The sequence below is a fragment of the Paenibacillus sp. FSL R7-0189 genome (assembly GCF_037969925.1).
Classification (GTDB): domain Bacteria; phylum Bacillota; class Bacilli; order Paenibacillales; family Paenibacillaceae; genus Paenibacillus_AQ; species Paenibacillus_AQ odorifer.
The window spans coordinates 1,153,429-1,211,099 of sequence record NZ_CP150223.1 but is presented as its reverse complement, the minus strand read 5'-3'; the positions used below and the strand labels follow the sequence as shown (position 1 = coordinate 1,211,099).

The following is a 57,671-nucleotide window of genomic DNA, read 5'->3' as shown; positions in this document are numbered from 1 at the left end:
CGCCTTCTTTAAAGGTGGATTGGATTACGCTCCCGTAGTAAATCTGTTTAGTACCTTCCGGAGAGATCAAAGTCTCCCATACCTGCTCAGGTGTTCCGCCAATATAAAATTCATAGTGAAGTTCTTTCATTTGTTATTCCTCCTTGGTTTGTACAATCATTTATTCCCTTAGACTTATTTACACTATACAAAAGGATCACTGACAACTACGGTCAGTGATCCTAAAATAATCATTTTAAGTTTTATAATAAGCTGCCAGATCGGTAGCTATAGCGGACAGCTTTTGCTTCAGAGCTAAAGGCTCTAGGATTCGTAGTGTTGATCCATAAGGCAACAAGAAGTAAGGCGCATAAGTCAGTAAGGAGGTCTCATCGACTTGAAAGCGGGCTTGTCCGTCAATACGCTGCACCAGAGTATGTCCAAACAGCCAATGACTGCATAGATCGTTCAGGATTCCTTCATCAGCGGCGATGACTACTGCTATGAGTTTCTCTGGAGTATTTGGTGTTGGCAGCAAGCTTTTTAACAAAAAATCACGTGCAGAGAAGTCAGCAGGACGGGCAAACACAGCTTCTGTACGTTTCAGTTCAGTCATTCTATCGACTCGGAAAGACCGAATTCCTTGCCTCTGATGGCAATAAGCAACGGTGTACCACTGCCCTTTCCACAGTACAAGTCCATAAGGATCAATAGCGCGGGAAGAAATTGTCTCCCCGTTTCCCTTCCGATATTCCATCTGGAGGGTATGTCCGTTCGCCGTCGCTAATTCAAGCTCTTGCAGCAGGTGGGGAAGCGGCACAGCAGGGGAGTGGATGGTTTCTATCCCGCCCTCATGACGCTCCATCTTTTCTAATTGCTGCGCATTGCTGTATCGTTTCAGTTTGGCGATTGCTTGATCTAGAGCTTCTACATAAGGATATCCAGTTCCCCGCGCAAAGGAGGCGGCTTGCAGGAGGGAACGCTGTTCGTCGGAGTCAAAGAATAACGGGGCCTCGGAAAAATGCTCCGGAAGGCTATAGCCACCACCAGGTCCACTATCCGCGATAATGGGTACGCCACTGATGCATAACGCGTCGATGTAACGATAGACAGAGCGGACACTGATCTCTAGCGCTTCTGCTAGTTCCCCGGCGGTTCTTCCCCGTTGCTTGAGCATCCAGAGAATGGATAACATGTGATCAGCCTTGGACATAAATCAAGAACCTCCTTGCTTCATTAATTAATAGCTCACTAACTATAGCAAATTGCCTAATGATCAGCTAGAGAACCTTTTGGTGCTGACATAAGTTCCAAGCCGCGAAGTACATCCAGGGTTATGATTCTTTTCGACATGTCGTTACACCATTATTTTCTTGAGACTATGAATGTAACGTGATCTCGCAATAAGGAAATAGATAGTTTGCACAACCAGAAATACAGCTGATGTAGTAAGCACGGGCACAGTTACATTTGTGATATTAATCTGTTTCAGTATCGGACGAATCACGACAAGAGTCTGGATGGTGGCAATAATAATCGGAATATAGAAAAGTACCGAAATCTGTTTGGTAGCAGAAGCTGACATTTCTTTAGTGCTTAAACCGATTTTGGATAAAGCATTATACATTTGCTTATCTGTATTGAGCTCAGTATGAAGCTTAAAAAAGAGAAAGCTGGCCGATGAAAGCGAGAAGATCAGAGCGATAAAAATCCCTATAAAGCTAAGCATGGCAGCTCCCTGCTTGGTCGATAGATAGCTGTCTGCTCGCGATCCCAGTATAGAGCTGTATTGATGGTTAGCCTTGTTAGCGGCTTTATTCCATTGGATGAGGTCTCTGGTGACAACAGCTTCAGCTGAGCTGTCATTAGGTGTAGGACCGTCCCATGCAGGGATTTTGTATAGATATTTCACATAAGGTCTCGTGTACTTCTCTGTTGAAGTAGAAATCTTATGATATAAGTTGTCATCTACGATTAGAAGTGAGGTGGCCATTGGATCTACTGGATGCACCTTTGGTGTTCGTAATTCTTTTAGCATCAGCTCCTCATCTTTCTGAACCTTCAAATGAATCGCTCGATCAGCAGCAAAATTCTGTGAATCCATATGTGGGTTCAGCAGTAATACAGCTTCTTTTTCAGACAAGGGCCCAACCTCGGACACATCCATTTGTAAGCCCAGTTGATTGAACTGTGAGCGGGATATCAGATCAATTCCAAGTATTTTTTCCTTATCGATTCCTTGAATGGAAGCAGAGATTAGTTCTACTTTATTCTCTGTGTACTCGACTTTAGCATTCTTTAATTTAGTGTGAATGGGCTCTAAATCTGGTGCTTCATCCTTCGGATCATAAATCGTATAACTCACAGCGAATGGGGATTTTTTATAGAGGTCTGAGTTCGCTTGATTAATCGATAAAAGAATCCCCGATGCCATGCAGGCAAGCGAGGTAACTACAGTTACAAGGAAGAGCATTCTTGCATTGTCTTTAATCTTATAACTCATCTCAGAAATCCACAGCAGATTGGTTCCGCGCCACAGCCGCTTGCGTCTTAGTTTTAGTAAGCGAATGCCCAATACAGATAACTGAGAGTAGAAAAAGTAGGTTCCAGCGATACCTGTGACAGCGGCGACTAACAGTGAGGTCGGGGACAATTGCTTCCGAATCGCGAGAGCGCCGACGGTCAACAGTAGAAGCCCAAAGAATGAGAACAATAAGGAGACACGGGGTTCTTTTTTAGGTTTAACATTTCCCTTAAGCAGTTCAAGAACTTGATGCTTACGAATGAACAATAATGTGAAGATCGAAATGACCAGAAATAATGAAATGAAAGAGATAGAGGTAATCATTAACGCCTTCATTGGCCAATAAAAGGGCAGTGGCTCCATGCCCATAATTGTCGTGCTTAGCAGCAAAAATAACTTGGATAAAAGCATGCCGAAAGACACACCTGTTACAATAGAGAGCAGTCCGATAAGCATATTTTCTATAAGAATCAGCTTGTTGATCTGGCCAGGGCGTGCGCCTAAAATCATCAGTATGCCGAACTCCAGATTACGCATTTTCAGAAATGCGCTAATCGAATATAGAACGAAAAAGAACGCAAAGATAAACACGATGTAAGAAGCAATTTGCATGCCGGAGGCTGAATTCGCACCCAGCTCGATGTTGGTAATACTAGGGTGGTAAATAAAGACTGAATAAGAGAAAAAGATCATGACCATAAAAGCACTGCTTAAGAAAAAAGCAAAATAAGCGCGTGAATTACGGCGTACATTATTAAACGCGAATTGAGGAAAGTTCATGACTATTCCCTCCCCAGAACGAAAGTGTGTCGATAATCTTTTGGAAGAAGGCCTGACGGTTATCGCCCCGATGAATTTCCGCTGCTAGTTTGCCGTCTTTTATAAAAACAATTCGGTTGCAGTAGCTCGCTGCCAGTGGATCATGTGTTACGAGCATTAGCGTGGTGCCTTCTTTGTGATTAATATCCTCCAGCGATTCCATCACCATCCGCGAAGAATTGGAGTCAAGCGCACCCGTAGGTTCATCGGCCAAAATAATCGAAGGAGAGGTGATGATCGCCCGGGCAATTGCGGTCCGCTGACGTTGTCCCCCTGAAATTTCATAGGTGCGTTTGCTCAGAATATCGGTAATGTTTAAGCGTTCTGCGACTCTTTGAAGCAAGATCTCCATCTGGGAGAGCTTACGGTTATCCAAAGTCAGGGGCAGCACAATATTCTCGGCGACGGTTAATGTCTCAAGCAGGTTGAAGTCCTGAAACACAAAGCCTAGTTGTTTTCGGCGAAAGTGGGCGAGCTCTTTTTTATTCAAAAGATAAGGGTTGCTGCCGTTGATATTCACTTCGCCAGAGGACGGCTGGTCGATTGTGGATACCATATTGAGCAGTGTTGTTTTACCGCTACCAGACGGTCCCATAATTCCGACAAATTCACCTTTTTCAATATTTAGATGAATATCAGTGAGGGCTTGGGTCACTATTTTGCCGGGGTATACCTTATGAAGTCCTTTGACTTCCAATACGTTCATATCATTCATTCCTTCCAATACAAAAATGATTTCATCCGCCTTATTCGGGGAACGGGTTATGTATATAATTTATAAGATCGAGAGATTAGCTGCTATGGATTTACCTTAAGGTTTCCTTACAGAGAAGTTAAGGTTATGTTCGCCTTTCTCCTTGTGAAGAATGGGTTGAGAGATAAGTAACCTATAAAGAAGAAGGAGGCTTCAAAGCCATGAATAATGACGACGAAGTCCCCTCAATATTATTTCTGTAGATGATCACTGTTGCTAAAAATAAGCCGCACGCGGGTTCCTTCCCCGAGCCGGGACTGAATATCCACCTTGTGTTCGAGCCTGTTGCAAATCTCCCGGACGAGATACAGCCCCATCCCTGTCGATTCATGATAATGTCGTCCGCGGTCACCCGTAAAGTAGGGATTAAAGACCCGCTTCAGATCCTCAGGAGAAATGCCGATCCCTTGATCGGTAATATCCAGAATAGTGTCGGTGCCCACACGCTGAGCTGAGAGGGTAACGGTTTTGCCAGAACCGGAGGTATAGTTTACGGCATTAGTTAAGATTTGGGCCAGCATAAACATTAACCATTTGGCATCGCTATATACCGCTAGATTGGCATCCACCTGTATATCTACTTTTATGCCCCGGCGTATGAATAGTCTGCGATTTTCGGCTACCGCCTCACTAACGGTTTTGCGCAGAAGTAACGGTTCAACTTGAAAATCATTTTCAAATCGGTCAAGTCTTGAAGTGTAGATAACCATCTCCAGCCCTCCGCGCAGACGTTCCAGTTCCTCCTGAATACTTGCGGCAGCCTCCTCTTCAAGATCCTTTAGCGTAAGCTGAATTACAGAGAGCGGGGTCTTCATTTGATGAACCCAGCGATTCATGAATACGATATGCTGATCCATCTGGCGCGCATGCGCATTCACTTGCTCTTGATACTGGCGGTCAATAAGCTGCAATAACTCATGGATAGCTTCTGAAAGAGGAGTGTCTCCTAAGGAAACAAGATGTTTTTGGAGCATGTCCATAGGTTCGCTTAATGCTGCATACAATCTCCGGTGCTGAACGTATCGGTAGCCTAGATATAGCAGTAGAACTACGGTACTCAAGGCGATTCCATAAAGCATGATAGAGATAGGTCTGTTCTCACCAGACAGCCAATACAGCAAAGGGATAAGCAGCATCTGAAGCAGATAGAATAGGATCAGTGAGATCTGGTCTCTCCAAAAAAGCCTCATGGCGTATCCTTAGAGACATTAAGCCGATAGCCAGCGCCCCTTACGGTTTCCACAATGTCGCCAAGACCGAGATCCTTGAGCTTTTTGCGGACACGGGTTATGTAGACATTTAATGTATTGTCATCTATGAAATGCTGATCCTTCCACATGAGATCGAGCAGACGCTCCCGGTTAACCACTCGTCCTTCCTTAAGCAGTAAAGCTTCCAGTAGAACCGCTTCCTTCTGGGTTAGCTCACTCGTGTGCCCGTCGTATTGGATCACATATCGTTCAGGATAGAGGATTAAACCTCCAGACTGGAGTTTATGCTCTTCTTGAGTCTGTGAGTATGAACCGTATGCTCTACGTATGTGGCTGCGGATTTTGGCAAGCACAACCTCATAGTGAAAAGGCTTAGTGATATAATCGTCCCCGCCATTCTCAAGCGCCATCACCTGATCCATTCCACTATCCCGTGCAGAAATGAACAGAATCGGGCAGAGTGAGAGGGAACGAATCTGGCGGCACCAGTAGAACCCATCATATTTAGGCAGATTGACGTCCAGTAAGATAAGGTCAGCCGAGCTTTCATTAAAAGTCTCCAGCACCCTGTTGAAATCTTCTACAATAATTGTAAGGAACCCATATTTTGATAGATACGTGCTCAGCAAGCTTGCCAGCTTGGCATCGTCCTCTATGATTAGAATTGTCTCCATATTTTCACTCCTTTGTTCAGTAATACAGTAACATGGACAAGGAAAATTATGCAAAAAGAGTACTCTTATTCGTGGTCAACGTAAGAATCTAGCTAGATTTACCGAAGGAGAATTTAGCTGATCTAAGTCTAGCTGACCTAGCCTAGCTGACCTAGCCTAGCTGGCCTAGCTCTAGCTGATCTAGCTCTAGCTAACCTAGCCTAGCTGACCTAGCTGTAGCTGACCTAGCTCTAGCTGATCTAAGCCTAGCTGATCTAGCTCTATGCAATCCAAATTTAGCTCAAGCGGCTTATCCAGACTTAATTGCACTTTGTACACTTATTTCTGCGTAGATAGTCCATAGAAGCCATTTAATTGCACTTCGTGCAACTAAAAAGGGTGAATTCGGTGCAATTAAAGGAAAACCGGAAATTTAACTGCACGAAATACAACTAAACTAACTTTTGAATGAGCATTCTGAGGAATAGTTGCACTAAATGCAGTTAACGGATGCGTGGAGCTCATATATCGCTTGAAAATGCTTGATCAGTGACTATTTCCTCCAGAAGAAGATCGCCCACTCAACAAACTTACTCTAATTGCACTTTGTACACTTATTTCTGCGTAGTTGGTCATTAGAAGCCATTTAATTGCACTTCGTGCAACTAAAAAGGGTGAATTCGGTGCAATTAAAGGAAAACCAGAAATTTAACTGCACGAAATACAACTAAACTAACTTTTGAATGAGCATTCTGAGGAATAGTTGCACTAAATGCAGTTAACGGATGCGTGGAGCTCATATATCGCTTGAAAATGCTTGATCAGTGACTATTTCCTCCAGAAGAAGATCGCCCACTCAACAAACTTACTCTAATTGCACTTTGTACACTTATTTCTGCGTAGTTGGTCATTAGAAGCCATTTAATTGCACTTCGTGCAACTAAAAAGGGTGAATCTAGTGCAATTAAAGGAAAACCAGAAATTTAACTGCACGAAATACAACTAAACTAACTTTTGAAGGAGCATTCTGAGGAATAGTTGCACTAAATGCAGTTAACGGATGCGTGTAGCTCATAATTATCGCTTGAAAAAGCTTGATCAGTGACTTTTTCCTCCGGAAGAAGATCGCGCACTCCAGAACTTTCTCTAATTGCACTTTGTACACTTATTTCTGCGTTGTTGGTCATTAGAAGCCATTTAATTGCACTTCGTGCAACTAAAAAGGGTGAATTCGATGCAATTAAAGGAAAACTGGAAATTTAACTGCACGAAATACAACTAACTATCTTTTAAAGGAGCATTCTGAGGAAATAGTTGCACTAAATGCAGTTAACGGATGCGTGGAGCTCATAATTATCGCTTGAAAATACTTGATCAGTGACTATTTCCTCCGGAAGAAGATCGCGCACTCCAAAACTTTCTCTAATTGCACTTTGTACACTTATTTCTGCGTAGATACTCATTAGAAGCCATTTAATTGCACTTCGTGCAACTAAAAAGGGTGAATTCGGTACATTTAAAGAAAAACCAGAAATTTAACTGCACGAAATACAACTAACTATCTTTTAAAGGACCATTCTGAGGAAATAGTTGCACTAAATGCAGTTAACGGATGTGTGGAGCTCATAATTTCAACTCAAGAAATGTTTGTTTTGTGAACGTACGGATCATATTCGGTAGTATAAAATAATAATAACTAATTATGATATATGCTTCATTTTGCATCCCCCTTAATATGAAATTAAAGAGAGGGGCGCGGAAAATGAACATTAATTTTAGAAGCTACCGTTCAGAAGATCTGCTAAAGGTACGTCATTTTCTTATACAAAGTTATAGTAAGCTAAAGACTCCAAATACCTGGCTTATAGACCGCTGGGAATTCGTTGTTTTTTTTCAGGAGACGAGAAGTGGAACGCTGGAGCAATGGGAACAAAAAGTAGGCTTATGGGAGTATGAGAATGGAGAGCTTGCAGCTGTAGTGTGCAGGGACGATGGGTTCTATTTTCAGTGTGCTGAGATGAATCCTCCGGAAAAATTACTTGAAGAAATGTTCGCTTTTGCTGAACAAAAAGCTGAGGAAGAGAACGGTGGTTACGTAGAGCTGTATGTGCCAATACCGGAGAATATGACTTTTGCGGCGGAGGTTGCTCGTAAGAGGGGGTACCATTTAACGGGTGGTAAGGAAAGCGTAAACTCCTTGCGATTGGATAAGGAATTTCCTGTGGAGCTCCCCTCTGGATTCAGAATTTGCAGCGGAGATGAGATCGAGGTTACTGCAAAAGCGCTCGGACATATTATGGCCTTCGACTATGCAGAAACGGTGGAGGCAGAACTCACGCTGCTGCATTATGGGAATATGAGTAACGCTCCAAGTTATAATCCGCAGCTCGATCTTAGCGTTGTGAATGACGCGGGCGAAGTGGTTTCCTTTTGTAATATTTTTTGGGACAGCAGCAATAGAATTGGTATTCTGGAGCCTGTAGGCACATCCATTAATTATCGAAAGCTGGGACTGGGACGGGCGGTCCTACACGAAGGATTTAACCGTTTAAAACAACTCGGAGCTAGTAAAGTTTACGTAGGTTCTATGCAGCCTTTCTACGAGAAATTGGGCTTTACTACTGAAGTTTGGTTGCAGGTGTGGGAATATTCAGGTCACACAGATTAAGTTGCACCGGCTGCCCCCAACATTGGATCTGTCAGCAGTACCTAAACTGGCAACGTACTATGAAAAATCCCCTTGATGGGTAAGTCATCAAGGGGATTTTTGGGTTTGAGCTCGGCAATCATATGCTGCACAGTAGTTTCATACGTCGTACAGCAATCATACCGCCATAGCAATTATGCGCTGCAAACTGCCTCTGATTGCACTTTGTACAATAGAATCATATATTCTTAGTAGCCGTCTGGCCAAGAGATTTTATTGATATTTGACTACAATCGCATTGCTGATCTGACGCCCAGGGGACGTTAGATATTTGCCGTTGTAGTAGAGCCCGCTGGATGCACCACCATCCAGATTCATGGCTTGATACGCTCCAGCTTGCTTCATCATTTCTGCCAGCTGTGGGATGGTGGCTCCACCAGTGGTCAGCAGAATGAGCTTATGGTCGCGTGTTAATCCGAGCGCGCTGCGGGCTCCGCCGCCGGTCAAGATTTTCGGATCCTTGAAGCCTTCTGCCGCAACATTAAGGGATACCTTGCCGTTCACAAGAAGACGCGGGCCGGCTTGAAGAGCTCCTTCCATGGAGCCGGAAGCGAAGCGGCTTGTGAAATCCAACCCAGGAATCAGTGACGCTAGATGGTTGCTGTCATAGGTAAAAATCGTCCGGCGATCCCCGGAGCTATTTTTAAGCATTTTTCCACCGCTGACAATGTAACCGTATGGAGCTTTGTATGCCCCTTTTGTATAGGCATCAAAAAACGTTCCGTTAATCGCAACTACGGCATTATTACGTTTAGCCAGACTGCTTAGGTCCTCCACTTTTCCGACCGTATTTCCAGCCAGTACGACATCAAGTTTCACCTTAGGATGCAGCAGGGACACTGTAACCGTCTGGGCTTTGAAGGATCTGCCGCCAACCTTGAAGGTTTTACTAGCGCTGACAACTGGTGAAGAATCCGCTTTGATTAGTGCGCCGGACTGTACAGGAACAGTGGTTGCAATATCATTACTCTTAAGGGTTAACGAAGAGGCTTCCTTATCCCAAGTTAATTGAATGCCAAGTGTTGTGCTGATAAAAGACAACGGAATATATACCGTGCCGTTATCACTGAAAGCAAGATCAGTTAGTGTAACCGACTTTTCATTGACGAGCGCAGCGGTTTGACCTAATGTAAGCGTTATGGTTGTGTCTGCATTCGTAATGCTTATACGTTTTTCGTTAGGATTCCATACAGATTGTATACCAGTGAAGCTATTTAATAGACGCAGTGGTATGTATGAATGGTTATTCTTGTCCACATAGACGGTGTTTTTAGGAAGCGGTGTTGCACCAACAGTGGAAGGGCAAGTGGCGACAAGTGGAATGAGCAGTAAGAAGGTAAGAAACAAAGTGGACCCTAGCTTTTTCATCATAAACAATTACTCCTTATCTTGTAGCTGTTGTAAAAAACGACAAGGTTTATTATACCTCATGTTCAAAAACTTGGATAACCTTTATTTTTAAATGTTCATAGGGTGAATCTGATAGAATATAGATTATATTATTTATATTAGCACTGAAGTAGCACTGAAATTAGCATTATAACTAGCACTATAACTAGCACTACAACCAGTATCACAACTGCCACTAGACTCATTAGCTAAAAGGAGATTTTTATGACTACAATAGGTTTAATTCGCCATGGAAGTACCGCGTGGAATAAAGAAGGCAGAGTGCAAGGGCATACGGATAATTCATTGGATGCTGAAGGCCTGCAACAGGCACAACTACTGGCTGAACGACTTAGCACAGAACAATGGGATTACATATATTCAAGTGATTTACTCAGAGCGCGGCAAACGGCAGAGGTTATTGCAGAAAGATTAGGCCTTGAGATCACGGGTTTAGCGCCGGGCATTCGAGAGATGTATGCGGGACTTATTGAAGGAACTACGCAGCAAGAGCGGATTGAACGATGGGGAACCGATTTGAAGACGTTAGATTTGGGTTTGGAAACTCCAGAAGCCAGCGAGCTCAGAGGCAGCGAAGTGATTGAAGAGATTGCGGCGAGACATCCAGGCAGCCATATTCTGATCGTTAGCCATGGTGCAATTTTACGCAGTAGCCTTAGAAGACTACTTCCAGAACTGGACGGCACAGTATTATTGAACAATACGTCAATTACGCGAATAACAAAATCCGAATCGGATGGCTCCTGGAACTGCGAGTTATATAATTGTGCGCGGCATTTGGAGAAAGAGTAAGTGTTCAGATAATGTTCAGAGCTTTTTTATATATTGGTATCGCAGTACAGTAAGCTAATTATTTGTAGTTCAGAAGGATGTGCGAATTAAAGGTGGTAGAGGTTCAGATTTATTTACAAACGTTAATGTCCATTATCATCGCAGGGGTTGTAGGTTATTTAGTATTGAGATTTTACCGGGATGTTGCTAGTAAGGAACCAAAACAAAGAGCGGTTTATACGGGCCTTTCCATAATAACTATCGTCGTTGGATTGTGGGCAATGCATCAGCTAGGCAAAAAATCCTTAGAAGAAACTCTAGAGGTCAATGGGGGGATTTTCACTCCGTTATTGATATACGCGCTTACGATAGCTGTTTTAATGTTTTTGCTTACACGGCTGAACCTTGTTTTGGCGGAAAGAGAGCAGCTTAAGGAACTTGCCTATAAGGATGGCTTAACGGGGCTGTTAAACAAGAATGGAATGGATCACTTTTGGGATCGCTGCAAAGTAAATGAGCAACTAGCCGTATTGTTTATGGATTTGAACCGTTTCAAATCAATTAATGACAGCTTAGGACATCATGTGGGCGATTTACTGCTGCAAGAGGTGGGAGGAAGGTTAAGTCAATTCTCCAGCAAAAGAAAACGCCATATTTTCCGCATAGGCGGTGATGAATTTGTGATCGTAGCTAAAGGCTGCAATCAGAAGGAAGCGGAGCAGTTAGCGGTGCAGATTCTGGAGAAGACGACCAGACATTATCAGCTGGGAGAGCACAACCTCTTTGTATCTGCGAGCATAGGCATCAGCATTAGTCATGGCAAGGTGGATCATTTCAGGCTGCTGCATGAAGCAGATACAGCGATGTACACCGCCAAACAGCTCGGTACAGGTCGTTATTCAGTTTATAAAAATTAGTTTGTTAAGTGTAAAATATAAGCGTCAGCCATGGACATAAATAGATGTCTAAGGCTGACGCTTTTTTAGGCTCCCGGTGTGTGAAACTTGTGGGGCACTTGCTTGCGTCCCTTCATCAAGAAAAGGCAGAGCAGGGCAACCGCCATACTAATCGCTGCTACATAGAACAGGATGGAGTAATCAAAAATATCAATCATTAGCCCCAGCAAAGGTGGCGAGCTGATCGCTGCCAATGAAGAGACCAAATAATACATTCCTGTTCGAGTACCGATACTCTCCTCAGTTCCCGTAGCAACAACATAAGGATAAGAGTTGATGTTGATACAAGCCCAGAAGATTCCTCCTGTCAGGAGCAACGCTCGAAGCACCAGCAGGTCCTGTGCAAACCCAACAAGCGCAAAGACCGTCATCAGGCCACATACGCCGACGATAATGATCTTCTTTTTCCCGAATCGCCCACCCAGCCAACCGCTCGGAATAGCGAACAGCACAAAGGCAAGGGAGAAGAAGGTAAGGGAGAAGGAGGCTGCTTGTTCACTGAGGCCCAGATGGTTTTTGCCATACAATGTAAACAAGGTTTCGACCCCTTGATAAGCTACAAACCAGAAGAAAATCGCTGCCAGTAGAAAGACTGTAGTACGATCCAGCTGGCCGCGAAAGGAGACTCTGGAAGGCTTAACTATCGTCGCAGAAGGGCTCCCCGCTGTATCGGATAGAAGCGTAGGGCTTATATTCACACCATCCCGTTTTTCTTTGATGAAGCGCGATACGATAAATAGACATAACAGGGTAATTAGTCCAGCAACGAGAAACGGCAGCGCAGGATTTGATTTATAGAGGATCGAACCCACGCCGAAAGCCAGAATTGATCCGAATCCACCCATGAAATTAATTAATCCGTTAGCCTTTGTACGCTGCTCTTCAGGTGTTATGTCGGGCATGAGAGCGACGGTAGGGGAACGGTATAAACTCATGGCTAAATTCATCAGCATCATAAATAAAAGCAGTGTAAATAGTCCGGTATGAAACGGAATCAGCATAGTCAGCACGGCAGCGAAGGGCATACCGATCATAAGATAAGGCATTCTGCGTCCAAAACGCGAGGTCGTGCGGTCACTCCGATTGCCGATCCAAGGCTGCAAGAATAAGGCGAAGTAATTATCAATCGTCATCATGAAGCTGATTAGGGCTACACTATGTACATATTTTTCGAGGAAAAAAGGTACAAATGCGTTATACAGACTCCATGTAATGCTGATGCTGAAAAAGCCGAATCCGAGCAGCCAGACTTTTTTCACACCATCACACTCCCTTGTCAGCCAGAAGTCCAGCGAGTAGGTCTGGATGATCGGTAATAATGCCTGATACACCAGCTTCAATTAAATATTTCATCCGCTCGGGATCATTAACGGTCCAAGGATGGTAGACAACGCCATGCTTTGCAGCTTCTTCGACGAATTCAGGCAGTACCGCAAAATGATACGCATGCAACGCAGTCGCTCCAAGTGTAGCTGCATAATCCCAAGGACGATACAGGCCTTCCCCGTACAGAATTCCTGTTCTGATCTCCGGTGCCAGCGACTGACAGTAAGCTAGTGAATAATGGTTGAAGCTCGAAAAAATGACGCGATCGCTCATCTTGAAATCCCGTACGGCCGCGATCACTTTTTCCTCCATGCCCGGATATAAAAAAGTGCCATTTTTAAGCTCGATATTTAGTATGGTATCTCTACCTTGCAGCAGATCTAATAAATCTTCCAGCAATGGAAGGCGCTCATCTTTGAATTCAGGTCCGAACCATGAGCCTGCGTCCACCTCCAGCAGTTCTGCGAGTGTATGATCCTTCACATAGCCGGTTCCGCTTGTCGTGCGGTTTAGAGTTTCATCATGAATGAGGACTAGGCCGCCATCCTTGGTCATTTGTACATCAGTTTCTATTCCGGTTGCACCCAGCTCAAGACCTTTGCGAAATGCTGCCATAGTATTTTCTGGACACACTGCCGACGCTCCACGATGCGCAAAATTAATGATGTTGTTCATAAGTTATTGTCCCTCCAACTTTAGTGTTTGCTATGCCCCTATAGATGGGGGCTACTTGTCATATTCCACAGAGAGTAAAGAAACCCTGTCTGGAATTTTAAAATCAGTTGTTCATAGCGCCATAAGGGATTCGTTCCAAAAGTCCATCCTCATAGATGCTCCGCAGCTTCAGCTCGGGCATATGAATATAACCGATATAACAATCGCATACCTTCATTCGGCAGCTTCTAACCGCACAGAGACCTTCGAGCCCATCACGGTAAAGATTGCCTATGACCCCTCTGTCCTTATAGCAGCGTTTCACAAGCCCAGCGCCCTGTACATAAAAAACATCTTTACCTGCATTGCAGGCTTGGCCAAGGCTTTCATAATCCATAGCATTCACAGAAAAATGTGGATCAATCTCGCTAAGGAAGGCAAAATCCTCAGCTGTATAATACTCCGGTTTATCTTTGTAAGCATTGACCCATAAGTACACGTTCTCTGGTAATGCAGAGCGAAGTGAAGCTATCGCTGAAAAAGCGCTGCGTATTCCAACGCTTCCCACACTAAATGGAACGTCGTTCTCATATAAAGTCAAACATTGCGCCAGGAATTTATCCTCCCGCACTTGTCCGGGGTGGTAGGTGGCCCAAAAGGCCACTTTTTTACGATTCAGCTGAGAGATGAAATCCAGGTTGGCAGATAGGTTGGTCTGAATCGCTACCTTCTCTACATGGTCCATATTGGAGAGAGCAATCATTGCTTCTTTGTACCAGCGATGAATCAGCCCTTCGCCATAGGGATTAAAAAATATAGAAAGCCGATGACCTGCCGCACCTTGCTCAGAGACCCACGCTACAAAGGCTTCCAGCCCCTGGCGGTCCTTGGCGAGCGTAGCTGCGCTGTCTCTTGTTTTGCCAAAAGGACAATAGGGGCAATCATAGTTGCAGGACGTGAGGGAGCCGCGGTAGTAGAGGACCGCATTCATGGCAATACGAACCTTTCCATCTGCTCTCGGATCTCCCCAGAAATAAACCAATCCCCAATCGAATCAGAGTAACCCATCCCTTCGGTGGTAAGGCGCAGGATGCCATCTTCCTCCTGCCCAAGACCGGAATGAAGCAGGTTGGACAGCTCAGGATAATCGCTCCAGAGCAATTGATCGAAACGCTGGCTGTAATCTTCAAGCTTCAGCCCTTCGCTATGTAGAATCGCCTTCAGAATAAAGCGGCGTTTCTGTTCTTCAAGACTCAGTACAATTCCGTAATCCGCAGTATCGTAACGATCCGTCGCAACGTAATCAGCAATAATGCTCTCGGTTGCTTTACGGCTTACCCCATAGCGGGAAGCATAATGCACATGGCGGGTGTAGGATCTGGCTCCGCAGCCCAAGCCGACCATTCCTTCTTCTTGGCAACTATAATCGAGAATGGGTTTAGCTGTTCCTGCGTCTTCCTTGGCGAAACGACGCATGGAGTATTGGCGATATCCTCTCGCTCTAAGCAGCTGCCCAGCGGCTTTGTAGCAATCTAGGCGAATATCGTCCTGACGCTGGATATCACCAGGCTTCACAATCGTATGCTCTCGGGTGTAGAGCGGATAGATGAAAATTTCCTCTGGCTCAAAGCTGATCGCTTGATTGAGCGAATATAGCCAAGAGTCGACCGTCTGCCCCGGAAGCCCGTAGATCAGATCTAAATTTAGTATGGGAAAATCATATTTCCCCAGCAGCTCTAGTGCCCGATACACCTCATCCGGATTTTGTGGGCGATAGATGGCCGCCGATTCAGCAGCGACAAAACTTTGGATGCCCATGCTGACCCGATCCACCGTATACTCTTTTAGAATATTCAGCTTCTCTTCGGTAATCGTCTCCGGTGAAGTTTCCACTGAGATGGAGGCTGTATTTGTATCCAGTCCCATCGTATCAACGGCAATGTGGAACAAGCGGCGGAGCTGATCTGCTGCCAGCAGGGTGGGAGTTCCACCACCGATCGCAAAACGGGCATAAGGTTTATGTCTGGTGAATTCCGCCCATTGCTTTGCTTGGCGTTCCAGTGCATCCACGTATGTGGCATGAACATTTGCGCGTTTATCAGGCAGGGTAAATAGGTTGCAGAATCCGCAGCGTGCGCCACAAAACGGAATATGCATATATAGAAAGAAAGATTCCGCAGGCTCATCACGCCAGAGTGTTTCTAGCGGCATCGGAGGCTGCAAATCCCTGTAAGCCGTTTTGTGTGGATAGGAATACAGATAAGAACGGTAAGGGTGAGCAGTAATGCTGTCTTTCCACTTGTGAAGCTCTTCTAAAGAGAAGGACGATAACGTCATATCAGTTCTCCATCCTTTCCTTGGTATAAATATTATAAAATAAATTCCCGATAAGGGACGTTCCATACCGTCTCGTGGGCTAGGCGATGCCCCTGATAGCCATCTTCCCCATAAGCGGTTCCATGATCTGAAAAAGCCAGGCAGAAGACCGGATTGCCGCGTTCCCGGAACGCATCGAACAACCGGCCCAGTTCACCGTCCACATAACGAAGAGCGGCGCGCTGGCTGTCTACGGAGTCTTTTTTAGCACCAGGTACAAAATAATGATTTGGTCCGTGAATGGCAGAGACGTTGAGGAACATAAACAATCTTTGCTCGCTAGGAGTATCCTTTAGCAGCTTCAAGGCATGGTTCACCTGATGCTCTGTGGAACGCGGATTGGTCACACCGAAGGTCATCCGCCAGTAGCTTTGCTGGAAATAGCTTGGCAACACACGAGCGAGTGGATTTTTTTTGGTGAAAAAAATAACACCTCCAATACAAACCGTACGATAGCCCTCAGCAGCAAGTCCTGACACGATATCCGGCGTATCGAACAGCCATGTATGGGGATGCGTCTTCATTCCGGTGTTTCGGGAATGGAACATGCGGATATGCTCGGTTTTATCCGTTGTGGCTGGAGTTGGCAAGAAGCCGCCGAAAAAAGCGTGATGGGCCGCATAAGTAAAGCTGCCGGGAGTATGTCTTTTCTCCCAGGGTCCCGTTCCGCACAGGTTCGGGCAGTTCGCTTCCTCCATAGTAGCTGCATCGTATCGAAGGGTATCAAGCGTGATCATTAGAATGTCATGGGTGCCAACGATAGTGTTCATATCCATTAAGAGGATCCTTCCTTTATAAGCGGTGTTGAGGGATGAGTAATATAGTCTCTGGCGGTCAATACCTTCATTTCCCATTCGTAGGTGCTACAGCCACGGTATTTCACATCGTACAGCAAATCGCCAAAAGGATTAACATCGGCGACAAAACACTGCTGCGATCCTCCAGATATCAGCACGTCTATCCCGGCAACTCCAGAACGGGGAAATGCCGCCAGCGCTTGCAACGCGGTATTTCGTACCTGCTCCTGTATGAATTCTGATAAACCGGCTTCTGAAGGAGACATCCGCTGGCTGCGTAAATGCAGATTCGTAATTGGGGTGGAACTTACACGAGCAATTGCATGACAGGCCTCGCGGAGAACCACGAGCTGGCGGATATCGAAGGCTTTGCCGTTATGGCCGATCTTAGGGATCCATTGCTCGGCATAACCACCATGTCGATAAATCCAGTTAATAATGCCGGAGATCGTGGCGGTATCTGTGTACCGCCGCAGTTTACCGGAATTATAGTAAATGGGTGGTCGGGTGATATAATTCTCGACCCCCACTGTAGTTAAGGCAACTTCGGCACCTGTAACGGGATGGAGCTGATAGGCGATCACCCCGGAAGCGGCAGAGCCGAAGGCTAGCTTGATGAATACCCGGTGCATTCGCCGGGAGATCATCATCTCACGGAGAGAGGCATAGTCCGTAGGCTGCTGTTCCTCGCCTAATGGACGAGGAATAGTGATGCCTGCCTCACTCAGAATCTGTTGTGCCCGCCGTTTATCGGTCATGGCCGCAATGTCAGCGGGGTCATTTAACCATAGCGAACCTGGACAAACCTCTTTGGCTTCGCGCTGTAGTCTAGCCAGCATGCGGCAATAACCGCGGAACCATTGCGAAGGATGATGCAGGACACCCTGCATCTCCTTCAATTGATGAGCTACCTTCACACGGAGTGGGCGCGGATCAGGTCTTTCAGCGTAGGGATGCAGCGAATCGTCAACATCAACGGCATCAGGTGCGCCAAGAGCGATTAAGGCACGTTCTACTTCAAAGCTGCTTCCAGGCGATTCCAATCTCAGCAGCGGGGGAGCCGCACTGAGATCTATTCCGTTATAAACAGCCGGCTGGCTGGATAACTGCTGCTTCTGCACTTCCAGCAGATCACCTAACGATTGACCTTGCAGAAATTCAGCGTACGATAAAATGATGGCGGGTGGCATTCCGAGATCGGAACGCGCTTGCTGAATGCCGCTAGTCCGTTTATCCCCAGGAATACCGATAACGATCATCGGCCGCATAGGGGGGTCACTCTGTGATGGAAGGATAACGCCAGTCTTCCTCATCATCGCTTTCCTGTTTGTCGCTGACATCGACAGGCAATCCACTCTGCTGCCAGCGGCTGATCATCTCATCCGACATAAAATGGTGGCTTAGATTCAATGCTTTTAGTCCTTTAATTCTCTCGCTGGCAAGAAGCAATTCAGCACCTTCGTCGCTGAGGGTACCCAGAGATAGATCTAGCGTATCCAACTGATCCAGAATTGGAGCATTTGCTACTGCACCGGCGATTTCATCTTGTATTTCGCTATTTTTTAATCCCAGATAGGTAAGTTTAGGGAACTTTCCTACTTCTAAAAGAGGTAGAATATCTGCGAGGCTTCCGTCAAAGCCGTAGTTATCTACGCCAAGATATAGTTCCAGCTTACGCAAATTCGGCAATTGGCTGGCTGCAATATTTTCAAGCACGGTTTTACTCAAGCCACCAGTAATAATAATTAGCTTTTCTAACTTGTCATGCTTTAGCTCTGAGAGGCTTAGCTCATTTCCACCTTGAATGGTGAGTGATTGTAATTCTGGAAAAGCAGGCAACAGCGGTGATAGATCGCTTTGGGTAATCCAAGAAATCTCGCACTCCTCATAACCCATCTCACCAATAAAAAGCTTGCGTAAAGCAGGGAAGCTTGCACTATGCGTAACCAGCGCATCCACAACCTCATCGGAGCTATTCTCGTAGGCTTGCCCCCAATCACCAATAATTAGGCTGGTTAGTGACGCACTTTCAGCGCTGCTGCTTAACTTCTCAATTGCTTTGCCAATTCTTTGACCTTCTTCGAATTCGTCGTATCCGATGCTAAGCTTTACTTCCGTCATGGGTGTTCCCTCCCGGAAAAATTTAACTTCGAAAATACCCTATCATCTGTAGCCGAGGGAGTCAAATAGCTGAATATAACTATAGTTAAACTCTCCATATTATTGAGGTGAAATTTTGTGGTAGGTTTATACTAGAGGCATTTTTATTTTTTTGGAAGGAGTTATTCGTATGAAGAATAAACTTCAGGAATGGATTATTGAGACGGATATAATTAAAATGCAAGAGGCTCTGGAAGCAGGTTTAATCAACTCAGAGGATATAGTTCAAGTGTATTTGGAGCGGATCCATAAATACGATATAGACATAAACTCTATTTTAGAAATAAATCCAGAGGTTATACAAATCGCGCGAGCACTCGATAAAGAACGAGCGGAAAAAGGGAGCCGGGGGAGCCTGCACGGTATTCCTATTGTATTGAAGGATAATATAGACACCGCGGATAAGATGCATACAAGTGCCGGTTCTGTAGCTTTAGCTGGATCAATTGCGGCAAAAGATTCATTTGTAGCGGCCAAGCTTCGATTGGCGGGGGCTATTTTACTTGGAAAGGCGAATATGTCGGAATGGTCTAATTTTATGTCTAGTACAATGCCTGCGGGATATAGCTCGCGGGGAGGGCTTGTACTGAATCCGTATGGACCTGGGACGGTATTTGTCAGTGGTTCCAGCTCTGGGCCTGCGGCAGCCGTAGCAGCGAATCTGGCAGCAGCAGCGATCGGAACGGAAACCGCAGGATCTATTGTCGGTCCAGCCAGCCAACATGCTCTTGTCGGAATCAAACCTACGGTGGGATTAGTCAGCCGTACTGGAGTCATTCCCATTTCAGTAAGCCAGGATACCCCTGGGCCTATTGCTAGAACGGTTACAGATGCGGCAATTATTTTAGGGGCATTAACCGGAGTGGACGCCAACGATTCAGCAACATTTTCAAGCGAAAAATACGCTAATACAGACTATACTTCAAGTTTAGATAAAAGCTTTATACAACAAGCAAGAATAGGTATTCCACGGCATTATTATAAGCATTTAGACGCTGAGAGGCTTGCAATTATGGAAGCAGCTATCTTGACCTTGAAGAATGAAGGGGCTACCATTGTAGATCCTGTCACAGTACATGTTGAACAACAGAATTGGAATAATGATGTGATTTGTTATGAATTTAAAAAAGGGCTCAACCAGTATTTAGCACAAGTAGATGATTCCGTTCCGATTCACTCTTTGCAGGAATTGATAGCCTATAATGAAAGACATGCTGAGATTGCCTTGCAATATGGGCAAGACACCCTGACAAGATCACAAGAAGTAACATTAACTGAAGAGGCCTATGAAGAGAAGAGACAAGAATACAAGGAATTAGCGCTTGAGCAAGGAATAGATTATGTGTTGGAACAATATAGGTTAGACGCGTTATTGCTGCCTGGTGATGTAGATGGCATGTATATTGCCGCACGCTTAGGTTATCCATTAGTTACCGTTCCGGCGGGATATGTATCTCAAGGCATTATTGATGCGGATGGGGATTCGACCAGGGGGCCTTTTGGTGTTGTTTTTTCCGGAAAAGCTTATAGCGAGCCTACGCTCATAGCCTTAGCATACGGGTTTGAACAAGCTACGTATCACCGGATTCCTCCTCAATTGGAGTAGAATTAGGCTAACTTAGAATAGAAGGAAGCGATCAGTTTGAAGTATTGCCTGGAATGTGGGACTGCGTTAGTAATGAAAGAAGCCGATGGGGAAGGGCAGGTACCTTATTGTAATGCATGTGAAATGTTCCGATTCCCTATTTTCAGCACGGCGATTAGTACAGCAGTATTAAACAGGGAGAAAAACAAGATTTTATTAATTCAGCAATATAATCGACCAGACTACATATTACTCGCAGGATACGTGAACAAAGGTGAAGATGCGGAAACGACTCTCGTACGTGAGGTAAAAGAAGAGGTAGGACTTGATATTGTCGCTTATGAATATATGCGCAGCTTGTACTTCGCACCATCCAATACGCTAATGCTGAATTTTATAGGTGTTGCAGATTCGGAGGACTTGAGCCAGGTGAGTACTGAGGTTGATCATGCTGAATGGTTTACCTTGGAAGAAGCCGCCAGAGCGATTAAAAAGAACAGCCTAGCCGAAACCTTCTTACTGGCGATTATTGAGAAATTGAACGCGGGACAGGTACAGGTCAATCCGGTAGCTGTTGGAGGAAAGTAAAAAGGAGCCATGAGGCTCCTTTTTGTTGTTTCCATGCAAGGGGGTAATTATTTAAGCTTATACACACGAGCTTCATAAGGGCGAAGCTGAATTGTATTTAGTTCTTCTTCTGGATTTACCTCGTAGTTGGCAATAAGCAGTTCCTTCGTTTGAAATTTCACAGTGGGAGGAAGCTCGAAGGTCGCAGGCTCTCCGAAGAAATTCAATACAACCAGTAGCTGTTCTTCTCCAAGAGTACGCAGATAAGCATAGATTTGCTCGTTCTCTTCAGCCAATATCGTATAGCTACCATATACGATAATTTCATGCTGCTTGCGTAGCTCAATAAGTCTCTTATAATAGTAAAAAATAGAATCAGGATCAGCCAGCGCCTGCTCCACATTAATTTCCTTGTAATTAGGATTTACGGCTAGCCAAGGAGAGCCCGTCGTGAAGCCTGCCTGCGGCTCGGCGTTCCATTGCATTGGCGTACGGCCATTGTCCCGGCCTTTAATGTAAATGGAGTTCATGATAGCTTCTTCCGAATGTCCGGCAGCCAAGTATTCTTTATACATATTCAAGATTTCAATATCTTTGTAATCGTTGATGGAATCAAACTGTACATTCGTCATGCCGATTTCTTCGCCTTGATAGATGTAAGGTGTGCCTTGGAGCGTGTGCAGCAGTGTTGCGAGCATCTTGGCAGACTCTTTCGGATATAACTTATCATCTCCGAAGCGGGATAACATACGCGGCTGATCGTGGTTGTTCATATACAGACTGTTCCAACCTTTACCGTCCAGCGCGACTTGCCATTTGGAAATGATGGACTTGATGTCCGCCAGCTTCCAAGGCTGCACATTCCATTTGCCTCCAGGTCCGGAATCGACGTCCATGAGCTCGAAATGGAATACCATGTTAAGCTCGTTGCGATCCTCGGAAACATACAGTGAAGCTTCTTCTGGAGTGACATTAACGGCTTCGCCCACTGTCATGATATCGTACTTGGACAGGACCTCACGGTTCATTTCCTGCATATACTCATGTACGCGTGGTCCGTTAACGAAATAGTCTCCTCCGAAGTGGTACGTAGGCTGTTCTCCGTTATTTTCTGGGGCAACGCTAGGTAATTCTGGTACTTTGGAAATCAAGTTGATTACATCCATGCGGAATCCGTCAATACCCTTATCCAGCCACCAGGTCATCATATCGTAGACTTCCTGGCGCAGCTTAGGATTATCCCAATTCAGGTCGGGTTGCTTTCTCGAGAAGAGATGGAGGTAATATTCCTCCGACTTCTCATCGAATTCCCAAGCCGAACCGCTGAAGAAGGAGCCCCAGTCGTTAGGCGTCTGTCCGTCCTGGCCCGGCCGCCAGATATAATAATCACGATAAGGATTATCCTGCGATTTGCGGGACTCCACGAACCAAGCGTGCTCATCAGAGGAGTGGTTGACCACGAGATCCATAATCAGCTTCATGCCGCGGCTATGAAGTCCAGCTAGCAGTACCTCCCAATCAGAGAGTGTTCCGAAATCATCCATAATACTTTGATAGTTACTGATATCATAGCCGTTATCGTCGTTTGGCGACTCGTATACCGGGCATAACCAGACTACGTCGACGCCAAGCTGATTTAAATAATCGAGTTTCGAGATAATGCCCTGCAGATCACCGATGCCGTCCCCGTTACTGTCTTTGAAGCTGCGTGGGTAGATTTGATAAACTACGCTTTCTTTCCACCATTTCTTATCCATGTATAACTCTCCTATCTCTCTATATAAATCTTAGTTATTTAATGGACCCTGATGTTAGTCCACTTATAATCCATTTTTGCGCGAACAAATAGACCACGAGCATCGGGGATAAAGCGAGCAGATACGAAGCAAAGGCTAAGTTGAAATCTGTGCTGAATTGACCTTGGAAGACATACTGTACAAGCGGAAGTGTGTATGAATCCTGATCACCGAGCAGAATCAACGGCAGCATAAAGTCGTTCCAAGTCGACAGACAAGAGAGGATACCAATTGTTGCACTGACCGGAGCAAGAAGTGGGAAAATAATCTTCCAGAACGTTCCGAATGTCGTTGCACCATCTACTGTGGCAGCTTCCTCTAGCTCATAAGGAATAGAGCGGATATAGCCAGTGTATACAAACACGTTAAAAGCCAAGCCATAAACAATGTATAGAATAATAAGACCCAGAATGTTGTTCATATGCAGATCCGTTGTCACTTTGACCACAGGCAGCATAATAATCTGGAAAGGAATAAACATTGCGCTGATAAAATAAAAGTAGAGCGCTTTGAAGAATTTTCGGTTCATATTACGGGCAATCGCGTAGGCTACCATGGAGTTGGTAAGCAAGATGAACACTACTGAAGTTATTGTGATCGTGGCGCTATTTCCCAAGGCGTTGAAGAAATTAGTTGCCTTAATGGCATTGGCGAAATTCTCAAAATGCAGGCCAGTCGGCAGTGAAAAGATGGATTGAGCCATTTCCTCGGGATTCTTTAACGCGATAGCAATAGTCATGTACAGCGGAAAAAGGATCAGTAGTGAGCCTAGCGCGATAAGAATCGTTGCAGGCCAGTTGCTTGATTTTTTGATCATAAGTCCATCTCCCGTTTCTGCAGAAATTTAAGCTGAAGGGCGGAGATCACAACGATCACGATAAAATAAATCACGGCGTTCGCCGATTGATAGGCAAATTCTCCGCCTTGGAAGCCGCCTGTATAGATTAAGTGGGCAATGGATTGTGTTGAACGTCCAGGTCCCCCACCTGTCAAGGCTACGATTTGGTCGAATACCATTAAGCCGCCCTTCATCGCCAGCACCATGTTGATCGTGAAGAAGGAAGCAAGCATTGGAAAAGTAATGCTCCAGAATTCTCTCCAGCGGCTAGCGCCGTCCAGATTGGAGGCTTCGTAAAGATCTTGCGGAATCGTCTGTAGACCTGCCAGATAGAGAATCGTGTTATAAGCAATTCCCTGCCAGACGGCTACAATGACGATACCGATCCAGGCCCAATCGGAGTTGCCGAGAATGTTCTGCGAAAGGAATTCGCTGCCAAGCTTCTCGCCCCAGATAGGGAATACATTTGCGAACAAATAGTTGAAAATAAAGCCGACAATCAGCACGCTGAGGATATTAGGCAGGAAATATACACCGCGGAAAAAGTTTTTGGCTTTAATCTTGGCGTTAAGTCCAAGCGCAATCAACAAACTAATGATGTTGATGAGAATAGTTGTTAAGATGGCATATTTAAAAGTGAACACATATGAATTCAGCACATTTTCGTCTTGAAAAATGTTAATGAAGTTCTTAAATCCTACGTAATCAAAGCTGTCACTGAAGCCGTCCCAGTTAGTGAACGAATAGTAAATACCCTGCAGTGCAGGAAAGGTGTGAAAGGCAAAGAAAAGAAGCAATGCCGGTATAGTCATTAGATAAAAGGCGACTCGGCGTTTGGCCATCATGTAATCCTCCTTGGAAAAGAGAAAGAGAAGGGGGAGTCCCGTTCTCTTTCTCGGCTCTTATTTGTCAGGTCTCGTTATTTCCGGTCAGCTACCTTATCCCATTCTTTATCAAGCTGTTTCAGGTACGCATCAACATCTTTCTTTTGCAGGAAGGCTTGATTGATGGTATCCACTTTCATGGCACTTGGGATGTAGTGGTCCGCAAAGTCGGCCAAGTTACCTGAGGTAAATGCTGCTTTGAAGCCGTCCATTGTCGGATCATCTTGTGTTACACCTTGCACAGCTGGGAATGCTTTTTGCTCGTTAATGTAGAGGCTAACATTCTCAGGCTGGAGCAGGAATTCCACGAATTTTTTAGCTTCTTCTTTATGTTTAGTGCTCTTAGAGATAGTCAACAATGTGTCTACGCCAGAAATGACCTTATTGTTAGCAGCATCATTTGTCGCTGGGAAAGGGAATACACCAAGCTCAATGGATGGATTAGCCTTCACGATTTCTGGGATCGCCCATACCCCTTGCAGATACATTGCAGATTCACCTTTTGCGAAAGCTGTGTTGCCGTCATTGTAGCCTTTTCCAAAAATATCTTTCTGACCGAACTCCGTCAGCTTAAGCAGCTTTTCAGCAATTTCGTTGAAGCTGTCTGCGAAAGTCACAGTACCTTCAGTACGTTGCTTGAAGAAATCATTGCCTTTAATGATTGTAGAGAGGGAGTTGAACGGCGTAAGGGTTGTCCAGGAATCCTTAAGGGTCAGGTAAAAAGCATTTTTACCGCTGTCCTTGAACTTTTGAGCGACGGCAATGAACTCATCCCAAGTGGTTGGCACGGTAACGCCGGCTTCAGTGAACATCGCTTTATTGTAAATGACACCACTTGCGTTCGAAGAGAATGGAAGACCATTCAGCTCGCTCGAACCCGTCAGGTCTTTCAGCATTTGAACATAAGCAGGCTGGATATTTTCAGCAAGTGGATCACTGGAGAAGTCTTCAAACAGACCACTTCCGGATAATGTTTTGTAGGTGTCAGTGGCTCCGATACCCACTACGTCAGGGATGTCTTTTTTAGCTGCACGAGTCTTCAGCACGGTTTCGGCATCCGGTGGGTTCACTTGAGTGACTACGATGTTCGGATTGGCTTCATTAAATTTCGCAACCAGCTTGTCGAAGGTGGCTTTGGCTTCGGTCTTATTTTGGAAAAACTCGATTTTCACCTTGTCACCGGAGGAGTTCCCGCCGCTAGATGTGTTGTCAGCCGCATTGTTACCACTATTGCTACCGCAGGCGCTAAGCACGGACATAGCCAGTAGACTAACCATTACGGGTTTAATTGTTTTTTTCATGATAAATCCTCCTAATAATGTGTTGGTATTATGGTGAATTTGGTAAGAGTAAACGTTTACGTTGATTGCAAATTTAAATGATATTCATGTTCTTCTAAGCGACGGGTATGCCATAAAAGAAACAGTAAACGTTTACGTAATATTGATAAAAAGACTTAGGTAAGCGATCTTACCGTTTGTCTTTCCACAATTGTGTGATCGACAATCTGGCTGTTCACAGACTCGCCTGTTTCAATCATCTGAATGAGCTTCTCCACGGCGATCTTTCCAATATCGTACAGCGGTTGGCGTACTGTTGTTAAAGGCGGAATAACCATTTTGGCTAATCCAAGATCGTCATATCCCATAATGGAGATATCCTCGGGCACGCTTAGACCATTTTTGATAACGGTGGAGAGGGCACCAATCGCCATTTCATCACTAGCAGCAAAAACGGCAGTCACATCAGGCGCTTGCTCCAAAAGAGTCTCCATAGCTATACTTCCGCTCTCATACAAAAAATCTCCGTAAGCAAGATAGCGGCTGTCAAAAGGAATGCCATTTGCTTCAAGCGCATGCTTGTAACCTTCTGCTCTTGGCGCACCAGCGATAAGATCGCTAGGGTTCCCACTAATCATGGCTATTTTGCGGTGACCTTTTGAAATTAAGTAGAGGATAGCGTCAAAAGCTGCTCGATAATCATCTACTTTCACATAAGGGACCTTGGCGAATTCTGTTTGGGAAGAGACCAGTACAACGGGGATCCTCATGGTTTCTAGCACATCGTAATATTCTTTCTTAAGGACTTCACTAGAAAAAATAATGCCATCAACCTGTTTCTCTCTCAGGAGCTGCAAATACTTCAACGTTCTTTTACCGTCCTGATCGGTATTGCATACCATCACACTGTAGTTCCGGTCATTGGCCAATTCTTCAATACCTTTGAGCAGATCGGAAGAGAAGGCACCAGAAACACTAGGGAACATAACACCAATGGTCTGTGTACGCTTATTGATTAGACCCCGGGCAATCGCATTGGGTTGATAACCAATTTCTTTGATCGCCTCATTTACCTTTTGTTTCGTTTTGTCCGAATACCCACTTAAATTGTTTAGCACGCGAGAGACTGTGGCAATGGAAACGTTCGCTTTCTGTGCAACATCTTTAATCGTTGGGTTCATTCCTATGAGCTCCTTAAACTACGGTTATCCTTGAATTAAACGCTTACGCTGATGAGAGTAAGTTATGAAGGAAGAGAACGTAAACGCTTACCCCGAATATAAATGCTGGTAGGCGCTTTTGTCAACTGTACTTAAAAAATAAAAAAATGATCAAAACTACGCAAGAGCAGTAATTTTTTAATAGGAATGATACCGATGTATATACCAAAAATTTACTTAGAAATATCGGAATTGACAAAAGAATATTGGAGGTCTAACATTTAGAGAGTAAACGCTTACGTAAAATTTTAAAATATGGCATGCAAGCCCTGGTTTTAATGATTTACTCGGATAAGGAGTTGCATTTATGAATATTTATCTCGAGATTCCGGATGTAGATAAGCACTTTCCTTACCGCAGTTTACTCTGCAATGGTGATACGTTGTGTTATCCGCATTGGCATAAAGAAATTGAAATTATCTATGTTACCAAAGGAAGCCTGAATCTGGGAATTAACGATACCCCTATTCACATGGAGCAGGGCGAGGTTCAGTTTATCAATGGTGGGGATGTGCATTATTTTCTCTCTTCACCTGAGAGTGAACGGGTAGTGATTCAATTTGACCTGAATTTGTTCCAAGAAGTAGCCGCTTTGAACGGTAATGACTACTCACTTCGTGAGGTCTTTACGCTTATGGAGTATTCCAGTTCAAGATGGCCCGTGGCAACTGCCGCGAAGGTCAAAGGGCTGATTGAGAGTATTTACGAGGAAGATGTACAGCGAAGAGAAGGGTATGTTTTTCTAATCAAGGCTAGATTGTTTGAACTGCTGACCGTTATTTTACGGGAGGTGCCGAAGAGTCCGATCAAGAAACAGCCTAAGTTCTCGGAAGATACACTGAATCAATCCAGAGAAACACTGGAGAGACTAGAGCGGATTTTTATTTATGTGGAGCAGCATTATCAGGAGGCTATTTCGCTGAATGAGGTAGCTAATTATATGGGTTTTAGTCCTTATTATTTTACCAAATTGTTCAAGAAAAACACGGGCATGACCTTTATCGCGTTCTTAAATGAATACCGGCTTAACAAAGCCAAATGGATCTTGATCAATGAAGATCTGCCGATGTCTGCCGTGGCGGAAGCAGCCGGGTTTGGCAGCGTGAAGACCTTCCATCATTTTTTCAAGGAAGCAACGGGGATATCCCCGCTGAAATACCACAAGACAATATTCGGGAATAATACAGCAAGATTGCAGGAAGAAAGCCCTTCCTCAGCTTTGTATGATAGAGATATCAAAACAGGAATAAGTGGAGGTTAGACCAGAATGACTTTAACAGTAGGAATTATCGGCTGCGGAGGTATTGCGAACGGCAAGCACATGCCCGCGTTAAAAAAAGTAGAAGGTGCGCGAATGGTTGCTTTTTGTGATATCGTCGCTGAACGTGCCGAGAAGGCAAAAGCGGAGTTTGGAGATGAGCAGTCCGTAGTTTACACAGATTATAAAGAGCTTCTTAACGATGCAAGTATAGATGTGATTCATGTATGTACGCCGAACATTTCCCATGCGGAGATTTCCATTGCGGCTATGGAAGCAGGCAAACACGTAATGTGTGAGAAGCCGATGGCTAAAACCACGGCAGAAGCACAAGCGATGATCGAGGCCTCAGAGCGAACTGGGAAAAAGCTGACCATCGGTTATCAGAACCGTTTCAGACCAGATTCAGCTTATCTGCATGCGGTATGTGAGAATAATGAGCTTGGTGAGATCTATTACGCCAGAGCTAAGGCTATCCGTCGTCGCGCTGTCCCAACTTGGGGTGTGTTTTTGGATGAAGAAGCGCAAGGCGGCGGTCCGTTGATTGATATCGGCACCCATGCGCTCGATTTGACCCTGTGGATGATGGATAATTACAAACCTAAATATGTCGTGGGCAACGCTTATCATAAGCTGTCCGGTCGTAAAAATGCTGCAAATGCTTGGGGCCCGTGGGATCCTGAGAAGTTTACAGTTGAGGATTCCGCCATTGGATTCATCACTATGGAGAATGGGGCTACCATCGTCTTAGAAGCAAGCTGGGCACTGAATACACTCGATGTCGGTGAGGCCAAAACGGTACTTTGTGGGACTGAAGGCGGAGCAGATATGGAGAACGGTCTGCGCATTAACGGAGAAGCCTACGGTAAAACCTTTGAAAAGCATATCGGTCTGGATGCCGGTGGCGTCGACTTTTATGATGGTGCGGGAGATGATCCTGCGATGATAGAGGCAGCTCAGTGGATTGACAGCATTGTAAATGACACCGAACCTGTAGTGAAGCCGGAGCAGGCGTTGGTTGTGACTCGCATCTTGGAGGCTATTTATAAATCCTCTGAAACTGGAATGCCTGTGTTTTTTGAATAATTAAGCAAATTCGATGGTCATAGATAAATATGAACTAGGAGTGTGTCCCAAGTGACAAGAGTAACCGTATGGAATGAATTCCGTCATGAACGGCAGGAAGAAAGAATTCTTAAGGTCTATCCGCAAGGTATTCATGGACAACTGGCCAGCTTCCTTCAAGAAGCAGGACTGGACACTCAGACAGCTACGCTGGATGAACCAGAGCACGGACTGACGCAAGAGGTATTGGATAACACGGATGTACTGATCTGGTGGGGACATATCGCCCATCATGAAGTAAGTGATGAGATTGTAAACCGTGTACATGCGCGAGTGCTGCAAGGTATGGGACTTGTAGTGCTTCATTCGGGCCATATGTCCAAAATCTTTATGAAATTAATGGGCACCAGCTGCGATCTGAAATGGCGTGAAGCTGAGGAGAAGGAGCGCCTGTGGGTCATGGACCCAAGTCACCCGATTGCTGAGGGCATTGGTGAATACATCGACTTGGAGCAAGAGGAAATGTATGGTGCGCATTTTGATGTGCCAGCACCAGAGAGTCTTGTATTTGTCGGCTGGTTCGAAGGCGGCAACGTCTTCCCAAGCGGATCGACCTACCGTAGAGGCAGCGGGAAGATCTTTTATTTCCAGCCTGGTCATGAATCTTACCCAACCTATTACAACAAGGATATTCAAAAAGTTATCATCAATGGCGTGAACTGGTGTGCCCCAACGAAACGTGACTATCCGGTTTACGGACATTCTGAAGCCTTAGAGCCTATCAAAGAAAAGGTGGTCGTATAAATGAAATTAGGCGTATTTGATCCTGTATTTGGAAGCTTGAGTCTTGACGAGATGTTAGATAAAATCGCCGCCGCAGGTTTGAATGCGGTAGAAATCGGCTCGGGCGGTAATCCCGGTAATGCTCACTGTCCGACAGATGAGCTGCTTGCCAGCGAGTCAGCACGTCAAGAATATTTGGAAAAGTTCACGAAACGTGGCATTATGATCAGTGCCTTCAGTTGCCATAATAACCCGATTTCACCAGATAAAGAAGAAGCCCGCGCTGGGGATGAAATTCTCCGTAAATCGATCAAGCTGGCTTCACTCATGGGTGTTAAGGTCGTGAACACTTTTTCGGGAACGGCTGGGGACAGCGATGAGGCAAAAGCACCGAACTGGCCAGTCACGCCTTGGCCTACCGTGTACAGCGACATCAAAACCTGGCAGTGGGAACATAAGCTGATCCCTTACTGGAAGGAAATCGGCAAGCTGGCCGAGGAGCATGGCGTTAAGATCGGCATCGAGCTGCATGGCGGCTTCCTGTGCCATACCCCTTATACGATTTTGAAGCTTAGAGAAGCAACCTGCGATGCTATTGGAGCCAATCTGGATCCGAGCCATCTGTGGTGGCAAGGTATTGATCCTGTAGGTGCTATTAAGATTCTCGGTAAAGCTGGCGCGATTCACCATTTCCATGCCAAGGATACTTACTTGGATCAGGACAACATCAATATGTATGGTTTGACCGATATGCAACCTTATGGCGATGTGCAGACCCGCGCATGGACCTTCCGCTCCGTTGGTTGCGGGCACAGCATATCTGAGTGGTCAGATATCATGAGCGCGCTGCGCACTTACGGTTATGATTACGTGGTGAGCATCGAGCATGAAGACCCTCTTATGACGGTTGACGAAGGCTTCCAACGTGCAGTAACCAATTTGCAATCCATTCTTATTCATGACCAACCTCAGGGTATGTGGTGGGTGTAAGGTCAATTTAGAAAGCCATGATTCTCTATTAAGAGAATCATGGCTTTTTCTGTGTGTAGTGGGGGTGGAGGGGAGAACGGCAGAACGGAAGGGAGTAGAAATGAGCTGGCAAAGAGATAGGGAGGAGGTAGAGACGAGTAGGAGCTAATAAGAAACGAACTAGAAACTAACCAGAAATGTACTGGGAACGAACTAGTAACTAAACCAGAAATGAAACAAGAAACGAACGAAAAACCAACTAAAAACGAACTAAAAACGAACTAAAAACGAACTAAAAACGAACTAAAAACGAACGAACTAACTAACTAACTAACTAACTAACTACCAATCAAAAATGAACTAGTTTGCTAACGGACTCAAATGCAGCTATTCGCGTGTTTTAGGTCTTTTTGAGCGAGTTTTGGACCCGAGAGACCTTATTGGTCCTGAAAAGCAAGTAATTCGAGGTGATTTGAGCAAATAACTGCGCTGGAGTCCGATAGCATCTCAAAACAGCGGATTTGTTGCAAATAGGGTCTCTGGAGTCCGCAACTAATGTGCTTATGCGCTAGCTGATCTTCGATGGTAAAACCGTAGTTAGTTTGGGGGCTGGTGCGTTGAGCTTCGGTAGAATGGGATACGGGTAAATGTGCAGCGCAGTTAGTCTGGGACTGGAGCGGAGCGTGGTGGAGATGTGGTGGAGATGTGGTAGAGATGTGGTGGAGAAGTGGTGGAAAAATGGTGGAGTTTTGGTGCAGATGTGGTAGGTAACTGTGCTAACGGTAACGGGCAAATGAGCGGACGCAGTAATGTATGAGACGTAGGGCGGAAATGTATGAGACATAGGGCAGAAGTGTATGAGATGTAGGGCAGTAATGTATGAGACGTAGGGCAGTAATGTATGAGACATAGGGCAGAAATGATAGAGACATAGGAAAGAACAAGGTAGAACTGTGCTAAAGGACTCAGATGCAGCTATTCGCGTGTTTTAGGTCTTTTTGAGCGAGTTTCGGACCCGAGAGACACTATTGGTCGTGAAGAGCAAGGAATTCGAGGGTATTTGAGCAAATAACTGCGCTGGAGTCCGATAGGATCTCAAAACAGCGAAATAGATGCAAATAGGGTCTCTGGAGTCCGATAGCATCCCAAAACAGCGAAAAAGTTGCAAATAGGGGCTCTAGGGTCCGCAACTTATGTGTTTATGCGTTAGCTGATCTTTGCGTATCCAAAGGTCGGCTTTTTGTCGTGCATTCACTGGTTACAGTATTGCAATCTCTGCGTCAAGCGGGAGGGGACGAGTTGAAAAGAATAGGTACAGGCTGGTACGCAACATATTTGAAATGATTTCGTCTTTATATAACGGAGGTGGAGCAAGATGAATTTATGCTTTTCGGGAGGCCGGTTTCAAACTTTTTTACAGCGGAACATTAAACTGATGCTTGTATTTGGGCTTTTGTTCGCTGCTTGCTTTACAGGAGTTGGAAGGGTGGAAGCTGCTGGCTCAGATCTGATCATCGTGAACAAAAAAACAAACAAACTCGCGTATTTCAGTGACGGCAAGCTGGTGAAGACTTTTCCGGTTGCCACAGGGAAGTCGAAGGAACTGACGCCAGAAGGTAGCTTCAAAATGGTGGTTAAAGTAAAAAACAGACCCTACTACAAAGAGAAAATTCCCGGTGGGGATCCGGCCAATCCGCTTGGTGACCGCTGGCTGGGGCTGGAAGTGAACGGGACCTATGGCACGACGTATGCGATTCACGGCAATAATAATGAGTCATCGATAGGGAAGTATGTTAGCGCTGGTTGTATTCGAATGCATAATGATGATATTCATTGGCTGTATCCAAAAGTAGCCAAGAATACTCGAGTTATCATTACAACGAGCACACTGGCTATGGAGAATATTGCAACTAAAAACGGGTACTCTGTAGGAAGCAATAAGTTTGCGGGGACTTTTGAGATCAATGGGACGACAACAAAGCTGAAGGATCCTTTTATATTGGAAAATTCCCGTGTGTTTGTTCCGCTGAGAGAATCCGTGGCCTTACTGGGTGGAACTTTGCAGAGTGAAGCGGGGACAGGTGCACTGCTAATTACGATCGGCAATCGTACGGTGACACATAAGCCATTATCCAATAAGGCTATTGTGAATGGAAAATCCATTACGATTTTACCGTCACGCAATGAAAATAACCGATTACTAATTCCGCTGAGTATCTTGCCTGATTTATTTGCTGTTCAGGTGCAGTGGAATGCGCAGACTCAGGTGGTAAAGATTAAGTTATAATTGTTCTTGACCTTTTATTTCTGATTTAAATTGTTATATACTGTACTTATTCTAAAAATACGGACAATTACGGAGGGCCACCGACTGATGAATAACTAACACGTTTCCTGAAACAGACCATAAAGTTTGTGAAGTGCATATGCACAAGTCACGGAGCACCCGCGCAGGGTGATAACGGTCAGGGATACGTGTGTCGGTCGGGGGCCTTACGATGCTTTTATATGGATAGTTCTATCTATTGTGTTGGTTTACTCTGCATCCAGCAGGTGATCACGGCCGTAGTCTATCCATGTCTGGGCACATTCCCCCTTCATACGCTACTCGACCGCAGACCGCTGGCTGCGGTTTTTTATTTGCAATGAAATCGGAGGAATGAAAGATGACTGTAATTAAAGCGAAGAATTTACGTAAGGAATGGAACGGGATCCCTTTATTTAAGGAGGTATCCTTTGAGATAGCAGAAGGAGAGCGCGTGCTTTTATTTGGACGAAATGGGATTGGCAAAACCACACTGCTTAAGGGGCTGATCGGTCGGCTTACTTTTGAAGAGGGAAGTATCTATCATGGCCTGTCATCTGAAGAATGGGGTGTGCTCGATCAACAGCTTGAGGTACCAGGGGAAGTAACCGCATTGGACTACGTTCTTTCAGGGTCAGCGCAGCTGCCTGAATTAAAACGCCAGCTGGAAGCCCTCAGTCAGAGATTGCAGGAGCAGAAAGCTGATAACGAAGCTGAGTTGGCTGAATATGCAGAGGTGTACGATCGTTACTTGCAGCTTGATGGATATGGCTGGGAGGTCAAAGCGGAAAAAAGTCTAAAGCAGCTCAAGCTTGAACATGCAGTCTGGGAATTGCCATACGCCTCACTTAGTGGAGGGCAAAAGACACGGGTGCAATTAGCAGCATTATTAGCCCGGCAGCCCAAGCTATTGATTCTGGATGAACCGACCAATCACATAGATGGAGAAACGATGGAGTGGTTGGAGCATTGGGTGTGCAACTACCCTGGAACCGTGTTTTATGTATCACATGATCGAACATTTATTGATCGAACTGCGACGTCTGTGCTTGAGCTTAGTCCGGAGGGATGCCGGCGTTATTCGGGTGGATATACACAGTACCGGGAGCAGAAGACTATAGAGCTGAGAACATTGGAGGGACAATATAAAAAGCAGGAGCAGGAAAAGGAGAAGCTGCTGGAGAGCATTAGGCGGTATGCAGAATGGTTCCAGCAAGCGCATCGTGCTGCCGGACAAAACGATTTCCTGCGTTCGAAATCCAAGAAGAATGTGTCTCGTTTCCATGCCAAGGAAGCTGCGCTGGAACGGTTAAATAAGAACCGTGTAGAATTGCCCCGCGAGACTGGCAAGCTGAAGATGAAGCTGGAAAGCGAAGAGTTTCTGGCAGATTCTTTACTGACACTCCGTGAGATAGAGTTTGCGTATGAGGGGAGTGCGCCTTTTCTATGGGATTTCAACTTGTCGCTAAACCGGGGAGACCGATTGTCTATTCTGGGTCCTAATGGTGTTGGAAAGTCTACGCTGTTGAAATTAATTGCAGGGATCAATAAGCCTACAAAAGGTGAAGTACGGCTGCATCCACGGACGACAATCGGTTATTTTGCACAAGAGCTAGATAACTTAGAGATGAACTCTACGATTCTGGATAGCTTGCTTGAACTGCCGGGAATGACCCAGACGGAGGCGCGGACAATTTTGGGTTGCTTTTTATTTACGCGGGACGATGTATTTAAACGGATTGGGGATTTGAGTCTGGGGGAGAAATGCCGTGTGGCTTTCCTCAAGTTGTATTTTGGAAAAGCGAATTTATTGGTCTTAGATGAACCCTCTAATTATCTGGACATTGACACTAGGGAACGTGTAGAAGAGGCACTGATGGTGTATCCCGGTGGACTAGTGATGGTCTCGCATGACCGTTATCTTCACTCTAAAGTGGCTAATCGCTTGGTGATATTAGAGCCGTCTCAGGTACCAAAGTTTTTTCAAGGAACGTATGCTGAATATTTTGCAAAAGACAGAACCCGTCTGCTTACTGGTATAGAACAGGCTCGGGAGGATGACCTTGCCCTTCTGCAGCTGCGTCTGAATCAGTTGATTCAGAGTAGCAGTGTGGATTCTGAGGCGCAAAATGCAGCGCTAGTGGCGGAAATCGTTAATTTGCAGCGACAAATACAGGAACTAAGGGGCGAGGGGAAACCCGCATCCTCCTAAGCTGATAAAAAACACAACCTTGCTCAGGATGAATTTATCTTGAACAGGTTGTGTTTTTAGATAGGAGACGTAAGGTGTAAGGTGTATAATTTGGAGGAATGTGGATTTTTTGGCGATAAAGAAACCTTGAGAGGATGGTTGCAGAATTGCTGAAATTGGGCTCTTTTATATTGGAATTACTTCGATTATGTATATTGCTTGTGCTGACTTTATTAGTTTTGGGTTGGGCAGAAAGATTGATCTATCAATTGATATTTGGTCAGCCCGTGTATAACTGGAGTATGGGATTCGGGAATTTATTGTTATTTTTTATGCTGTACCGGAATCATTTTCAGTTTAAAGGCTGGTATAAATCAGAGAAGAACCAAAAGCTAACGCTCCTCACCACAAGAGTAATCACCGTAATTTCCATAGGACTAATAATCCTGCCGCTAGGGCTGGGCTGATCTTATGAAGATTAGAATCATTGGAGCTTGCGGCAGCGGCAAATCCTATATCGCCCGGGAGTTATCTAGAAAATATGATGTAGAGTATTACGAGACAGACAACTTGGTATGGGACAGAAGTGCCGAGAATTTGCGTTTTTCAGTTGAAGCAAGGGATGCTCAGTTGGAAGAAATCCTTGATAAACCCTCATGGATTCTGGAAGGTGCACATTACAAATGGGGACAAGAGAGTTTTAAAGCTGCTGACTTAATCGTTATTTTGAACCCTAATAAAGTGATCAGGGATTTGAGAGTGTTTACAAGGTTTATAAAAACAAGACTGGGTTTAGAGCAAGCGAATTACAAGCAGTCATTTAAGAATCTGTATGTGATGATTTTTGAATGGAACCGTGGATATGATCAGGAGGCCGCACATAGGATTATAGAGTTAACGGATACTCTGTCTGATAAACGGGTAATTGTTAAAAATAACAAAGAGCTGGAGCCCATTATCCAAGAGCATCTGAGGAAGGGATTGTTAAATAGGGATTGAGCGACAAAGTAAACGATAGAGAGAGGAGTGCTTGCATGGATAACATTCTACCCGAGCATTTGGATCAGGAGAATTTCATAGGGTTTTGGAAAAGAGTGCTGGCTTCCATTCTTGATTTCTTGGTCATTGGAATACCTGGAGTTATCGTATACTGGATACTCAATTCATTAGCTGTTTCATTACACTCGGAGATACCTATTATCCTGGAGTACATTTTGTTTATCGCATTTGATATCTTTATGATCGTTAGATTTGGCGGAACTCCAGGGAAGCTGATTTTAAAATTAAAAATTGTCAATGAGCAAGGGAATTACCCTACAGTGAAGGAAGCTCTGATTCGAAATGTTTTCCGAATGATTAGTATGATTCTTTCAATGGTAATTGCGGTCAGCAGCTATGACTTTACCGTTATTTCCGCCAAATTATCCTTATGGTCGGATTTGGCTTTTGACCTCACTCAAATCCTGGGTCCAATCATGCTGGTGGATTACTTGTTGGTTGGATTCCATCCCCGTAAACGTGCGATTCACGATTTGCTGGCTGGCACTTATGTTGTTGATAAATCCGCAATTTGAAGAATGCTTTTCACCAAGCATTCTTTTTTTAAATATTAGGTATTTTACTATTAAATATTTTAGTGTTAAAATACTTCTATAAGCAGCCGATCATCATGAATGCCAAAGGAGAACCTCTTGGAAAATCCAGATATTTTTAAGCTAATACATGTAGTTGAATTATTTACGAATGAAGTTATTGTCCGATGGATGAACGCATTTGATCACAATATTGGGATATCTCCAGTTCTAGTCTTGGGCGAATTGAATAAAAAAGGCCCCTTGAAGCAGACTATTTTGGCTAAGAGACTAGGATATACGCCGGGAGCAATGACTAACATTGCTAATCGCCTGATTAAGCAGGGGATGGCCGAGCGAAAATATAACGAAGATGATCGACGGAATGTACTTCTATCTATCACGGACAAAGGAAAAGACGTTCTGAAAGAAGCACAGCTTAAGGGACAGGAGCTAAGAGCTGAAATGTTCCAAAAGCTCAATGAGGAGGAACTGCAGCAATTCTTGAAAATCTATGAGAAGTTGTTAACGAGCTTTGATAGCTCTGAAACATAAACCAAGTCATCTTAGAAGCACAATAACATTATAAAGGGGTATGAACATGGGAAGAGTTCAAGGTAAAGTTGCATTAGTAACTGGAGGCGCTTCAGGTATTGGCTTATCAGCTGCCACTCTATTAGCTAGAGAAGGAGCAAAGGTTGTTATTGCCGATTTTAATGTGGAAGCAGCCAAAGAAGCAGCATCTAAGATTAAAAATGAAGGCGGAGAAGCTGAAGGTCTTTTCTTAGATGCCTCCCAAGCGGATTCGATCAAGGAAGCTGTTGACTTCACAGTTGCTCAGTATGGCACCATCACAGTATTGTTCAATAATGTAGGTCTAACTAATCTGCAAAAAGACCTTGATGTAGTCAATATAGATTTGGAAGAGTGGGATCGCCTGATGAACGTAAATACCAAAAGTGTTCTGTTAGGCAGCCGGTTTGCTATTCCTCATATGATTAAAGCAGGCGGAGGCTCGATCATTAACACAGCTTCGATGTCAGCATTCGCAGGGGATTCATTGCGTACTGCTTATGGCTCCTCTAAGGCAGCTGTTGTGAACCTTACTCGTTACATCGCTACACAATATGGTAAAGACAAAATCCGTTGTAACGGGGTGGCACCAGGGCTGATCCTAACACCTGCCGCTGCAAGAAATATGCCGCCAGCGGTATTGGATATTTTCCAAAAATTCAACGCGCTTCCTTATCACGGTGAAGCTGATGATATCGGCAATACGGTTTTGTTCCTGGCATCGGATGAATCCAAATTCATCACAGGCCAAACGATTGAAGTAGAGGGTGGCCACTATATGTCTAACCCAAGTATCACGGATTTCCAGAATTACATGATGGAAGCTAAATCTAAATAAAAGATTATGTGTAATTAAAAATCCGGTCCATGCTCGAATTTGTCGAGCGGGACCGGATTTTTGTTTATTTTAATGAATTAGCTTACCTCTAAAACTGCCTGCATAAAGGTCTTCAAAGCGGAGGGTTTGGCATTTGCGATCCATTGCTTTAACTCATCAGTTTGACCATTCACATACCATCCAAGCTTCTCTTTTAACTCTTGGTCAAAGACTTTAGGTTGATTTTTTCGTTCCGCTAACAGTTGTTTAATCATTTGTGGCCAGCGATACCCACTATGACCAAAGCTGAGTTCAGGATAACGCTCAGCAAGTGTCATTACCGAAGAGAGTGATTCACCAGCGTATAATTCTGCCGCCAAAAAGCTGCCAATAAAACGATGGCTATCATCATACTTTAGGGCGATCGCGAATTGTTTACGAGCTTCTTCAAGCTTCCCTTGTTGCATGAGGGCTGTGGCGTTAATAGAAAGTACATAACCGTTAGTATTGGGTCCGTTTAGTTCGTTGTAGTAGGAATAATATTCGTTATACGACTTCCAGTCCGCATGGTCAAAATAGTACTGCGATAATGTGAAGGCGTAATTAGTAGAAGGCTGTAGTTGTATTAGCTTTTCGAGTAAGGGAATCGCCTTATCTTCTAATGTTGTATCCTTTGTGAGGGATGATTTTGCCAGCATCAACTTTACTAGCATGTGCATGGCATGAACATCCTGTGGGTCATCGGCAATATTTTTTTGGTACATTTCTAGTGCCTGATCCGTTTTTTTATCCAGTAGTAGTTGGTCAGCCGTAGTAAGCTCTCTTTCCTTGAGATAAAAGAACGGCAGATTGCCGACGGTGTCTTCGTTCAATCTGTAGCCATTACTGCGGGTAATCAGGCGTCCATCTGCATCTAAGGCTTCAATATTCCAAGAAAAGCGCACTTCGGGATTCATAAATCCGAGAAGGGAGAGGGGATCAATAGATTCCCAGCCATCTCCACTGCTGCCATAGGAAAAACCGCCGCCATCGTAAAGTTCTTCTACAGGAATGGAGATATGGTTATCTACAATACGATCCCGAATTTGTACGCCCAACACGGCCCCCTCCCCGCCACCGCTTAAACGATAGTAAGCTGCTCCTTCAACAGCTTTCCAGCGGAAATCTATGGTCTTGCCTGTTAGGGTTTCCTGATTAATGGGAGACTGCAGCTCAAGCAGAGGTTGTAGAACTATGCTCTCATTCAACCTGTCATCTGGTTTAACTTCAATCCAATCGTCATATTGTACAGGCCAAGTCCAGCCGTCGATCTGATCATAGCCAAGTCCAAGCTGTAACTGATAAAAGCCCGGAATCACACCGTGAAATTCGAAACGTCCTTCAGTATCTGTGACGATTCGGTAGGGTTCAGCAGAAGTGATGCTATGGTTAACTTCGCTTTCAGCGCGGAGAAAAATACCAGCCCGCGGAACTGGGGTGCCATCGCTTCTTGTAAGGGTACCGGAGACGACAGCAGTTGAAGTATTTCCCATATCTATAGCAGACTGAATTGCGGTTCGAAGCGATTCCAGCTGTCTTTCAGTATCCGAAGTCCCAGCTTCTGGTGCTGCTGCTGATCCTGTATTGTCTCTGGAGCCTTCGTTCGAACTGCTGGTGGCAGCGTTCATTTGTTTATGAATATCCTGCCAGAATTTTTTGTAGCTCTCCAAGCCATCGTTTACTACGGCAAGTGCTTCCTGCGCTTCGCCTTTTGTAAAGAGTAAACGCCCGGTAAGCCATGCCTTTTGTGCGTTTAGCTCTTCCTGAGACTCGGATGGAAAGGGGGTTTGTTCAAGAATTGTTTCAGCGGTTGTTATATCGCCACTATTTAGGGCTCGCTCCGCTCGAAGGAGCTCCAGCTGTTTAGCTACAGAGGAGCTGCTGTTTAACTGTTTCGCTGCGGTGATTAGCGCTTGATCTCCATCTTCCTTTCGGCCAAGAGCATCATATTCATAAGCTAACTGCTTAGCCGCAAATATACGTGTATTATCCGAAGGCCCCTCAAGGATATATTCCTCAAGTAAAGGTACTATGTCCTCCGGTAACAGACCGGAACGCTGGGTTTCATCATTACTCCACTGGCTCATCGAAGGGCTAACATTAACGTCATATCTGTAGGGATCATAGCTGTGATCCTTATCAAGGATGTTTGTACGGATTAGCTCGATACGTTTACTCCCGGTTGTGGAAGCCAGCTTTTGCAGAAGATCAGTCCTAGCTATGTTAGATTGAATAGCTGTGCTCTGATCTATCTGCGCCTGTGAAGGTAAGAAGTTAAACAGAAGAATAAGCAGGGAGGCAGGGAGTAACACGAATAACACCAGATGTTTGATTTTTATCTTAATTCTCATGTTTTTTCACCGCCTGCTCGTAGATATCCTTCCAATACGTATTTCCTCCAGCTTCGATTAGTTCTCGGTTCGCACGCTGCGGGGTGTTTTGTTGTGGCTGTTGTTTAATCTCTGGCTGATGCAGGGTCAGCGAAACGATTAGAATAATGGCACCGATCGCACCTATAGGTTTGACAGGGATCTCAATTTCCTTATTCCACAGCGCCAATAAACGAGCTCCAAAGGTTGGAGGGTGAGTCTGCTTAATGACCCGGTCGTGTCCAGTGAACTGGAGGTTCTTTAATTCTTCATCCAGCTGCTTTTTGACCACATCGCGTTCTGTATTCATAAGAAATGTCCCTCCTTCACCAAAATCTTTTTTAAGAGCGTCCGGCCTCTGGCGAGTCTGGATTTGATCGTATTTTCAGATGTATTTAATTGCTCGGAAATTTCCCGGATGCTCATCTCATGAAAGTAATATAAAGTCAGACATTCCCGGTATAGATAATCGAGATTTTTCAGGGACTCGGTGAGCCTGACATTATGCCATTCCACCATAAAAAGCTCTTCTGCTCCGGCTGTGAAGTCAGCATCCCCGTTGGTTTGCAGCTCTGACCCTCCCGCCGGGAAAATATTACGCCAGCTCCAAGTCCGTTGCCTCATGCGGCAGCGATTGACCACTATCCGTATCAGCCATGCCTTCAGCCGATCCGGCTCCTGTAACTGACTCATTTTGGTATAAGCTTGAATAAAAGTATCTTGTACCGCTTCTTCGGCACTTTGTCTATCTTTAAGCAGTAAAGAAGCGGTTCGCAGCAGCATATCTCCATATTCGTCCATTAACAGGCGGAGAGCTGACTCATCTTTTGCCACAATTCTCTCTATAATATTCAGATGCAGCTCCCCTCCCTTTACTAATAAGATGCGGCTTGGAGGATTAAGGTTGCGTTTGGATGGGAAATTCTTCAACAAATGTCGCGATTACAGTTCGTGTACTCAGAAGGACGCAGGAACGCCGGATATGGGTTTACTGTTGGAATCTATTGCACAGAATGCAATGGATTGCTTTTTAAGCAGGATTAGCTCCTTTCTATTGTACGTTCTGCAATGAAACCTTCGAGGCAGGGAATGACGTCTAAGGTCATATGGTTCATTAGTTTATGAGCTTATGAGTTCACGAGTTTATAGTTAAATGGAGTTATGTGGAGATTTTAAAAGAGAAACTTACTTGAGTTAGGTGTCGGAAAAAAGGGTTTTATGTAGAAAAATAGAGTGTGTATGAATTTATATTTGTAGATATGGGTAAAAGAGGGTTAGCCAGAAAAATTGCCGCTATCCTGCAACTATTTGATTTTCACCTCGTCTGTATGTTCAGTTTCATTTTTTTGCAAGACGACTTTAAGGTAATCTACTAAGGAGATGACATCATGTCAGTACAGATAAAATTAATTGCTTGCTCAATCCTGCTCACAGGAATGATTGGGCTTGCTGGATGCAGTTCGAACAATGAGGCGGGGAATTCAGAATCCCAGGCAACGGCGCCAACAGAAACGGCTGTAACAGCAACCTCTGAGCCGGAAGTGAGCCCAGCAAGCACCCCAGCAGCAACTGCACCAGAAACTGCACCAGCAGCGACTTCCTCCCCTACGGAGACTGATAAAGATTCAACCAGCTCAAATTCACAAAATAGCGACAAACAGCTTAAAGAGTTATTCGAGCTTGCCAAAAAGGGGAAGGTACCCGGTGTGAAATATGCCGCTCATACCGGACTTATTGATGAGGTCGAAGCGGATTGGGGCAAACCTGATCAACAAGAGTCAGCGGGAAAAGGTATTTATGCAACCTATACTGACAAACATGTCGTGTTTGGATTTAATAAAGGAAGTTTAATCTTCGATGTTCGTTCAAGTGATTCCGCGCTGCAAAAGCTGACGCTGAAGCAAATTGAGGCAACACTCGGCAAGCCAGACGATACCAAAGTGAACGGAGAGGATAAGATTTACACCTATCAAGCCAATGACCAATACCAGCTGAAATTTATTATTCCAAGCTCGACCGGTACAGTAGATCATATATCCGTATTTAGTGAACAGGATTCTTTTAACAATATGGCTGGGTAAGTGGCATGGGTTAGAAGAGGAGAGAGCAATCATGCAGAGGAATCTGGGGTTGCTCTTTTTGTATATTCTTTTTTGAGGTGGAGTAGGCCTTGGACGGACTGTTATAATGTAACCAATGAGCGGGTTCGGGGAAAGTGAGGTTCTATCATGCAGCTGGAATTAAATGAAAGTGAATATAAAGTGACCGCAGAAGGGATAACGATAGAATTATTCCCAAAAGAATTTACGCTTTTTCAGTTCTTGTACAAAAATAGAGGGCGTACATTCAGTCGAGAACAACTATTGGATAAAGTATGGCCGCTTGAATATCCGGTAGAGCGAACGGTAGATGATCATATTTATCGGCTTCGTAAAAAGCTAGGCAAGCTTCAAGACTTAGATATTAAGACTGTTCGGGGATTTGGTTATAGTCTGACTATGCAGGAGCCCTCAGCTGCTATGGCCAATCCGACTACATATGACTTAGAGATGCAAAAGACGATGCGGGAAGTATTCAAGAAATATCACCTATATGGCCAAGGTCGCTCGATGTTAATCCTCGCACGCCAACAGGATGTTTTGGGGTATGCGATGGATCCGTTTTATTCGATCTATATTCATTTTGTACAGGGAGATTTGGATTGGCTGCTGAACACAACCGAGGTGGGGATAGAGGAACGGTTTTATTCCTTATTAATCTGTTATGTTCTATTGGGTGATCCTAAGAAAAAACTAGAGTTCTGCGAGTTAGTCCTTGAGAAAAAGATTCTTTTGCCGCCTCAGCATCGAGAAGTGGAGATTCTAAATATTCTGGATTTGTACACGCTGGCAGGGGAACCGGAAAAAGCACTGGAACGACTAAAGCTAACATATGAAGTGATTAAAGAGCCGGGGTATGAGAGTTTCATTCCTATAACGGCGACCTCAGAAATGCTTACACACTTGTGGATGGGAACAGAAGATCACGTAATAGAACGGATGGCAACAGACATTGAAGCACTTTTGCTGGAGAAACCTTATTTGCGTGAGATCGGTAGTTATAAAGTTACAAGGGGCTTGTGGTTTCTACGGCGTAAGTCTTGGCGTGAAGCCGAGCAACTGTTGGATGAGGCACTTCAGGTGCTTGAGATGTCAGGGTTCGTGCCGATGCGGATATATGCATTGTATCGAATAGTTCATTTTTGTAACGAGTTTCCACCCAAGCCAGCTTTGTATCGCAAATATGTGAATTTATTTGAACGAGAGAAGGAAGAGCGGGGGTTCCATCGGTTAGAACAATCCTTGGATACCGTGCTTACGAACCTTGTGACTGCCCCCTGATAATTCTCTGACAATTCTCCATTACATTAAGGTCATGCTAATAAGTTCTTAATTGTAATTTGGAGGAATGTTTAATGAATGCTTCAACACAAGCAGGCACGAGCCTGCTTAAGAACAAGGTGTATATGCGTGTGTACAGCGCATATGCGACGGCTACCTTTGGGGATTGGTTCGATGCCTTAGCGATTCAGGTACTCGTAGGGTACCGCTGGCAGGCCAGCCCGCTAATGCTGGCTTTGATTCCGGTCTCCATAGCTTTGCCGGGGATTTTGCTGGGCTCGTTCGCAGGGGTAGTGGCTGACCGACTGAACAAGCTGAAGCTGATGCGAATGTGTGATCTGCTTACGGCACTGTTAACCGTATTCGTATTATTTGCACCCAGTATGGTGTGGTTGCTCCCATTACTGATGTTGCGTGCTGCCATTTCTACGTTAAACGTGCCTGCTCAGCAGTCGATGACCCGTAGTATGGTTAGAGAAGATCAGCTGCTCCAAGCCACCTCGCTTAATGGGCTTGTGAATCAAGGCTCGAAAATCGCGGGACCTTTACTGGGCGGCTTCGCGTTGTCTGTTCTTACGCCACAGTGGTGTATATTAATCAATGCTTGTCTCAGAGGCTGTTCCTATTTGCTCCTACTTACAGTTAAGAAAAGTGATGTAGAACAAGTTCGCACAGAAGGTAAGGGGGATCAAGAGGAGCGTGTCCCCCTCCGTACGATGTGGAAGGAAGGCTGGAGCTTTATGCTGCATAGTAGGTTGCTGTTAAATACCATGCTGTTTGGCATAGTCTGTTCAATGGCTATTCAGATGATTGATTTTCAATTCACCAGTCTATTCAGGGTACTTGCACCTTCTAATGAATCTTTACTGGGCTGGCTCGTGGCGGCATCCGGAGGCGGTGCTGTATTCATCATTATGGTCATGAACAAAATGAATCGCGGAACAGGTTATGGCTGGAAGCTTGGAACGGGTTATGTGCTGATGGGTTTATCGGTCGGGGGACTTGGACTGCTTCAGCCAGGAGCTTCCAGTATTTCTGTATTGCTATTAGGGTTCTTACTAGGTATTGGGAACGGAATTTTTATTATCACGTTCAATTATTGTCTGCAAAAAGAAACCCCCCCGCACATGACAGGGCGTGTATTCGGTATTCAGAGTACCATTCTTAGCGGAGTTATGATTGGCGCTCCACTCCTTGGCGGAATGATGGTTCAGGCCGCTGGGCCTAGCCGTATCTTTTTGAATTTTGGCATCGTAATCGCTCTGATTGGTGTGCTGGGCATCGCATTCGGGCGCGTGCTGTGGCCCGCGCAGAAAGAGAAGAGCGATAGCTCTGCGGAGCAATCTAGGACGGTTGAGGTGATGGAGGGGGGCTAGGAGGTAGCACACTAGTCTAGCTAGCTGGACTTCCTAGCTGGACTAGAAAGTTTGAGTGGTAAAGATAATCTAGCGTGGCAAACTAGCTAAAACTTAGCTAGACTGGGAAGGTTGAGTGGCAAAGACAATCTGGCGTGACTCCCTAGCAGATACTTAGCTAGACTAGACAGGTTGAGTGGCAAAGATAATCTAGCGTGACAAACTAGCCGTTTTCTAGCGTGACTAGAAAACTTGAGTGCCAAAGAGAACCTAGCCTGACAACCTAGCCGATACTTAGCTAGACTAGACAGGTTGAGTAGCAAAGATAATCTAGCGTGACAAACTAGCAGATACTTAGCTAGACTGGAAAGGTTGAGTGGCAAAGATAATCTAGCGTGACTTCCTAGCATTTAGTTGCAGAATGTGCAGTTAAATTCCCCTCCATCGATCAAACTGGGATTTAGTTGTATTTTGTGCAGTTATTATTTGATATTCTCCCTTTTAGTCTAGGAATGATGATTTTTAGTTGCACAAAGTGCACTTATTTGCTCAGGATGTCTCTTTTTACGCTTAATAGCTGTATATAGTGCAATTAAGAGTCTCCTTAGTCATAGTCGCCTTAATATGTGACTTCTCAGTAAGTGACTTCTCAATATGTGACTTCTCAATAAGTATCTCCTTAATAAGTGACCTCTCAATAAGTTATTACTTTGTGATCTAAAGCAACTGCTGCACGAAACGTTATAAGTTACAATATTACCTAGCCCGATAGGACAGTTTCTCGTCCGTAAGGGCTTTTTTAGTGTGTAGAGGAGATTGGCTAGAACATTAGAATTTGTAGAGGTAAAGGAGGGAAAGGATGGCTACTTTTATTTATATGGTGAGGCACGGTGAGTCGCCCAAACTGCCCGGAGAAACTGAAAGGACTCGCGGACTAACCGCGAAGGGGGAGGAGGATGCCCGCAAGATAACGGAAAAACTACGTCTGGAAGGAATTCAAGTCTTCTATTCAAGTCCATACCTTCGGGCTATACATACGATTTCTGGATTGGCGCAGGACTTAGGAGCAGAGATTCAGAGTGTTGAAGACCTCCGGGAAATCCATTTCTCGGACGGAAATAAGATTATGACTGATCAGGAGCTGTATCCATTACTGACAAAAATGTTTGAAGATCCGGATTTTGTCCCAGTTGGTGGGGAATCCATTCATGCGTGTCAGAAGCGTTCAGTTAGTGTGCTGGCAGAAATACTGAGCAATCACAGCGGTCAAAAGGTTGCTATTGGAACTCATGGGGCAGTCATGACGCTTATGATGAACTATTTTGATGCCAAATATGATCTGAGCTTTCTTCTTCAAACCACAAAGCCGGATATTTATAAAATGAAGTTCGCAGGCGGAACGTTAGTGGGTGTGGAGAGGTTATGATTATTGGGGACTGCTTACAAGCGTCCCGAGTCATCATCAACCTGAGGCTTACGGACCCAGATGACATTATTCGCAGATTATTAGCCTTTGGAGCATGGTTTCGGACTCCATGAAGCTAGAATAAAAAGTGGACAGTAGTTAACAGACTGGCGATAATGAGTCCACGGAGGTGTGTTCACATGGGAGAACATCGACAACGGTATAACGAAGAATTTAAAAAACAGACAGTGCAGTTCATTCAAGAGCAAACAAAGACAGTGGGCGACTTGGCGGAAGAGCTCAACATCCCAAAAAGTACCCTGCATCAATGGATGAGTCAGTATCGAGAACTAAAGAATGAACCGGCAGCTAGCGTGGATCGAGTACGGGAACTCGAGGCACAGTTGAAAGAAATGAGCCGACAACTTCAAGAAAAAGATAACAAGATTGCTGATGTGGAAGAGGAATTAGCGATCGTAAAAAAAGCAGTGCACATCTTCAGCAAACCAAGGAACTGAGATTCCAGTTTATTGAAAAACATCGCTCCGAGTTTCTCTTGGAGAAGATGTGCATGACCCTACATGTGTCACGGAGCGGGTACTACAAGTGGCGGACAGAAAAAACCAGTACGCATATGCTTCGTAAGGCTGCGATAATGAAGCGAATTCAGTATCATTTTGCAGACCATCAAAAGCGGTATGGGAGTCCGAAGATCACCCGCCTGTTGCATCAAGAAGGTTATACCGTTACCGAACGCACGGTGAGTGTGTACATGCGACATATGAAGCTTCGCTCCATTGTCTCCAAAACGTATCGCGTACAGACCACCGACTCCAATCATGACCATCCGATTGCCCCGAATACGCTGAACCAGCAATTTAAAATACTCAAACCCAATTCAGTATGGGTTACCGACATTACGTACATTCCTTGCCGGGGAGGGCGCTTGTACCTGGCTAGTGTGATGGACCTTTGCACGCGTGAAATCGTGGGGTGGCGCTTGGAGGACCATATGGAAACTAGCTTAATTTCGGGCGCCTTACAAGATGCTTACGAAGCTAAACAACCGGAAAAGGGTCTATTACATCACTCCGATAGAGGTTCTCAATATACTTCTCATGAATATACGAAGCAGTTGAAAGCGTATGGCATGGAGTCCAGCATGAGCCGCAGAGGTAACTGTTATGATAACGCCTGTATCGAGTCGTGGCACAGCATTTTGAAAAAGGAGCTCATTTATTGTAATCCACGATTCAAAACTAAGGAGCAAGCCTACCAGACACTTTTTCAATATATTGAGTTTTATTATAACCGCAAGCGAATGCATGGCGCGCTGGGGTATCTTTCTCCAGTTCGTTTTGCTGAGCAATTGACTAGAATGTCTATTGCGTGACTGTCCACTTTCTTGACAGAGGTCCACCAGCGTCGTTATTCCTTAAAAAGAGCACCTTATTGGGTGTTTTTTATGCCAATAGCGACTCTGGGGTCCTTTCTCATCCCAAAAGTGGGGAATTGCTGCATATAAGGTCAGCTGTGTCCGATAGCGGCTTCACACACGTAAATACGTACGAGTGAATACGCACGAGTAAATACGTACGCGTAATTACGTACAGGTAATACGTACACGTAATTAGATACACGTAAATGGGTACGCGTAAAATACATACGCATAAATAAGTACACATAAACACGTACGCATAAATGCGTACAGGTATAAGTACGCGTAAACTACGTCCACGTAAATACATACGCGTAAATTACGTACGCATAAATACGTACGAGTAAATACGTACGCATAAATACGCACGAGTAAATACGTACGCATAAATACGTACGCATAAATACGTCCACGTAAATACATACGCAAAAATATGTACGCAAAAATATTACCGAAACGAAAATGGGTAAGGGGATTTGGATTAAGTAAGGTTGGCTTGTGAACAGTACTTCCACTATGAAAAATACGGCTTCACAAGCCAAGCTGTGTTTAATCATAACGTTAGTCTGACTTTAGGCTATTCTAGCTAAGGCACTGACTTTCTTCTACTCTAACAATAGAACTATCTACAAGCAATAGATCTATCTATAGTCTATAGAGCTATCTACAAGCTATGAAACTATCTACAAGCTATAAAATCGCTTAGTATTCGCAGTCACTAACTCTTCCGCTTCGCCGGGGGTGTAACCATGGAGCACTCCCCAAGCAGCGGCGACTTCGCGAATCATAGACGGATGGGTTATATTCCCAGCAAAAGGTCCTTCGAACGGCCAAGGACCATCGGTTTCAGCCATGACTAGCTCTGGGGGATAACGGCGGGCAAGCGCCTGTATCTCCGGCTCATACAGGATATCCGGGGTGAAGGAGATATAGTAGCCGTTCTTAATCATGCGGGCAATGGCTTCTTCTGGACCTTTGAACCAGTGAAAGTGGGCATGCTGTATGTTATGTTTTTCCAGGAGATCACAAGCAATAAGCGCATCTTCATAGACAGCATGCAGCACCACAGGTTTATCGAGACGGGCAGCTAACCCAAGCAACTGATCCAGCAGCTCAATATAGGGCTCCATATCAAAGGTTTCGCCACGTTCTAAAGCTTCAGCACGCGTATAGTAAGGCAGCCCGATTTCCCCCACAGCAATATAATCCTCACTAGATTGACTCTCGATCCATTTCAGCAGAGCAGCCAGCTCAGCATCCTGCGGCAGGGGTTGCTCTGGATGAAAGCCATAAGCTGGACGGACCACGCCGGGATTTATGGCTGCAAGTCTTTGGGTGCGTATACAAGAGTCCAAGTTCATAGAGACAGCGATAAGGGCTTTAATTCCCATGTCAGGCAGTTCACTCAGTATCTGTTCGGCAACTTCAGGTTCATATTGCTCTAAATGTATATGGGCATCAATCATAACTGTTCACCCTCCACGTAAGAAGCTAATTCCTCATGAACCTCAAAGCGAATAGAGTCGGGTTCCATTCCATCTTTTCCCGGTTTGTAGGCAAAGGTTAGTGTGCCAATACTCTCCAGAAATCCAATATAAACATTTGTTTCCGCCTTTAGCTTGCCCTCTTCCACTATGTAGTGAGTAACAGCACCAATGCCGGCTTGTTCGCCTAGATTGCCATCCTCAGCACGATCTGGATATCGCAAAGTCACCATGGATGGAGTTGAGCCTTTAACTTGAATTTGAATCAGGGCGTCCCCTTTTTCATTAGAAATTTTTGACGTAACCAATGCGGAGGCGGCTTTATCTGCAGAAGGGACAGTGACTTCTTCCCACGGGTTAGGCTTAATCACGTGAAGTTCCTGCATGGACATGCCCGTACCTGTTCCGAGCCACAGAATGACAACGACTTCTTCCTGTCCATCCTGATCGATGTCGGCATAATGAATCTCAGGAGGGTAACTTAGGAGTCTGGGTGTTTCCCAATCAAATGTATGCTTGTTACCGTTCACCTCTACAACAAATCCTTCGTAGGTACCGCCATCTTTAAGGGCAGTATACAGCTTCACTTGGTCATTTTCTGTAGCAATAGCGAGAGGTTCGCTGGGTGTTCTGACGGTAGTACTAACATCCCCTGATGTTATTAATACTTCAGTTCCAGCTGCATTCAGCTGCGCAGTGGCACCAGACAGAGAGTTTAAGGAATCGGCAGGAATATATAAAATACCATTTCGTAGAATAGCTGGTCCTTCAAGCGAGGTTTGATATCCATCAGCTTGCATATACTCATTGTCCGGCGTCAGAACATAACTACTGCTTCCATCAGAGATGGTCAAGGTCTTTAAGTTATTATCCCATTTTTGTTCTGAGGTGTAGTATTCCATTAGTACTTTTGCAGGTACATAGACCTTATCATCTAGGAAAAAAGGGGAGAGAGTAGGAAGAACGGCTTCGCCGTCCACGATTAGTTTCAGTGGTGCTGAAGTAGCTTGTGTTTGGTTAATAGCCATTGTTGTATCCATATCTATGGTTGCCGATGCTCCGCATCCGGCCAAAAAGAGCGTGATAGCTCCTATAGCGATGATTTTATTCATAATTACCTCCAGGATAAAGTCCAGTCCCCTTAAGTATAGAATAAAACAGCGCGTTGTAGGTCACTTTCTATTAACAAAGAGAATACAAGCTTGTTACAGTTCGCTAGTTTTTTATAAAATGCAGGCATCCACGCAATAAACGACGAGTGTAATAGAAAGAAATGAACAAAAGTAAGGAGAGGCACAGACCAATTGGAAGGCTGAGAATGTTCGGGAAATCATAATCTGGGAAGGCATTTAGTCCTATCCCTTTGATGCCAACAATACCTAGCACACCACCGATAGGTGCAATGATTGCACAGACAACACTCCCCACGGCCCAGACACTAAGGATCGGTACACAGAACAAGATGGTGGCACCTTTGGCGATATTTTTGAGTACAGTGGCTCCTGACAAATGAGTGATTTTTTCCATGTAGACTCTCCTTTATGGGTTTAAAAATACAGTTCGGTCAACTTGCGACTTAAGATCCACCGTTAGACTTTTGCTATAGCGGATTTCCCCAATGGTACAACCCGGTCCGACGATGATTTCTTCACCGCACACAAGGTCAGCTGTCGTCCGGTATAACGTTATGCTAGTTCCTTCAATCGTTGTGCAGGTAAGTTTTCGAAAAGGGTGCATCAGCGCATTAATCAACTTGGAGGAGGGTTTAACGATAATGTCACCGCCAGCTCTCATAACCTCGACTGTGCTTCTATTGCCTAAACGGATCTCAATCGATGAATCTGCATTTAGTCTCTTTATGTTCACAGCACCTTCAGCATAAAAAGTCCCGGCTGCAGCATTTTCTGCTACGGACATGTATCCAGAAGAGCGGAGATTATCTGCTTGGATATTTTGAACGCGCAGACTCCCTAGATTGTTTACCTGATTGGCCTTACAATTCCCCCCAATTGTACAGTCGCCAGATACTTTGAGTTTTGATGTCGAGACACTACTTTTAGTACTTAAGTGGCCAAACACATCAACAGTAACCGCACGAATATTCTCTCGGACAAACAGCGAACCTCTTACCTTCAACGGTGGATCGATCATGTCAGTACGTTCATAAGTATTGTTATTATTGGACATTTACAGTACCGTCCTTCAAAATATATTTTAATGATTAAAATATATATTCATTATAATATATAGTCAATATAATAATTTGGGAGTTTAACATAAAAAACACTGCCGTCAGTTTCCTGACAGACAGTGTTTATAGAAAAGAGTATAGCTGATAAGGAGCAAAATGAAGGCTGTTAGTGCATCATTTGTTCCATCAATTTATTTATTTGTTCTAAAGTTCCGGAGATTTTATTCAGATCTGAGGTAGGAAATGCTTCAAATATTGTATGGATACGCTGATCGCCTTGTTCTGTAAGGACAATATTGACAACTCTGCGGTCTTCTTTAGTCCGCACCCGTTCAATAAGTCCGGCTTCCTCAAGTTTATCGCACATGGAGGAAGCGGCTCCGGGTGTGACCACGAAGCGTTCAGAGATGTCAGTAATGTTCAAGCTTCCGGTAAGCCGGAGTTGAAACAGCAGCATGATCTGATTGTGAGTCAGGGTTTCCTTTTTAGTGATCATATCAATGAAAAACTGGGATTTCTGCTGCACATTTGCCATAGATTCCATGACCTTATGGATAGCATTTTGTTTCTCTTCCTTTGTGCTCATAACATTGCCTCGCTCCAATTTACTTTAGTTACTAAAATATATAGAAGCTATAATAAGCTTGTCAAGTTGACGGGTTACTATAGCTTGGTTAGAAAGACTGAATTTAGCGCTGGAACCCTTCTTTTTTTATATCTTGTAATGAAATTGGAAATATATCGTATTAACTGATGATTTTACTTAGCTAAGTGAAAATTTGGTGGGAAAGGAGAGTTAGATTGATGCATGAGCGCGCATTGCTTCATCCTTTTGTTAAAGAGAATATACAGGAAAATACTGACATAGATGTTTTGTTCACAACGATTTTTGAAACCTACTATAAAAGAATATTCAACTACATCGCTTACCGGGTTAGTTCTCTCCATACGGCTGAGGATCTGACAAGCCTTGTTTTTGAGAAAATGTTGGCGAAACTATCGACCTATTCTCAGGAAAAAGCTCCTTTAGAGGTATGGTTATTCGCCATTGCCAGAAATGTGGTCAATGATCATTACCGGAGTTTTAAAAGGAAAAGTTTCTTTTCGCTGGATGCCGTCAAGGAACTGGTTTCTAGCAGAAAAGATCCGGAAAGCTTGATCCTCCAGGGAGAACGTAGTGGAAGGCTTAACGAAGCCTTGAATACATTGAGCTCAAAGGAGCGGAATATTGTGGCTCTTAAATTTGGTGCTAATCTGAGAAACAGAGAGATTGCCCAGGTTACGGGAATTTCGGAGAGCAATATCGGTGTGATACTCTACCGGACTATGAAAAAGCTGAAGACTGAAATAGGGAGCGTGGAGCAGCTATGAACAGTAAAGACATACAGCAGAAGTTCTCAGCAGATTTAGATGAAAGTATACATGGAGCGGCAAATGATTTAAAGGGTGCTGGGGAGTACAAGGAGCTGCTGGAGCTAGGCAGGGTTCTGGCCCATAAAGATTTCAGCGAGGGCTCTGACAAAACAGCCATTCTGAATAAGGCTCGGAGAAAGTATGCCGGCCAAAAGGAGGAGAAAGGATTGCATACAAAACATAGATTAAGACGTCCTGCTGTTATGCTGGCAACTTTGCTAGTGGTTAGCGTATTAAGTGTAACTTTTGTGCAGCCGTCATTTGCACAGGAGCTGTTAATGAAAGTATTGCAAACGATAAACTTAGGCCATATTGTAGCCCATGAAGTAGAATTTTCCGCGGATTCCAACGTGATTCCGGATGACTTTAAGGGGAAGATTTTTGATAGCAAAGGGAATGCGCTTGTGACCCTCGACGCTGCTCAAAAGGCAGGTGATATCTACAATGCTGATGGGGAAAAAATCGTCGGAGTTGAAGACGGCAGACTGGTTACGCAATCTGAGAGGGATCAAGAGAAAGCGGAATTGCTGATCGAGAGGGATTCTAGCAAGCTAAATGAATATACGATTTTTAATGTGGGATTGCCGGAGTATTTGCCAGACGGTTATACCTTTGATCGTGCAGAGTTTTATAAGGATAGCAATGGTGAAGTAATCAACAGCAAATATATTAATTTATATTTTGTTAATGAAGCTACCGATGAGATCATCTCGATGCAGCAGCGGCACGCTGATTCCGAAACGGCTTATGAGATGTCGACGGATGGCACCATCGAAAAAGTGAAGATTAACGGAGCTGATGCTGTATTGGTTAATGGAAAAGGGTTGGACTGGGAAGCCAATGGAGTCTTATACGGTGTAACATCAGCTAGCTTGGACAAGAATGATTTGATCAAAGTTGCTGAGTCTATCCGCTGACTGATTTTTTAGAGAGATAGGCGGTTACTGTTCGAGTATATATAGGCAAGGGGATGATCCATATGGATCTCCCCTTTTTCGCTTTATTGAGGGCACATGCAAACAATGAGTGGGAGAATATAGCTGTACTTCGTACAACTATATTTCTGCGAAATAACGCTTGGATGGATATAATTGTATTTCGTACACTTATTTTCACGATTTATCCCACTATAGGAAGTTTCTCCGCTTTTTAATTGTATAGAATACACTTAAAATCAGAGTAAACCTTTTTGCATATGGAATAAGTGTACAGAATGCAGTTATCTCATAGATTTCTGCGGGATCCGGCCAAAGCTGGCGTGTAAAGCCGAACATCAGCTTCCACCTGCCCATAATCTGTTCAAGCAAAGCTGAAGACTAGCTTCCACCGCCCATAATCTGTTCAAGCAAAGCCGAACATCAGCTTCCACCTGCCCTTAATCTGTTCAAGCAAAGCTGAAGACTAGCTTCCACCGCCCATAATCTGCTCAAGCAAAGCTGAAGACTAGCTTCTACCGCCCATAATCTGCTCAAGCAAAGCCGAAGATCAGCTTCCACCTGTCCATAATCTGTTCAGCTGGCGGTCAGCCTCGGCTTACTTCATCTACTCCATTAAGCCGCTGCAGAGTAAAAAATAAATCGAACGATTTATTCTCTATGTACCAATACATAGTGTAAGACCGAAGGAGGGATTGAGAGGGATGAAACATCCAAATGAATATTCTCAGCTCATTGCGCTTACGCTAGACGGCAGCCGTGAAGCGTACAGTGAACTATATGAAGCAACGATTCGGGATGTGTATCAGACCGTTCATTTTCTCGTTCGCGAAACCTCCGATGTGGATGATGTTGTTCAGGAGATTTATATTCAGGTGCACCGGTCGCTTGAGCAATTTGACGTCAATCGTCCTTTTAGGCCTTGGCTTATGGGGCTGGTTATGCGGCAAATTCATGCCTATCGAAGAAAGAGATGGACGCATCTCCGAATGGTTAAAAAAGTAGAGCAGACTGATTTAAGGATGGAACCTGATTTCACTAGTGATGTTGTGGACAGGTTAGCTAACCGCCGTCTACTAGCAAGTGTAGATCGTCTTCCATTTAAGCTGAAGCAGGTGATTATTCTGCACTATTTAAATGAATATTCACAGGAAGAAAGTGCCGCGATACTGGGTATCCCTCTGGGTACGGTGAAATCCCGTATTCATGCTGCACTGCACAAGCTTCGTCAGAAGCCGGAGAATCATACTCTTTTTAAGGGAAAGGTGGAGGACCTGCATGAATTTCAATGAAGAGTTACGGACAGTTCTGCAGGAAGAGGCGAGAAATCTAAGTGCCCCACCGGAACTGAAGAAGCAAATACTAAATCAGACCGAGACGAGATCAGGGGGAAGACGAATGAAAAAATGGCTTGTAGCAAGCATTTTGGCGGCTGCATTATTAATTCCTACTGGAGCATATGCCGGATATAATTATTTGGCGGATACCCTGTATGGCTCACAAGCAACTGCTGCTACGATTGGAGTAACCCAGCAACAATATGACAGGCTTGAAGCCAAGCTGCAGAACGCGAAACAAAGCTTTAATGAAGAGGAATTTACAAGATTGATGTCTTTACTAGAGGAATTGGGAGCTTACAATCTGCAAATGGCCGATGCTGACGGAGTCTTTCACCTAGAACAGTTAAGTGCGAAAGATCAAAAGGCATATAATGATTTACAGGTTGAGCTTAAACCTTATTTCGAGAAAATGAATGAAAATGAAATCCCTCAGGCAAAGGCGGCTGTCGTTGATCGTGATACTTTCTGGAATGGCGTGCTGGAAAAAGCTGAACAGAGGTTTACTAAAGAAGAGTTTGAGGAGATCGAACAATTAATAAATGAGTTGCAAAGCTATGATGCCAAGGTATTTGATGCAGATGGAAGTGTTCATATGGATCGGCTTTCGAAAGAGGAGATACAAAACCAAGAGAAGTTAATTGAAGCGCTCGGTCCTTATATAAATAAGCTGGACATGATGATTAAACCTAGTTCTTAGTTGAATTTAAATGCATGTATTGAATAACTATGGATAGAAGTAGCATTAGAAAAGCCACCAGAAAAGGTCTAATACACCTTGTGTTCTGGTGGTTTTTTACATTCGGCTAATTTGTATTTTATACATCACTAATTGAATAAATGTATAATCAATTAAGCCAAAAAAAAGTATTTGACCACTGGAATAATTAGACATATTATTATTTAAATACTATTGATCTATATATGAATCATGATGGCGAAAGGTGGCTTTGATCATGAAGCAGATGACCATTCGTGCAGAACTGGCGGACTACCTCAAGAAGAATGGAATAACAATTAATCAATTCGCAGAGGTATCTAAAGTGAATTCGGGCACAATTAGCAACATTATCAATGGGAATCGGCCTATAGCCATGCAGCAATTAGACCGTATTACAAAAGGAATGGGATTAGAAGAAGGCGGCTTTTATGATATGTATGTGGAGGAGTGTTTCATACATTCCAATCCCAATTGGAGACGACTTCGACCTTTTCTATATCGCTGTGCTGAACTAGATAAGCTGGAATGTATAAGTCGGGTGATTGGAATCATGATGGACAGCCTATCTTATACACCCTCGTTGTTTGATACAGCAGAAGATTTTTTTGTACAAGGAAAATATGATGCTGCAGCGTTGTTATACCGGAGTGTCGCGGAGAGTGAGAAGTATCAGCATTCAGAGCGGCTGGCTTTTTGCCAATACAGACTGTTCACGATTGCTCTAGGGGGTGATCAGGATCTGAATTTGCGAGCAGCTGTGCAGTTTGAGGGTTTTGTAAATCGGCTTGATGAAGTCGATCAACTT

The 57,671-nt window shown here is 44.5% G+C and carries 54 protein-coding genes (2 of these 54 only partly in view); 27 read left to right on the top strand and 27 right to left on the bottom strand.

The genetic code is table 11. The features are described from left to right. The 6 genes from MKY63_RS05230 to MKY63_RS05205 form a co-directional block, all read right to left on the bottom strand. Positions 1-130, bottom strand: partial view of an SRPBCC domain-containing protein gene (locus tag MKY63_RS05230; protein ID WP_339811852.1) — the 5' portion only. The gene continues 329 nt to the left of window position 1, outside the view; 130 of the gene's 459 nt are visible here — the first part of the coding sequence; the start codon lies at positions 128-130; its stop codon lies off the left edge, out of view. Positions 131-235: 105 nt separating this feature from the next. Continuing rightward, positions 236-1,192 (bottom strand): YafY family protein, encoded by a 957-nt coding sequence (locus tag MKY63_RS05225; protein ID WP_339811849.1) that lies wholly within the window; start codon positions 1,190-1,192, stop codon positions 236-238. A 144-nt stretch (positions 1,193-1,336) separates the two neighbouring features. Next, entirely contained in the window at positions 1,337-3,283 is a 1,947-nt protein-coding gene (locus MKY63_RS05220; RefSeq protein WP_038568977.1) for an ABC transporter permease, read from the bottom strand. After that, positions 3,258-4,028 carry an ABC transporter ATP-binding protein gene (locus MKY63_RS05215; protein WP_036679832.1) on the bottom strand — a complete coding sequence of 257 codons (771 nt, stop codon included), beginning with the start codon at positions 4,026-4,028 and terminating at the stop codon, positions 3,258-3,260. The genes MKY63_RS05220 and MKY63_RS05215 overlap by 26 nt, the downstream gene beginning before the upstream one ends. Positions 4,029-4,267: 239 nt before the next feature. After that, a complete protein-coding gene (locus MKY63_RS05210; RefSeq protein WP_036679831.1) occupies positions 4,268-5,266 on the bottom strand; it encodes a sensor histidine kinase in 999 nt (332 codons plus the stop codon). Further along, the gene (locus tag MKY63_RS05205) at positions 5,263-5,961 is read right to left on the bottom strand and encodes a response regulator transcription factor (RefSeq protein WP_036679829.1); all 699 of its coding nucleotides are present in this window, start codon (positions 5,959-5,961) and stop codon (positions 5,263-5,265) included. The genes MKY63_RS05210 and MKY63_RS05205 overlap by 4 nt, the downstream gene beginning before the upstream one ends. Positions 5,962-7,702: 1,741 nt before the next feature. Between MKY63_RS05205 and MKY63_RS05200 the strand changes: the two genes are divergently transcribed. Beyond that, positions 7,703-8,608 carry a GNAT family N-acetyltransferase gene (locus MKY63_RS05200; RefSeq protein WP_076145513.1) on the top strand — a complete coding sequence of 302 codons (906 nt, stop codon included), beginning with the start codon at positions 7,703-7,705 and terminating at the stop codon, positions 8,606-8,608. Positions 8,609-8,860: 252 nt separating this feature from the next. On the opposite strand, the gene MKY63_RS05195 is transcribed toward MKY63_RS05200, so the two are convergent. Continuing rightward, positions 8,861-10,015 carry a phosphodiester glycosidase family protein gene (locus MKY63_RS05195; protein ID WP_036680436.1) on the bottom strand — a complete coding sequence of 385 codons (1,155 nt, stop codon included), beginning with the start codon at positions 10,013-10,015 and terminating at the stop codon, positions 8,861-8,863. 246 nt (positions 10,016-10,261) lie between these two features. Between MKY63_RS05195 and MKY63_RS05190 the strand changes: the two genes are divergently transcribed. Then, complete coding sequence (locus tag MKY63_RS05190) at positions 10,262-10,849, top strand: histidine phosphatase family protein (RefSeq protein ID WP_339811843.1); 588 nt, start codon at positions 10,262-10,264, stop codon at positions 10,847-10,849. A 77-nt stretch (positions 10,850-10,926) separates the two neighbouring features. Continuing rightward, positions 10,927-11,745, top strand: a complete 819-nt coding sequence (locus MKY63_RS05185) for a GGDEF domain-containing protein (RefSeq protein WP_326048192.1) — start codon at positions 10,927-10,929, stop codon at positions 11,743-11,745. Between the two features lie 65 nt (positions 11,746-11,810). On the opposite strand, the gene MKY63_RS05180 is transcribed toward MKY63_RS05185, so the two are convergent. From MKY63_RS05180 to MKY63_RS05150, 7 genes are all read right to left on the bottom strand, one after another. Continuing rightward, the gene (locus tag MKY63_RS05180; protein WP_036680370.1) at positions 11,811-13,043 is read right to left on the bottom strand and encodes an SLC45 family MFS transporter; all 1,233 of its coding nucleotides are present in this window, start codon (positions 13,041-13,043) and stop codon (positions 11,811-11,813) included. Between the two features lie 4 nt (positions 13,044-13,047). Further along, positions 13,048-13,785, bottom strand: coding sequence for a glycerophosphodiester phosphodiesterase (locus tag MKY63_RS05175; RefSeq protein WP_076129570.1), 738 nt, complete (start codon positions 13,783-13,785; stop codon positions 13,048-13,050). Between the two features lie 103 nt (positions 13,786-13,888). Then, positions 13,889-14,755 (bottom strand): STM4011 family radical SAM protein, encoded by an 867-nt coding sequence (locus MKY63_RS05170; protein WP_339811832.1) that lies wholly within the window; start codon positions 14,753-14,755, stop codon positions 13,889-13,891. Continuing rightward, the gene (locus MKY63_RS05165) at positions 14,752-16,101 is read right to left on the bottom strand and encodes an STM4012 family radical SAM protein (RefSeq protein ID WP_339811830.1); all 1,350 of its coding nucleotides are present in this window, start codon (positions 16,099-16,101) and stop codon (positions 14,752-14,754) included. Before MKY63_RS05165 ends, MKY63_RS05170 begins: the two co-directional genes overlap by 4 nt. A 32-nt stretch (positions 16,102-16,133) precedes the next feature. Continuing rightward, positions 16,134-16,916, bottom strand: coding sequence for an STM4013/SEN3800 family hydrolase (locus MKY63_RS05160; protein WP_038568987.1), 783 nt, complete (start codon positions 16,914-16,916; stop codon positions 16,134-16,136). Further along, positions 16,916-18,277, bottom strand: a complete 1,362-nt coding sequence (locus MKY63_RS05155; RefSeq protein ID WP_339811826.1) for an STM4014 family protein — start codon at positions 18,275-18,277, stop codon at positions 16,916-16,918. The genes MKY63_RS05160 and MKY63_RS05155 overlap by 1 nt, the downstream gene beginning before the upstream one ends. After that, complete coding sequence (locus MKY63_RS05150; RefSeq protein ID WP_076296819.1) at positions 18,213-19,058, bottom strand: STM4015 family protein; 846 nt, start codon at positions 19,056-19,058, stop codon at positions 18,213-18,215. Before MKY63_RS05150 ends, MKY63_RS05155 begins: the two co-directional genes overlap by 65 nt. A gap of 169 nt (positions 19,059-19,227) precedes the next feature. Between MKY63_RS05150 and MKY63_RS05145 the strand changes: the two genes are divergently transcribed. Beyond that, positions 19,228-20,703, top strand: a complete 1,476-nt coding sequence (locus MKY63_RS05145) for an amidase family protein (RefSeq protein ID WP_339811824.1) — start codon at positions 19,228-19,230, stop codon at positions 20,701-20,703. Between the two features lie 36 nt (positions 20,704-20,739). After that, positions 20,740-21,270 carry an NUDIX domain-containing protein gene (locus MKY63_RS05140; protein WP_076104689.1) on the top strand — a complete coding sequence of 177 codons (531 nt, stop codon included), beginning with the start codon at positions 20,740-20,742 and terminating at the stop codon, positions 21,268-21,270. 47 nt (positions 21,271-21,317) lie between these two features. Here MKY63_RS05140 and MKY63_RS05135 read toward each other — a convergent pair whose 3' ends face one another. From MKY63_RS05135 to MKY63_RS05115, 5 genes are all read right to left on the bottom strand, one after another. Continuing rightward, positions 21,318-23,006 (bottom strand): alpha-glucosidase, encoded by a 1,689-nt coding sequence (locus tag MKY63_RS05135; protein WP_076273327.1) that lies wholly within the window; start codon positions 23,004-23,006, stop codon positions 21,318-21,320. A gap of 34 nt (positions 23,007-23,040) precedes the next feature. Then, positions 23,041-23,859 (bottom strand): carbohydrate ABC transporter permease, encoded by an 819-nt coding sequence (locus MKY63_RS05130; RefSeq protein ID WP_038574152.1) that lies wholly within the window; start codon positions 23,857-23,859, stop codon positions 23,041-23,043. Next, complete coding sequence (locus tag MKY63_RS05125) at positions 23,859-24,725, bottom strand: sugar ABC transporter permease (protein ID WP_038568998.1); 867 nt, start codon at positions 24,723-24,725, stop codon at positions 23,859-23,861. Before MKY63_RS05125 ends, MKY63_RS05130 begins: the two co-directional genes overlap by 1 nt. A 77-nt stretch (positions 24,726-24,802) precedes the next feature. Then, on the bottom strand, positions 24,803-26,068 hold the full coding sequence (locus tag MKY63_RS05120) for an extracellular solute-binding protein (protein ID WP_081383933.1): 1,266 nt from the start codon (positions 26,066-26,068) through the stop codon (positions 24,803-24,805). 155 nt (positions 26,069-26,223) lie between these two features. Beyond that, positions 26,224-27,228: a substrate-binding domain-containing protein gene (locus tag MKY63_RS05115; RefSeq protein ID WP_036680403.1), complete on the bottom strand. Its 1,005-nt coding sequence runs from the start codon at positions 27,226-27,228 to the stop codon at positions 26,224-26,226. A 346-nt stretch (positions 27,229-27,574) separates the two neighbouring features. Here MKY63_RS05115 and MKY63_RS05110 point away from each other — a divergent pair, with 346 nt between their 5' ends. From MKY63_RS05110 to MKY63_RS05060, 11 genes are all read left to right on the top strand, one after another. Beyond that, complete coding sequence (locus MKY63_RS05110; RefSeq protein WP_052096809.1) at positions 27,575-28,528, top strand: AraC family transcriptional regulator; 954 nt, start codon at positions 27,575-27,577, stop codon at positions 28,526-28,528. 6 nt (positions 28,529-28,534) lie between these two features. After that, positions 28,535-29,611: a Gfo/Idh/MocA family oxidoreductase gene (locus tag MKY63_RS05105; RefSeq protein ID WP_038569004.1), complete on the top strand. Its 1,077-nt coding sequence runs from the start codon at positions 28,535-28,537 to the stop codon at positions 29,609-29,611. 51 nt (positions 29,612-29,662) lie between these two features. Continuing rightward, complete coding sequence (locus MKY63_RS05100; RefSeq protein ID WP_038569006.1) at positions 29,663-30,394, top strand: ThuA domain-containing protein; 732 nt, start codon at positions 29,663-29,665, stop codon at positions 30,392-30,394. After that, the gene (locus MKY63_RS05095; RefSeq protein WP_036680409.1) at positions 30,395-31,363 is read left to right on the top strand and encodes a sugar phosphate isomerase/epimerase; all 969 of its coding nucleotides are present in this window, start codon (positions 30,395-30,397) and stop codon (positions 31,361-31,363) included. 1,354 nt (positions 31,364-32,717) lie between these two features. Continuing rightward, a complete protein-coding gene (locus MKY63_RS05090; RefSeq protein ID WP_052096810.1) occupies positions 32,718-33,629 on the top strand; it encodes a L,D-transpeptidase family protein in 912 nt (303 codons plus the stop codon). Between the two features lie 379 nt (positions 33,630-34,008). Further along, complete coding sequence (locus MKY63_RS05085) at positions 34,009-35,859, top strand: ABC-F family ATP-binding cassette domain-containing protein (protein WP_339811815.1); 1,851 nt, start codon at positions 34,009-34,011, stop codon at positions 35,857-35,859. A 146-nt stretch (positions 35,860-36,005) separates the two neighbouring features. Beyond that, on the top strand, positions 36,006-36,305 hold the full coding sequence (locus tag MKY63_RS05080; protein ID WP_143759033.1) for a hypothetical protein: 300 nt from the start codon (positions 36,006-36,008) through the stop codon (positions 36,303-36,305). 4 nt (positions 36,306-36,309) lie between these two features. After that, a complete protein-coding gene (locus tag MKY63_RS05075) occupies positions 36,310-36,837 on the top strand; it encodes a hypothetical protein (RefSeq protein ID WP_076141945.1) in 528 nt (175 codons plus the stop codon). A 35-nt stretch (positions 36,838-36,872) separates the two neighbouring features. Continuing rightward, positions 36,873-37,412, top strand: a complete 540-nt coding sequence (locus MKY63_RS05070; RefSeq protein ID WP_076141946.1) for an RDD family protein — start codon at positions 36,873-36,875, stop codon at positions 37,410-37,412. 117 nt (positions 37,413-37,529) lie between these two features. Continuing rightward, the gene (locus tag MKY63_RS05065) at positions 37,530-37,964 is read left to right on the top strand and encodes a MarR family transcriptional regulator (RefSeq protein ID WP_339811814.1); all 435 of its coding nucleotides are present in this window, start codon (positions 37,530-37,532) and stop codon (positions 37,962-37,964) included. A gap of 46 nt (positions 37,965-38,010) precedes the next feature. Next, positions 38,011-38,820 (top strand): SDR family NAD(P)-dependent oxidoreductase, encoded by an 810-nt coding sequence (locus MKY63_RS05060; RefSeq protein ID WP_076104684.1) that lies wholly within the window; start codon positions 38,011-38,013, stop codon positions 38,818-38,820. A 77-nt stretch (positions 38,821-38,897) separates the two neighbouring features. Here MKY63_RS05060 and MKY63_RS05055 read toward each other — a convergent pair whose 3' ends face one another. From MKY63_RS05055 to MKY63_RS05045, 3 genes are read right to left on the bottom strand one after another with little or no spacing between them, the layout of a single operon-like run. Further along, positions 38,898-41,189, bottom strand: a complete 2,292-nt coding sequence (locus tag MKY63_RS05055) for a carboxypeptidase-like regulatory domain-containing protein (RefSeq protein ID WP_339811812.1) — start codon at positions 41,187-41,189, stop codon at positions 38,898-38,900. Next, positions 41,179-41,517: a hypothetical protein gene (locus tag MKY63_RS05050; protein ID WP_076129549.1), complete on the bottom strand. Its 339-nt coding sequence runs from the start codon at positions 41,515-41,517 to the stop codon at positions 41,179-41,181. Before MKY63_RS05050 ends, MKY63_RS05055 begins: the two co-directional genes overlap by 11 nt. Then, complete coding sequence (locus tag MKY63_RS05045) at positions 41,514-42,041, bottom strand: sigma-70 family RNA polymerase sigma factor (RefSeq protein WP_254857114.1); 528 nt, start codon at positions 42,039-42,041, stop codon at positions 41,514-41,516. The genes MKY63_RS05050 and MKY63_RS05045 overlap by 4 nt, the downstream gene beginning before the upstream one ends. A gap of 554 nt (positions 42,042-42,595) precedes the next feature. Between MKY63_RS05045 and MKY63_RS05040 the strand changes: the two genes are divergently transcribed. The 6 genes from MKY63_RS05040 (at position 42,596) to MKY63_RS05015 (ending at position 48,740) form a co-directional block, all read left to right on the top strand. Then, the gene (locus MKY63_RS05040; protein WP_081384413.1) at positions 42,596-43,288 is read left to right on the top strand and encodes a YjgB family protein; all 693 of its coding nucleotides are present in this window, start codon (positions 42,596-42,598) and stop codon (positions 43,286-43,288) included. 147 nt (positions 43,289-43,435) lie between these two features. Beyond that, a complete protein-coding gene (locus MKY63_RS05035; RefSeq protein ID WP_076316919.1) occupies positions 43,436-44,587 on the top strand; it encodes a winged helix-turn-helix domain-containing protein in 1,152 nt (383 codons plus the stop codon). A gap of 74 nt (positions 44,588-44,661) precedes the next feature. Beyond that, positions 44,662-45,963, top strand: coding sequence for an MFS transporter (locus tag MKY63_RS05030; protein WP_339811807.1), 1,302 nt, complete (start codon positions 44,662-44,664; stop codon positions 45,961-45,963). A gap of 838 nt (positions 45,964-46,801) precedes the next feature. After that, positions 46,802-47,368, top strand: a complete 567-nt coding sequence (locus MKY63_RS05025) for a histidine phosphatase family protein (protein ID WP_339811804.1) — start codon at positions 46,802-46,804, stop codon at positions 47,366-47,368. Positions 47,369-47,547: 179 nt separating this feature from the next. Continuing rightward, positions 47,548-47,865 carry a transposase gene (locus MKY63_RS05020; protein WP_036683594.1) on the top strand — a complete coding sequence of 106 codons (318 nt, stop codon included), beginning with the start codon at positions 47,548-47,550 and terminating at the stop codon, positions 47,863-47,865. Next, entirely contained in the window at positions 47,814-48,740 is a 927-nt protein-coding gene (locus MKY63_RS05015; protein WP_339279736.1) for an IS3 family transposase, read from the top strand. The genes MKY63_RS05020 and MKY63_RS05015 overlap by 52 nt, the downstream gene beginning before the upstream one ends. 728 nt (positions 48,741-49,468) lie before the next feature. Here the strand turns inward: MKY63_RS05015 and MKY63_RS05010 are convergent. The 5 genes from MKY63_RS05010 to MKY63_RS04990 all read right to left on the bottom strand — a co-directional run bounded on the left by MKY63_RS05010 (position 49,469) and on the right by MKY63_RS04990 (position 53,046). Next, positions 49,469-50,251, bottom strand: a complete 783-nt coding sequence (locus MKY63_RS05010; protein ID WP_076141951.1) for a TatD family hydrolase — start codon at positions 50,249-50,251, stop codon at positions 49,469-49,471. Beyond that, positions 50,248-51,381: a copper amine oxidase N-terminal domain-containing protein gene (locus MKY63_RS05005; RefSeq protein WP_076141952.1), complete on the bottom strand. Its 1,134-nt coding sequence runs from the start codon at positions 51,379-51,381 to the stop codon at positions 50,248-50,250. Before MKY63_RS05005 ends, MKY63_RS05010 begins: the two co-directional genes overlap by 4 nt. A 103-nt stretch (positions 51,382-51,484) precedes the next feature. Next, complete coding sequence (locus tag MKY63_RS05000; RefSeq protein ID WP_036686758.1) at positions 51,485-51,796, bottom strand: hypothetical protein; 312 nt, start codon at positions 51,794-51,796, stop codon at positions 51,485-51,487. A gap of 12 nt (positions 51,797-51,808) precedes the next feature. Next, complete coding sequence (locus MKY63_RS04995) at positions 51,809-52,456, bottom strand: hypothetical protein (protein ID WP_076141953.1); 648 nt, start codon at positions 52,454-52,456, stop codon at positions 51,809-51,811. Between the two features lie 170 nt (positions 52,457-52,626). Then, a complete protein-coding gene (locus MKY63_RS04990; RefSeq protein ID WP_051491478.1) occupies positions 52,627-53,046 on the bottom strand; it encodes a MarR family transcriptional regulator in 420 nt (139 codons plus the stop codon). A gap of 218 nt (positions 53,047-53,264) precedes the next feature. Between MKY63_RS04990 and MKY63_RS04985 the strand changes: the two genes are divergently transcribed. From MKY63_RS04985 to MKY63_RS04965, 5 genes are all read left to right on the top strand, one after another. Continuing rightward, positions 53,265-53,831 carry a sigma-70 family RNA polymerase sigma factor gene (locus MKY63_RS04985; RefSeq protein WP_038569035.1) on the top strand — a complete coding sequence of 189 codons (567 nt, stop codon included), beginning with the start codon at positions 53,265-53,267 and terminating at the stop codon, positions 53,829-53,831. Further along, a complete protein-coding gene (locus MKY63_RS04980) occupies positions 53,828-54,790 on the top strand; it encodes a DUF4367 domain-containing protein (RefSeq protein ID WP_076316922.1) in 963 nt (320 codons plus the stop codon). Before MKY63_RS04985 ends, MKY63_RS04980 begins: the two co-directional genes overlap by 4 nt. A 722-nt stretch (positions 54,791-55,512) precedes the next feature. Next, on the top strand, positions 55,513-56,100 hold the full coding sequence (locus MKY63_RS04975; RefSeq protein ID WP_038569039.1) for a sigma-70 family RNA polymerase sigma factor: 588 nt from the start codon (positions 55,513-55,515) through the stop codon (positions 56,098-56,100). Then, on the top strand, positions 56,087-56,845 hold the full coding sequence (locus MKY63_RS04970) for a DUF3600 domain-containing protein (RefSeq protein WP_036686768.1): 759 nt from the start codon (positions 56,087-56,089) through the stop codon (positions 56,843-56,845). The genes MKY63_RS04975 and MKY63_RS04970 overlap by 14 nt, the downstream gene beginning before the upstream one ends. Before the next feature lie 256 nt (positions 56,846-57,101). Then, positions 57,102-57,671, top strand: the 5' portion of a protein-coding gene (locus tag MKY63_RS04965) for a helix-turn-helix transcriptional regulator (protein ID WP_038569043.1). 816 nt of this gene lie beyond the right edge of the window; the window shows 570 of its 1,386 coding nt (coding positions 1-570); its start codon is at positions 57,102-57,104; the stop codon falls past the right edge of the window.

What these genes read in the sequence shown, in the direction of transcription:
- MKY63_RS05225 (WP_339811849.1), bottom strand. Translation starts at nt 1,192, where the DNA reads ATGTCCAAGGCTGATCACATGTTATCCATTCTCTGGATGCTCAAGCAA.
- MKY63_RS05220 (WP_038568977.1), bottom strand. Translation starts at nt 3,283, where the DNA reads ATGAACTTTCCTCAATTCGCGTTTAATAATGTACGCCGTAATTCACGC.
- MKY63_RS05215 (WP_036679832.1), bottom strand. Translation starts at nt 4,028, where the DNA reads ATGAACGTATTGGAAGTCAAAGGACTTCATAAGGTATACCCCGGCAAA.
- MKY63_RS05210 (WP_036679831.1), bottom strand. Translation starts at nt 5,266, where the DNA reads ATGAGGCTTTTTTGGAGAGACCAGATCTCACTGATCCTATTCTATCTG.
- MKY63_RS05205 (WP_036679829.1), bottom strand. Translation starts at nt 5,961, where the DNA reads ATGGAGACAATTCTAATCATAGAGGACGATGCCAAGCTGGCAAGCTTG.
- MKY63_RS05200 (WP_076145513.1), top strand. Translation starts at nt 7,703, where the DNA reads ATGAACATTAATTTTAGAAGCTACCGTTCAGAAGATCTGCTAAAGGTA.
- MKY63_RS05195 (WP_036680436.1), bottom strand. Translation starts at nt 10,015, where the DNA reads ATGAAAAAGCTAGGGTCCACTTTGTTTCTTACCTTCTTACTGCTCATT.
- MKY63_RS05190 (WP_339811843.1), top strand. Translation starts at nt 10,262, where the DNA reads ATGACTACAATAGGTTTAATTCGCCATGGAAGTACCGCGTGGAATAAA.
- MKY63_RS05185 (WP_326048192.1), top strand. Translation starts at nt 10,927, where the DNA reads ATGTGCGAATTAAAGGTGGTAGAGGTTCAGATTTATTTACAAACGTTA.
- MKY63_RS05175 (WP_076129570.1), bottom strand. Translation starts at nt 13,785, where the DNA reads ATGAACAACATCATTAATTTTGCGCATCGTGGAGCGTCGGCAGTGTGT.
- MKY63_RS05170 (WP_339811832.1), bottom strand. Translation starts at nt 14,755, where the DNA reads ATGAATGCGGTCCTCTACTACCGCGGCTCCCTCACGTCCTGCAACTAT.
- MKY63_RS05165 (WP_339811830.1), bottom strand. Translation starts at nt 16,101, where the DNA reads ATGACGTTATCGTCCTTCTCTTTAGAAGAGCTTCACAAGTGGAAAGAC.
- MKY63_RS05160 (WP_038568987.1), bottom strand. Translation starts at nt 16,916, where the DNA reads ATGGATATGAACACTATCGTTGGCACCCATGACATTCTAATGATCACG.
- MKY63_RS05155 (WP_339811826.1), bottom strand. Translation starts at nt 18,277, where the DNA reads ATGTCAGCGACAAACAGGAAAGCGATGATGAGGAAGACTGGCGTTATC.
- MKY63_RS05150 (WP_076296819.1), bottom strand. Translation starts at nt 19,058, where the DNA reads ATGACGGAAGTAAAGCTTAGCATCGGATACGACGAATTCGAAGAAGGT.
- MKY63_RS05145 (WP_339811824.1), top strand. Translation starts at nt 19,228, where the DNA reads ATGAAGAATAAACTTCAGGAATGGATTATTGAGACGGATATAATTAAA.
- MKY63_RS05135 (WP_076273327.1), bottom strand. Translation starts at nt 23,006, where the DNA reads ATGGATAAGAAATGGTGGAAAGAAAGCGTAGTTTATCAAATCTACCCA.
- MKY63_RS05125 (WP_038568998.1), bottom strand. Translation starts at nt 24,725, where the DNA reads ATGGCCAAACGCCGAGTCGCCTTTTATCTAATGACTATACCGGCATTG.
- MKY63_RS05120 (WP_081383933.1), bottom strand. Translation starts at nt 26,068, where the DNA reads ATGAAAAAAACAATTAAACCCGTAATGGTTAGTCTACTGGCTATGTCC.
- MKY63_RS05115 (WP_036680403.1), bottom strand. Translation starts at nt 27,228, where the DNA reads ATGAACCCAACGATTAAAGATGTTGCACAGAAAGCGAACGTTTCCATT.
- MKY63_RS05110 (WP_052096809.1), top strand. Translation starts at nt 27,575, where the DNA reads ATGAATATTTATCTCGAGATTCCGGATGTAGATAAGCACTTTCCTTAC.
- MKY63_RS05105 (WP_038569004.1), top strand. Translation starts at nt 28,535, where the DNA reads ATGACTTTAACAGTAGGAATTATCGGCTGCGGAGGTATTGCGAACGGC.
- MKY63_RS05095 (WP_036680409.1), top strand. Translation starts at nt 30,395, where the DNA reads ATGAAATTAGGCGTATTTGATCCTGTATTTGGAAGCTTGAGTCTTGAC.
- MKY63_RS05090 (WP_052096810.1), top strand. Translation starts at nt 32,718, where the DNA reads ATGAATTTATGCTTTTCGGGAGGCCGGTTTCAAACTTTTTTACAGCGG.
- MKY63_RS05085 (WP_339811815.1), top strand. Translation starts at nt 34,009, where the DNA reads ATGACTGTAATTAAAGCGAAGAATTTACGTAAGGAATGGAACGGGATC.
- MKY63_RS05075 (WP_076141945.1), top strand. Translation starts at nt 36,310, where the DNA reads ATGAAGATTAGAATCATTGGAGCTTGCGGCAGCGGCAAATCCTATATC.
- MKY63_RS05070 (WP_076141946.1), top strand. Translation starts at nt 36,873, where the DNA reads ATGGATAACATTCTACCCGAGCATTTGGATCAGGAGAATTTCATAGGG.
- MKY63_RS05060 (WP_076104684.1), top strand. Translation starts at nt 38,011, where the DNA reads ATGGGAAGAGTTCAAGGTAAAGTTGCATTAGTAACTGGAGGCGCTTCA.
- MKY63_RS05055 (WP_339811812.1), bottom strand. Translation starts at nt 41,189, where the DNA reads ATGAGAATTAAGATAAAAATCAAACATCTGGTGTTATTCGTGTTACTC.
- MKY63_RS05050 (WP_076129549.1), bottom strand. Translation starts at nt 41,517, where the DNA reads ATGAATACAGAACGCGATGTGGTCAAAAAGCAGCTGGATGAAGAATTA.
- MKY63_RS05040 (WP_081384413.1), top strand. Translation starts at nt 42,596, where the DNA reads ATGTCAGTACAGATAAAATTAATTGCTTGCTCAATCCTGCTCACAGGA.
- MKY63_RS05035 (WP_076316919.1), top strand. Translation starts at nt 43,436, where the DNA reads ATGCAGCTGGAATTAAATGAAAGTGAATATAAAGTGACCGCAGAAGGG.
- MKY63_RS05030 (WP_339811807.1), top strand. Translation starts at nt 44,662, where the DNA reads ATGAATGCTTCAACACAAGCAGGCACGAGCCTGCTTAAGAACAAGGTG.
- MKY63_RS05025 (WP_339811804.1), top strand. Translation starts at nt 46,802, where the DNA reads ATGGCTACTTTTATTTATATGGTGAGGCACGGTGAGTCGCCCAAACTG.
- MKY63_RS05020 (WP_036683594.1), top strand. Translation starts at nt 47,548, where the DNA reads ATGGGAGAACATCGACAACGGTATAACGAAGAATTTAAAAAACAGACA.
- MKY63_RS05010 (WP_076141951.1), bottom strand. Translation starts at nt 50,251, where the DNA reads ATGATTGATGCCCATATACATTTAGAGCAATATGAACCTGAAGTTGCC.
- MKY63_RS05005 (WP_076141952.1), bottom strand. Translation starts at nt 51,381, where the DNA reads ATGAATAAAATCATCGCTATAGGAGCTATCACGCTCTTTTTGGCCGGA.
- MKY63_RS05000 (WP_036686758.1), bottom strand. Translation starts at nt 51,796, where the DNA reads ATGGAAAAAATCACTCATTTGTCAGGAGCCACTGTACTCAAAAATATC.
- MKY63_RS04995 (WP_076141953.1), bottom strand. Translation starts at nt 52,456, where the DNA reads ATGTCCAATAATAACAATACTTATGAACGTACTGACATGATCGATCCA.
- MKY63_RS04990 (WP_051491478.1), bottom strand. Translation starts at nt 53,046, where the DNA reads ATGAGCACAAAGGAAGAGAAACAAAATGCTATCCATAAGGTCATGGAA.
- MKY63_RS04985 (WP_038569035.1), top strand. Translation starts at nt 53,265, where the DNA reads ATGCATGAGCGCGCATTGCTTCATCCTTTTGTTAAAGAGAATATACAG.
- MKY63_RS04980 (WP_076316922.1), top strand. Translation starts at nt 53,828, where the DNA reads ATGAACAGTAAAGACATACAGCAGAAGTTCTCAGCAGATTTAGATGAA.
- MKY63_RS04975 (WP_038569039.1), top strand. Translation starts at nt 55,513, where the DNA reads ATGAAACATCCAAATGAATATTCTCAGCTCATTGCGCTTACGCTAGAC.
- MKY63_RS04970 (WP_036686768.1), top strand. Translation starts at nt 56,087, where the DNA reads ATGAATTTCAATGAAGAGTTACGGACAGTTCTGCAGGAAGAGGCGAGA.